The organism is Roseomonas sp. HF4 (genome assembly GCF_005222755.1).
Lineage (GTDB): Bacteria > Pseudomonadota > Alphaproteobacteria > Acetobacterales > Acetobacteraceae > Neoroseomonas.
This window is the reverse complement of sequence record NZ_STGD01000005.1, coordinates 1-56,094: the sequence shown is the minus strand read 5'-3', so window position 1 is coordinate 56,094 and position 56,094 is coordinate 1. Positions and strand designations below refer to the sequence as shown.

Here is a 56,094-nt window from a genome sequence, read left to right as displayed (position 1 = left end):
CCGGACCCCCAACCTTCTTTGGATTCAAAAAAGGTTGGGGAGGGCTGGGGGGAGAAGTTCGCTTCTCCCCCCAGTCTTATCGCCGCGACGCGAGCTGCCGGTTCTCGAGCCGCGACAGCAGCCGCACGACGGGCCACAGCAGGATGAAGTAGACCACGGCAGCGGCCACGATCGGCGTCGCGTTGTAGGTCACGGATTGCGCCTGGCGCGCCTGGAACAGCAATTCGGGCAGCGCCACGACGGAGGCGATGGAGGTGAGCTTCACCACCTCGAGCGTGTTCGAGATGAGGTCCGGCAGCACGTTCCGCACGGCCTGCGGCAGCACGACATGGCGCATGGTCTGGCCGGAGGTGAGGCCCGTGCTGCGCGCGGCCTCGATCTGCCCGCGCGGCACGCTCTCGATGCCGGCGCGCAGGATCTCCCCGTAATAGGCGCCGGTGTTGAGGAAGAAGCCGACCGCGACCGCCCCCCATGCGCCGATGTCGACCCCGGCGAAGGGCAACCCCGCGAACAGGAAGATCAGCAGCACGAGCGGGGGCAGCGCGCGGAAGGTGTCCACCCAGACGCGCAGCGGCCAGCGCACCCAGGGGGAGGGCAGCGTCGAGAGCACGGCCAGGATGATGCCGCCCGCGATGCCGAGCGGCACCACCATCGCCGACAGCGCCAGGGTGGATTTCAGCCCGTCCCAGAGGATCGGCCAGGCTTCCTGGACGATCTGCCAGTTCAGGAAGGCGAGGAGGAAGTCTTCCATCCGGCGCCTACCTTTTCCAGGCGAAGCGCGTCTCGATCCAGCGGCCGAGCACGACGACGGGGAAGAACAGGATGAGGTACGCGATCGCGCCCATGGTCAGCGGCGACGGGTTGTAGGAATGCGACACCGCGCCGTGCGCGGCACCGAGGATGTCCTGCACCGCGACGACGGACGCGAGCGCCGTGCCCTTGGTGATGGCGATGGTGCGGTTGGTCAGCGGCGGTATGGTGAGGCGCAACGCCTGTGGCAGCACGACGTCCCGCAGCGTCGCCACGAAGCCGAGGCCGGTGGAGCGCGCCGCCTCCCACTGCCCTTTCGGCACCGAGGTGATGCCGGCCCAGAAGATCTCCTCCGAGAAGGCCATCAGCACGAGCGCCAGCGCGAGCCAGGTGGAGGCGAAGCCGGACAGTTCCATCCCCGCCGAGGGCAGGCCGAAGAACAGCAGCACGATGATCACGAGCGGCGGCAGCGCGCGGAACAGGTCGACCGTGAAGATGATCAGCCAGTTGAGCGGCCGGATCGCGAAGGCGCGCAGCAGCGCCAGCAGCAGCCCCGCCGCCAGCCCCGCGACGATGATGAGCAGCGCGAGGATCACCGTCAGGCCGAAGCCCTCGATGATCTTGGGCAGGTACTGCTCCATGACGCGCGCGTTGAAGAAGCTGTCGGTGAAGCGCTCCCAGCCCGTCATGGCTCAATGCCGTTCGATCTGGCTGATGAAGGCGCGCGTGCGTTCTTCCCGGGGGTTGGCGAAGATCTCGGCCGGCGCGCCGGTCTCGATGATCATGCCGTCCGACATGAACACCACGCGGTCCGCCGCGGCCTTTGCGAAGCCCATCTCGTGGCTGACCACGACCATGGTCATGCCGTCTTCCCGCAATTCGCGCATCACGGCGAGCACGCCGCCCACGAGTTCCGGATCGAGCGCGCTGGTCGGCTCGTCGAACAGCATGACGCGGGGCTCGAGCGCGATGGCGCGCGCGATGGCCACGCGCTGCTGCTGCCCGCCCGAGAGCTGCAGCGGGTAGGTCTCCGCCTTCTCGGCGAGGTGCACGCGGTCGAGGGCGGCGCGCCCCTTGGCCTCGGCCTCCGCGCGTCCGAGCCCCTGCACCTTGCGGAGCGCGAGCGCGACGTTCCCGAGCGCCGTCATGTGCGGATAGAGGTTGAAGGACTGGAACACCATGCCGATGCGCTGGCGCGCCTTGTTGATGTCCGTCCGCTTGTCGAGCATGTCGATGCCGTCGACCACGACCGAGCCGGAGGACGGGTCCTCCAGCCGGTTGAGGCAACGCAACAGCGTGGACTTGCCTGAGCCCGAGGGGCCGATCAGGAACACGAGTTCCTTCTCGGCCACCTGCAGGTCCACGCCCTTCAGCACATGCAGATGCCCGAAGTGCTTGTGGATGGCGCGGGCATCCACGATCGGTGCGGGGCTCATGCGCCCCGCACCGTGATCGACGCTGCGGCCATCAGCCGCATTGCGGGTTCTGCGGCGTCGCGTCCCAGCCCGGCATGTCGGGCGGGCCGTAGCCGGGGAACTCGATGCGCTCGGCCTGGTCGGGGCCGGGGACATCGCCGAACCAGCGCTCGGACAGGCGGGCCACGGTGCCGTCGCGCTTCATGCAGGTCAGCACGTCCTCGACCTGGTTGCGCAGCGCGCCGGAATCGCGGCGGAACGGCGCGCCCCAGTGCAGCCGCGTACCCGGCAACACCCAGGATGCGACGAACTGCGGCGTGCGCGACGCCGAGTAGCGGACGACCGTGTTGCCCGAGAGGTTCGCCTGCGCGCGCCCCTGCAGCACGGCCTGCACGGCGTCGGGCTGCGTGTCGAAGGCGAGCAGCGTGAGGTTCAGGCGTTCGGCATTCGCGGTCACCCAGCGTTCATAGGGCGTGCCCTTGTTCACGCTGATGGTTCGGCCGCGAAGATCCTCCTCCGAATTGATCGGCGGGCTGCCGCGGCGGATGCCGAACTGCAGCTCGGTCCAGATGTAGCCCTCGGTGAAGAGCAGCGCCTCGGCGCGTTCGCGCGTGACCGTCGTCGGCGCGCAGAGGAAATCGTAGCGCCCGGCGTTCAGCGCGGGAATGAGGCCCGAGAAGGACGCGCTGTCGATCACGATCTCCCGCCCCATGCGGCGCGCGACTTCGCGGAAGAGGTCGATCTGGAAGCCCTGCACGCCGCCCTGGAGCGACGGGAAGGCGTGCGGGGCGAAGGTGCCGTCCACCGCGCAGCGCAGCGGTGGCTGGGTCTGTGCGAGCGCCGGCCCGGCGAGGGCGGCGGAGATGAGGGCGGCGGCGATGAGCCTGCGCATGACGGAAACCTCCTGTTCAGGACTTGCGGATCAACATTTCCAGATGGCCGCCATGCTGTCCATGCGGAGGGCTGCCACAAACTTGCCGCGCCACGGTCCCGCTGCCGCCGTCGCAGGCAGGTCTAACTCCGATTGAACGGAGCGACGCCATGCCTATCCTGCCGCTGGCCATGATCGGGGCCGGAACAGTCTCGACGCTGCTGCTCATCCTGCTTCTGCTGGGCGACGCGACGGCGCCCGGGCGGATTCCGCTGGCCGCCGCGGCGTTCCTCGCGATCTGCAGCGGCGCGCTCTTGCTGGGCGGCGTTCTCACGCTCGAGCCACGTCGCCGCCCACGGACCGATCAGCGTTCCTGATGCCGGTTGTCCATGCCGCGGAAGACGACCAGCGCGCGTGACGACCGCGTGGGCGGCGACATGTCGAGCCAATCGAGGAATTCCACCATCACCTTCCCGGTGATGTCCGCGACATGGTGCCGGTGCGCACGGTCCGGCGTGTACCAGTCGAGGTCCTCCAGTTCACCCGAGCCCGCGATGTCGCCCTGCACCGCAGCGGCCGGGGCGGCGAGGAAGCGGGCGTTGAAGCGGATCGGCCGGCCGCCTGGCGTCACCGCGCGACAGATGTAGTGCAGCGCGCCGAGGTCGGCGGCGACGCCGTCGCCCCGTCGCTCGCCGAGCACGAGGCCGGTCTCCTCGAACAATTCGCGCGCGGCGGCGATGCCGAGCGCGCGGGCGCGGCCCGGCGTCGCACGCCGTTCCAGCATCCGCCGCGTTCCCGGCTGAAGTTCGCTGACCGCCGACAGGCGATGGTCGTCCGGGTCGACGCGGCCGCCGGGAAAGACCATCACGTCGGGCATGAAGCGGTGGCGGGCGTGGCGCCGGCCCATCAGCAGTTCCGGCCCGGCAGGCCCGATGCGCCACAGGATCAGGCTCGCCGCGTCGCGCGGGCGCACGATGCGCCGCGCGTGGCCTTCGGCGTCCGCGCCGCCGGGATTGTCGGCGGTCGGATCAGTCAAGAAGGAAGCCCCGGAGGCGCAGCCAGGCACGGAAGCCGAAGCGCTCCGGCACCGAAAGCTGCCGCGCGGCATTCTCGGACCAGGTGCAGCCCGCCGAGGACGGCCCATGCACCTCGGGGTAGCGTGGCTTCTGGCGCGGGCGGAGCGCGTCATACACGTCGAGCGCCTCCCCCAGCCCCGCATCGTCGTAGGTTTCGCGGTGCACGACGACCGACGGCGGCAGGCGCGGCGTCGTCTCGTTGCGCGCCTCGGGCCATCCGAGGCTCAGGCCGGCCACGGGATAGACGCCCTCTGGCAGGCGGAAAAGCGGCCCGACCTTCTCGATGTGGCTGCGGACATAGGAGATCGGGCAGGTGCCGAGGCCGGCCGCATCGGCCGCCGCGATCGCCATGCCCATGGCCAGCGCCGCATCGACCGCGGTGTTGAGGAAGGTGTCCATGTTGTTGTTGGCATGCGCGCGGCCATGCTGCGCGCAGGCCTGCTGGCCGCGCCGCATGTCGCCGCAGAACAGCAGCAGCACGGGGGCGTCCTTGATCCAGGGCATGGTGCCGATCCAGTCGGCGACCTTGCCGATCTTCGCCGCGTCGCGCGTGACGATGATGGAATACTGCTGCAGGTCGGACTTGGACGGCGCGGATTGCGCGGCGGCCAGCACGGTGTCGAGCAGCGGGCCCGGCACGTCGTCCGGCCGGTATCGGCGCGTGACGCGACGGTCCAGCAGGGTCGCAAGGGCCGGCGGGATCTCCGCCGGCGGGTCGAAGGGCAGGGCGCCGTAGCGCGCGCGGATCAGGTCGGCGGGGGTCATGGCGCCAGGGTGGCACGGAACCTCAGCCGCGGACCACCCAGGCATCGGCGACGGCGACGCCCCGGCCCTCGCCGAGGATGATGAGCGGGTTGATCTCCGCCTCCGCCACCTCGGGCAGGGCGGCCAGGCGGGAGACGGCGACGACGGCGCGCGCCAGCGCCTCGAGGTCGCCGCGCGGCAGGGACCGCCAGCCCGAGACCGGGCGCAGGCCCTTCACCTCGGCGATCATCTCGCGCGCCTCCGCCTCGGTCACCGGGGCGCAGCGCAGCGCGGTGTCGCGGTGCAGTTCGGCCAGCACGCCGCCGGCGCCGACCAGCACGACCGGCCCGGCCTCGGGGTCGCGGCGGAAGCCGATGATCGCCTCGGCCAGGCCGCGCACCATGGGCTGCACCAGGAAGCCCGTGATCCGCGCGTCGGGCGCGCGTTCGCGCACGCGGGACAGCATGGCCTGGGCCTCGGCCTGCAGCGCCCCCGCATCCGGGATGTTCAGCGCGACGCCGCCGACCTCCGTCTTGTGGGCGAGGTCGGGCGAGAGGACCTTGAGCGCCACGGGGAAGTTCAGCCCGTCCGGCGCGTCCTGCGGCGTGCGCATGACGGAATAGCCCGTGTCGATTCCGAGCATGGCCATGAGCTGCCGCGCATCGCCCTCATCCGGTCGCGCGGGCAGCGGGAAGCTGATGGACGGCGCGGAGGACGGCGACCGCGGCGCGCGCCAGTCGAGGAAGGCGCGGATGGCGTCGGCGCAGGATTCCGGCGTGCGGAAGGCGGCGACGCCGGCCTCCCCCAGCATCCGCAGCGAGACATCCGCCTGCGGCACCAGGAAGGCCGCGATCGGCTTCGCATGGCCCGCCTTCGCCGCGGCCAGGATGCCCGCAACCGCGTCATGCGGCCGGAACTGGGCCGAGGAGCCGATCACGGACAGCGCCAGGTCGGTATCCGGGTCCGCCGCGAGCGCCGCGAGCGCGGCCTGCACCTTGTCCGCCCGCGTGCCGGCCAGCGTCACGTCGATCATCCGCCCGTGATGCGGCAGGCCGGCGGCCTTCAGGCCCTCGACCGCCGTCGCATCCGGCGCGCGCGTCTCGATGCCGGCGACGCCGAGCGCATCGACCGCCATGGCGCCGCCGCCGCCCGTGGTTGTCATGACCGAGACGGCGCGCTTCGGCGCGGCCAGCGGCCTGCGTCCGACGAACAGCGCGGGGGCTTCGAGCAGCGCCTCGATCATCGTCACGCGCGCGATGCCGTTGGCGCGGAAGAAGGCGTCGGCGGCGGCATCCGAGCCCGCCAGCGCGCCGGTGTGGCTGTTCGCCAGCTCCGCGCCGAAGGACGAACGCCCGAGCTTGAAGGCGATGATCGGCTTGCCCGCCGCATGGGCGCGGCGCGCGGCCGCGGCCAGCAGGTCGGCGCGGCGGATCGCCTCCAGGAACAGCAGGATGGCGTCGACCTCTGGGTCGTCGACCAGCAGGCCGGCGATCTCGCTCGCGGTCAGGTCGGCCTCGTTGCCGGTGCTGATCAGGTGCGAGAAGCCGAGGCCGCGCGCGGCGCCGCGCGCCATGATGGCGCCGAGCATCGAGCCCGACTGCGAGACGAGCGCGAGGCGCCCGGCGGGCAGGCTCTCGGCTTCCAGCGCCGCGTTCACCGAGCAGGCGGTGCGGGCGTTCAGGTTGATCAGCCCCATGGAATTGGGCCCGAGGATGCGCACGCCGGCGGCGCGCGCCGTGGCCAGCAGCCGCGCCTGGCGTGCCTGGCCCTCCGGCCCGGCTTCCGCGAAGCCGTCCGCCAGGATCGCCGCGACCGGGATGCCCTTGGCCGCGACATCGGCGATGACGCCCTCGACATGTTCGGTGCCGAGCAGCAGGTAGGCGAGGTCCACCGGCCCCGGGATGTCGGCGATGGTCGGGTAGGATCGCTCGCCGAGCACCGTCTCCGCGCGCGGGTTCACCGGATAGAGGTCGCCGTCGAAGCCGTGCTTGCGGAGATAGACCTGCGCGCGGGCCGTCAGGCGCGCGGGGTCGGCCGAGGCGCCCACCAGCGCGATGTGGCGGGGGTTCAGCAGGGCGGGCGCGAGGTCGGTCATGGTGGGGTCCGGTTCAGCGCTGCCCCTGCGCGACGCAGCCTTCGGGCAGCATGGCGGGAGGCGCGACATGGATGGCGAGGAAGGCCGGCGCCGGCGCATCGGCCGGCAGCGGCGCGAGGTCGAGGTCGTGCAGCGTGATGTCGCCCTCGGCGATGCGCGCCCGCGTCGCGGCGCGGGCCAGGAGTTCGCGCGTCGGACGCAGCACCACGGCGCGGCTGCCGGGTGCGAGGCCTGGCAGCTCCGAGAAAAGCACGGCCGCGTCGGGCCGAGCCCATGGCAGGTTCGAGGGCAGCCGGTCGAGGTGCTGCGCGACCGGCGCGAATGCGCAGGGCGCGGCGCGCAGCGGTGCCTCGAGCGCGCGCGTCGGCGGCAGCCGCTGCGCGGCGTCCAGCGCCGCCCGGGAGACCTGGCCGAGGGCGGGCGCGGCCAGGGCGCAGAACGCCAGGGCCAGCGCCCGCCGTGGCGCGGCCGTCAGATCGGGTCCCAGCAGAAGACGTCGCCGGACCGCTCGAGCTTCGAGAAGCCCTGCGCGAGCGAGGGCAGCGCGTATTCCGCGATCGCCTCCGGCGTCCAGCCATTCTCGCGATGCACCGACTTGATCGGGCGGATCTGGCTGTAGACGAACAGCTCGTTCATGCGGGGCGAGAAGATCTGCCCCGTCACGTCCTTCGCCGCGTCCGACGCCAGGAAGACCGCGAGCGGTGCGTTCTTGTCGGGCGTCATCTGCATGATGCGCTCGACGCGGCGCTTCTGCTCGGGAGTTTCCGCCGGGATGGTGCCGGTCATGCGCGACCAGGCGAAGGGCGCGATGCAGTTGGACCGTACGTTGAACCGCGCCATGTCGAGCGCGATCGACTTCGACAGCCCGACGATGCCGATCTTGGCCGCCGAGTAGTTCGCCTGGCCGAAATTGCCGATGAGCCCGGAGGTGGACGACATGTGCACGAAGGCGCCGGACTGCTGCTGGCGGAAATGCGTGGCCGCCGCGCGGGAGACGTAGAACGACCCGGACAGGTGGACCGCAATGACGCTGTCCCATTCCTCGGGCGTCATGCGGTGGAAGATCTGGTCGCGCAGGATGCCGGCGTTGTTCACCACGATGTCGATGCGGCCGAAATGGTCGAGCGCGGACTGCACGATCTTCTGCGCGCTGGCCCAGGTGGCGACGCTCTCGGCCGAGATCTCGGCGCTGCCGCCGTTCTGCGCGATGATCGCCTTGGTCTGCTGCGCCGGCGTCGCGTCCTGGCCCTCGCCCGAGACCGAGGCGCCGACGTCGTTGATGATCACCTTGGCGCCCTGCTGCGCCATCATGATGGCGATCTCGCGCCCGATGCCGTTGCCGGCCCCCGTCACGATCGCGACCTTGCCCTCGAGCATGTTCGGCATCCGGCGTTCCCTCCTGTGTGGTTTCCAGCCGCCCGAGGTTCTAGCCCCGCCCCCCCAGCGCGTGAAGCCGGGTTGCCGGCCGGGCGTACCAGCCCTAATGAAATCCATGCGGATCGACGGGGCTTGACGTGGCTTTGGTGACGCTCGACGGCGTTGGGAAGACCTACAGCGGCCGGACAGGCGCGTGGGAGGCCGTGCGCGACTTCACGCTCGACTTGGCGGACGGCGAGTTCTTCTGCCTGCTGGGCACCTCGGGCTGCGGCAAGACCACGGTGCTGAACATGGTCGCCGGCTTCGAGCGGCCGACCGCCGGGCGCATCCTGCTCGACGGGGTGCCGGTGGAGCGGCCGGGCGCCGATCGCGGCGTCGTCTTCCAGGGCCATGACAGTCTCTATGACTGGCTGACCGCGCTCGACAACATCGCCTTCGGGCTGCGCCTGCGCGGCATGGGCCGGGCGGAACGTCGTGCCAAGGCCGAGCACTACCTGAAGATGGTCGGCCTGACCGGGCAGGGGGCGAAGCACCCGTCGGAACTTTCGGGCGGCATGAAGCAGCGCATCCAGATCGCCCGCGCGCTGGCCAACGACCCGCGCATGCTGCTGATGGACGAGCCTTTCGGCGCGCTCGATGCCATGACGCGCGCGGTGCTGCAGGGTGAGCTGTCGCGCATCTGGGCCGAGACCAGGAAGACCGTGCTGTTCATCACGCACGACATCGAGGAAGCGGTGGCGCTGGCGACGCGCGTCGGCGTCATGAAGCGCGGCCCGGGCGGCACGCTGAAGGCCATCATCCCGGTCGACCTGCCCTTCCCGCGCGAGCGCACCTCGGACGCCTTTATGGCGGCGTTCCGGGAGGTCCACGCCCTCATTCACGACGAGATCCACGGTGCGCACTGACAGCCGCCTCGCCACCGCCGCGGGCTATGTCGCGGGCTTCGCGCTGCTGTTCCTGATCTGGCACCTGGCGGCGACGGTGCTCGTGAAGTCGATCCTGTTCCCGCCGCCCTGGCCGGTCTTCGAGCGGGCGGTGGTGCTGATCGAGGACAACATCCTGCAGGAGCAGATCGTCGCATCGATGCGGCGCATCCTGCAGGGCTTCCTGCTGGGCAGCGCGATCGGCATCCCGGTCGGCCTCGCCATCGGGTCCTTCCGCCCGGTGCGCTGGCTGCTGGAACCCTGGACCGAGTTCTTCCGCTTCATTCCCGCCGTCGCGATGATCACCGTCGCCGTGATCTGGTTCGGCATCGGGGAGGAGAGCAAGGTCTTCCTCATCGCCTACACCACGGTCTTCGTCGTCATCATCAGCACGGCGGCGGGCGTGGGCGCCGTGGGGCGGGACAAGATCCGCGCGGCGCGGTGCCTGGGCGCCACGCGCCTGCAGGTCTTCGGCCTCGTCGCGCTGCCGGCGACGGTGCCCTACATCCTGACCGGCATGCGGCTTGCCATGTCCAACGCCTTCGTCACCATCGTGGCGGCCGAGCTCGTCGCCTCGAACGACGGGCTCGGCAAGCTTCTGTGGGATGCGCGGCTGTTCATGCAGATCGAGGACATCTTCGTGGCCCTGGTGGCACTCGGGCTGCTCGGCTTCATGACCGACCGCGCCTTCCGCTTCCTGATCCGTACCTTCGCCGGACGCTTCAACGCGACTGTCTGACCACGCAGGTGGCGTGGAGCCACCCTCCGACCCAACAGGGAGAAGCAAGATGAACCGTCGTTCCATCCTCGCGCTGCCGGCCGCGGCCGCCGGCGCCTATGTCCTGCCCGCCGCCGGGCAGTCGCCCACGCGCGTGACCATCGCGACCGGCGTCGACCCGTCCTTCGCGCCCTTCTACGTCGCCAAGGAAGGCGGCTTCTTCGAGCGCAACGGCCTCGACGTGACGGTCAACACCGGGCCGTCCGGCTCGGCCATGATCGCATTCCTGATCGGAAACCAGGTCAATTCCGCCTATGGCGCGGAGCAGGCCGGGGTGTCTGCCAATGTGCGCGACCCCAACGTGGTCGCGGTGGCCGAGGGCACGGCGCTGCTGCGCTGGATCAGCGTGCTCGGCCGCAACATCCGCACCATGGACGAACTCAAGGGCAAGCGCGTCGGCGTTGCGCGCGGCACCGGCAGCGAGACCTTCTGGCTGTCGGTCGTGGCCAAGCTCAACCTGAACCCCGCCGACTACACCATCGTGAACGTCGAGGCGCCGGAGATGGTCGCCGCCCTCGAACGCGGCAACATCGACGCCTTCGCGGTGTGGGAGCCCTGGCCGACCCGCGCGCAGCGCGCCATTCCGAACACCCACATCCTGATCAACAACGAGAGCATCCAGATCGTCCGCAACTTCGTCTACATGAACAAGGCCTGGGCGACTGAGAACCGTGCCACGACCGAGCGCCTGATGCGCGCCCTGATCCAGGCGCAGGAATTCATCGAGACCAACAAGGACCAAGCGGCGGCACAGGTGGCGCGCTTCCTGCGCCAGGACCGCGCCTTCATCGCGGAGCTGATGACCAAGGTCGCCTACCGGATGAACCTGACCGCCGACAGCGTGGCGAACATCCAGCTCGCGATCGACCAGCTGCGCGGCATGAACCGGCTGGACCGGCCGGTGACGACGTCGGACGTGATCTGGGCCGATCCGCTGCGCTGGGTCGCGCCGGACCGCGTGCGGATCTGACGCGCATGGCGGCGGACAAGGGTGCCGACCGCGTCCGCCGCCTGGCCGCGCATGTCGCGGAGCATCTGAAGGCGGATCTCATGCTCCGCCTCTGGGACGGGTCCGAGGTGCCGCTCGGGCCCGCGCCGCGCGGCGATGTGGCGGTCGCGATCCGCGACCCGGCGGCGCTCACGCGCCTGGTGCGGCGCCCGCGCCTGACCACGCTGATCGAGGCGATGGCCGCCGGGGATGTCGCGATCGAGGGTGGCACGCTGCTCGATCTCGCCGAGCGCGCTGAGCATGGCCGCCGTGGCCTGCTGAAGCGACTCGACAAGTTGGCGCTGGCGCGCGGGTTGCTGCCCTTCGCCTTCGGGGCGGGCAAGTCGCAGGGCTCGCACGCCTTCTCCGGCCCCGGCGACGCCGCGAAATACGGCGAGGGGCGCGACGACAAGGCGTTGATGCATTTCCACTACGACCTGTCGAACGCCTTCTACGCGCTCTTTCTCTGCCCCGAGATGGTCTACACCTGCGCCTACTACCCGACGCCCGAGGCGACGCTCGCGGAAGCGCAGGTCGCCAAGCTCGACCACGTCTGCCGGAAGCTGCGGCTGCAGCCGGGGGAACGCTTCCTCGACATCGGCTGCGGCTGGGGCGGGCTGGTCTGCCATGCGGCGCGGAACTACGGCGTGAAGGCGCATGGCGTGACGCTGGCCGAGGAGCAATACGCCTACGCGGTCGAGAAGGTGAAGCGCCTCGGCCTCCAGGACCGCGTCACGATCGAGCTGACGGATTTCCGCACGCTGAAGGCCGAGCCATTCGACAAGGTGGCGAGTGTGGGCATGTACGAGGCGGTCGGCCTCGACAACCGGGAGGGCTACTTCGCGCGCATCCGCGAATTGCTGCGCCCGCGCGGGGCCTACCTGCACCACGCCATCGCGCGGCCGATGAAGCGCGACGAGAAGACGTTCCGCAAGAAGCGTCCTGAGTTCGAGGCTCTGACCCGCTACATCTTCCCCGGCGGCGAACTCGACCACCTCGGCGCCGAGCACGATGCGCTGGAGCGCAACGGCTTCGAGATCCACGACGTCGAGGCGCTGCGCGAGCACTACGCCCGCACCTGCCGCGCCTGGACCGAGCGGCTGTTCGCGAACCGCGACGCCGCCGTGCAGGAAGTGGGCGCCGCCAAGACCGACATCTGGATCACCTACATGGCCGGCTGCGCGCTGGCCTTCGAGCGCGGCACGGTCGGCATCTTCCAGACGCTGGCGACCAAGCGCGCGAGGGGCGCGTCGGGCCTGCCACTGACGCGGGCGGACCTCTACGGGTGATCCTGCGGCGCGCGACGGAAGCCGACTTGCCGGCGATCGTGGCCCTGCTGGCCGACGACATGCTGGGCGCGGGGCGCGAGGTGCCGGGCGACCCCGCCTATGAAGCGGCCTTCGCCGCGATCGAGGCCGACCCCAACCAGCTGCTCGCGGTGGCGGAGGAGATCGGGCGCGTCGTCGGCTGCCTGCAGCTCACTTTCATCCCCGGCCTGTCGCGCAAGGGGATGTGGCGCGGGCAGATCGAGAGCGTGCGCATCGCCTCGGGCCATCGCGGGACGGGTCTTGGCCGCCGGATGTTCGAATGGGCCATCGAGGCGTGCCGCGCGCGCGGCTGCGGCCTGGTGCAGCTGACGACCGACAAGGCGCGGCCGGAGGCGCACCGCTTCTACGAATCGCTCGGCTTCGTCGCGAGCCATGAGGGGATGAAGCTGGCACTGTGAGCTCGTCAGCCATGTCCGGGCCCCGCATGCCCACCGCGCGCCCGGGCGGGCGCGCCGCGTAACCCCGGCGGGGCCATCGGCGAAATCCGGGCTGGCAAACGCCGCGCCGCGGCACACGTGACGTTCGGACGCGCGTGTCCAGCACCAGGGAGCGACCACGACAATGACCAGCCCGATCCGCCTGTCCCGCCTTCATGTTGCAGCGGCCGTCCTCGCGGGTGCGCTTGCGGCCGCCACGCCGGCCTCGGCGCAACCGGACCCCGAGACCATCGTCAACGCCTTCGAGGCCGTGCTCGGCCCCGTGCGCACCCATCGGCCCAGCCACCCCAAGGGCACCTGCGCCGCGGGCCATTTTACGGCCACGCCCGAGGGCACCAGGCTGTCGGTCGCGCCGGTGTTCAGCGGCCAGCGCAACAGCGCGGTGATCCGCTTCGGCGTGGCCGGCGCCAATCCCAATGCGTCGGACACCGCGCGCGGCACGCGGGGCCTGTCGATCCGCTTCGAATCGCCCGCGGGCGAGCTGTTCGAGATGGCGAACATCTCCGCGCCGGTCTTCGGCGCGCCGACACCGCAGGCGCTGGTGGACGGTCTGCTCTCGCGCGCCAACGACCCCGCGACCGGCCGGCCGAACCCCGAACGTGCCGCCGCCTATGCCGCCTTCGTCGCGGCCAACCCCTCGGTAGCCAACCAGGGCCGCTTCCTCGCCGCCAACAACCCGCCGGCGAGCTTCGCCACCACGCCCTACTGGGGCGTCAACACCTTCCTCTTCCGCGGCCAGGATGGTCAGGTGCGTCCGGCGCGCTGGGTCTTCGAGCCGCGCGCCGGCGTCGCGCGCCTGACCGCCGAGCAGATGCAGTCGATGGGGCCGAACTTCCTGGCGGACGAACTGCGCGGCCGTATCGCCGCCGGGCCGGTCGAATTCGACATGGTGCTGCAATTCCCTGGGCAGGGGGACGACCTGCTGAACCCGACTGTCGCCTGGCCGGAGGACCGGCCGCGCACGGTTGTGGGACGGCTGGTGGTGACCTCGGTGGAAGCCGGGCCCGGCGGGCCGTGTGACCCGATCAGCTTCATGATCCTGGACCAGGCGCCGGGCATCGAGATGAGCGACGACCCGGTGCTGCAGGCGCGTGCGGCGGCCTATGCGGTCTCGCTGTCCCGGCGCACGCCGTAGGGCGCGTCGCCGCCTGCGTCCTGCGTGTGGAGGGGGCGGGGGGAAAACGCCCCCCCGTCCCGTCCGCCTATTTCTTCCGCGCCCCCACGATCACGCCATCATTCTCCAGCGCCGCGATCTCGGCCTCGGTGAAGCCGCGCGCGGCGAGCACGTCGCGCCCGTGCTGGTTGAAGCGCGGCGGCGCGGTGCGGGCGCCGCCCGGTGTGCGGCTCAGCTTGATCGGCGTGTTCACCGCGCGGAAGTCGCCGATCTCGGCCACCATGTTGCGATGCGCCGTGTGCGCCGCGGCCATCGCCTCGTCCACGTGCAGCACGGGGCCGGCGGGAAGCCCAGCCGCCAGCATGCGCCGGGTCAGCTCGTGCCCGTCCTCATCGGCGAAGCGCGCGTTCAGCACCTCGCCCAGCGCGGCCTTGTTGACCACGCGCTCCCCGTTCGTGGCGAAGCGCGGGTCCTTCGCGACCTCGGGGATGCCGAGGAAGTCGCAGAACTTGCGGAAGGCGGGGTCGTTGCCGGCGGCGACGAAGATCTCGCAGGTGCGCGTGGTGAACTTCGAATAGGGCGCCAGGTTCGGGTGCGGGTTGCCCGTGGCCTTCGGCCGCTTGCCGGACAGGAAGTAGTTGGCGGCGTGCGGGTGCAGCAGCGCCATGCCGCAATCGTGCAGCGTCATGTCGCAGTACTGGCCGCGGCCCGATTTCTCGCGTTCATGCAGCGCCATCAGGATGGCGATGGTGCTGAACAGGCCCGTCGCGATGTCCACGATCGGGTTGCCGAGGCGCGTCGGGCCGGAATCCTCGGTCCCGTTGATGGACATGAGGCCCACCATCGCCTGCAGCACGGCGTCGTAGCCGGGGAAGCCGCCGAGCGGCCCCTCGCCCCCGAAGCCCGAGACGCGGCAATGGATCAGGCGCGGGAAGCGCTGCGACAGCACCGCCTCGTAGCCCAGGCCCCATTTCTCCATGCTGCCCGGCTTGAAGTTCTCGATCAGCACGTCGGCGCCGTCGAGCAGGCGCATCAGCACCTCCCGCCCGGCGGGCTTGGACAGGTCGAGGCCCACGCTCCGCTTGTTGCGGTTGACGCCCACGAAATAGGAGGCGTCGCCATCGGCGTTGAAGGGCGGGCCCCAGTCCCGCACCTCGTCGCCCTGCGGGGGCTCGAGCTTGATGACCTCGGCGCCGTGGTCGGACAGCACCATGGTGCAGTAGGGGCCGCCCAGCACGCGCGTGAGGTCGACCACCCGCAGGCCCGCCAGCGCACCGGGGGAGAGCCTCGCACCCGTCTCGATTGCCGCGTTGTCGTCCATGGCCGGACCCTCCCGGTAAGGATGCGGCCCGGAAGACGTATCGGGGCCGCGCGTTTGCGGGCCGGAAGATGCGTCAGGGCCGCGCGTTTGTCGAACCGTATGGCGCGCGGTCAGACGCCCAGCAGCACCGAGATGCAGAGCATGGCGACGAGCCCCGCCGCCACGGCCCCGGCCAGCAGCGGGCCGGGCGTGCCGGGCTGCAGCGCCTCGGGCTGGCCCGGGGGGTGGGAGAGCGCGACCAGCGTGCCAACCGCCCGCGGCCCCTTGGGGGATGGCAGGAAGACCTGCGCGACCCGCACCTCGCCCGCCTCGTTCCGCCAGGCGACCTCGGTGGCGCCCACGCCGCCGTCGGGGACGGAGCGGATGACGGCCTCCACCACCACCCAGGCGCGCCGCGCCCACCAGAAGGCCAGGCAGGCGCCGCCCGCCAGCAGCGCGGCCGGCAGCACGAACCAGAGGATCAGCGCCGAAAGTTCCGGATCCGCGAGCGACCCGCTCATGCCGCCTGGGCACGCCCCCAGACGCGGGCGCAGAACTCGGGGTAGGTCTCGGCCATCTCGTCGCAGACACGCCCGCGCAGCAGGGCGAGTTCCGCCTCGGTCGGATCGGGTGTCGCCGGCACCTCGTCCGCCGCGTCGAAGGCGAAGCCGGTTGCGGCGCGCACGCCCTCGACCGTCTCGCCGGGGTGCAGGCTCTGCAGCGAGAAGCGCGCGCGGTCCGGGTGGAAGCGGAACACGCATTTACCCGTGACCAGCGCCTGCGCCGTGCCACGGCGGAAGACGCCCGGCGGCGAGACGCCGGGCGCGCTGATGTTGTCCACGCGGTCGACCAGCACGCGGGGCGAATGTTCCTCCCGGAACAGGATGGTGCGCGGCGTCATGAAGTACATGAAGGCGCTGCCGAAGCTGCCGGGGAAGCGCACGCCCATCCCGGGCCAGTCCCCGGTGCCGACCAGGTTCAGGTTGGCCTGGCCGTCGATCTGCCCGCCGCCCAGGAAGAACAGGTCGATCCGCCCCTGGCCGGTGAGGTCGAAGAGCTCCCGCGTGCCTTCCGTGAAGGGGTTGCCGCTCCGCTTGTGCAGCAGGGACAGCCGGACCGGGTGGCCCATCAGCTTCACGAGCCAGCAGGCCGCCGCCGGCATGGGGGAGGCGGCGCCGACCGCGATGTGCCGCGCCGGCGGCGCGGCCGGGTCGAGGATGAGCCGCGCCAGTGCCGCGGCGATCCGTTCCTCGGGGGCGATCATTCCGCGGCGACCTTGGCGGGGGTGGAGAAGACCTCGCGGTCGAGCCAGGCGCGGAAGCCTGCCTCGGTCTTCGCCGCGCGGGCGTAGTCGGCCACGTAGGCCGCGTCGAAGCCGTATTCGTCGAGCAGCGCCGAGGGCCGCGCGCCGCGCTCGGCGATCGCGAAGCCCGTGACGTAGGTCGCGCCGATGGCGCCCGCGGCCATCCGCTCGTCCTCGAGGAAATTGCCCTCGACCACCCGCTCGACGGTCACCAGCGCGGCCCTGGAAGCGTGCGCGATGGTCGCGCATTCGCGCCGGCGGCCGAGCCAGACATTGCCCTCGCTGTCCGCCATCGCGGCGTGGAACACCGCGAAGTCCGGCTGCTTCGCCGGCAGCAGCACGATCGGGTCCTTGCCGTCGGCCGCGAACGGATTCGGCACCACCTTCCAGTCCGGCCGATGGGCCAGGATGTCGCTCCCGATCAGGCCGCGCAGCGGCATGAAGGGTACGCCCTTCTCGGCGGCCTGGAGCATGGTGTGGATGGCCGGGCAGGTCGCGTCGCGCACCGTGATGCGGCCTTCCTTCAGCGCCGCCCCGAAACGCGGCGCGAAGCCCGCCTCGCCGAGCGAGACGGCGGAGGTCTCGACCTCGGCCACGCAGCCCGCGCCGATCAGGATGTCGGTCGCGAAGCCGCTGACCGGCACGCCGAGCAGCCGGAGCCCCCGCGCGCCCTTGCGGATCAGCGCCTTGGCCAGCGCGACCGAGGGGAGGGAATTGTCGGGCGGCATCGCGACCAGCGCCCCGTCGGGGATCTGGGCGGCCAGGGCGTCCGGGCTCTCGAACATCATCGGGCTGGTCCTCCGTGCCCCGGGTTTCTACGCGCCGGCGCGGCGGCGGGCCAGGGTGTGCGACGCAACCCCGGCCGCATGCGGCGGCCGGGGCCGTCCCGCCCGCCTGTGATTCAGGTCACTCGCGTGGGGGGACAGCACGGATAAGCTGCACGCGACAATGAAAACGGTCACGTTGCACGGCGACCGCCTGACCCTCCGTCCATGGCGGGACACCGACCTCGCGCCCCTGTTTGCGATCAACGGCGATGCCGAAAGCATGCGCCATTTCCCCGATGTGATGTCGAGGGCCGAGAGCGACGCCTGGGCCGAGCGGATGCAGACGCATTTCGAACTGCACGGCTGGGGTTTCTGGGTGGTGGAGGAGCGCGGCGGCGCACCCTTCGTCGGCGTGGTCGGGCTGATGACCATTCCCTGGCAGGCGCACTTCACCCCGGCGGTCGAAATCGGCTGGCGGATCGCGGCCCCCTTCCGCCGCCGGGGCCATGCCGAGGCCGCCGCGCGGATCGCGCTCGACTTCGGGTTCGGCGTGCTCAGGCTGCCGGAGATCGTCGCCTTCACCGTGCCGGGCAACGTGGCGTCCTGGCATCTGATGGAGCGGCTCGGCATGCGGCCGGATGGCGCTTTCGACCACCCGCGGCTGCCGGAGGGCCATCCGATGCGGCGGCACCTGCTCTATCGCATCGGGCGCCCCGCGGGCGGTGGCACGACGCCAAACCGGGACGGCGGGTGATGCGTGATGCGCTTCATGGCGAAGCCGGGTGACATCCTTCATGGTTCGGTGCCACATCGACAGCCGTCCGAATTGACCCGGCAGGAGGCTCCCGTGTCCCAGAAGATGCTCCCCGCGATCGCCGCATCCCTCATGCTGGCGGCCGCGCCGGCCATCGCCGCGTCGGTTTCGACCGCCTGGGCGGAATTGCCGCGCAGCGACCAGGAGGAATGCCTGGAGATCGGCACCCGTGCCGCGCAGAACCTCGGCTTCCGCGCCAACATCTCGCGCGACCGGCAGACCGTGTTCGCCTGGCGGGGGGAGGAGGCGCTGACGATCCGCTGCATTTCCGGCCGCGGCATCGCCGTCGTCTTCGCCTGGGTGTCGGACCAGGCAAACGACAGCGGCCGGCTCGTGGACGCCGTGACCAACGCCTATCGGAACGGCGGCGTCGCGCCGCAGGGCAACCTCGGCGGCGGCAACCTGGGCGGCGGCAGCCTCGGCGGCGGCCAGTTCGGCGGCGGGCAGGGCGGCGTCGTCAAGCGCTGACCGGCGCGCGGCCCCTTGTCCGCGGCCCCGCGGGCAACAAATCTTGGGGCATGCGCTGGTCAGCCGCCCTCGCCGTGGCCGCTTCCGTCGCCCTGGCCCCGGGCCTGGGCGATGCGGCGTCCGGCTGGGAGGCCGGCGGCTGGAGCGGCATCGCCGTGCCGCGGTTCGAGGTATCGCCGCAGGGCGGCATCTCGGTCAGCGGACAGGGGCAGGGTGGCTTCCTGTGGCGCTGGGAGCGCCGTCCGGCGGAATGCCTCAGCTGGCGCTGGCGCGTCGACGAAGGCCCGCCGCCCACCCGCCTCGACCGTCGCGGTGGGGACGACCGGGCGCTGTCCGTGAGCATCGGCTTCGCCGGCTGGCCGCCGCAGGCCAGCGCCTGGCAGCGCACGCAGCACCGCCTGGCCCAGGCCAGCGCTGGCGGGCGCCACCTGCCGCGCGCCGCGCTGCTGTTCGTCTGGGGCGGCACGGGGGATGAGCCGCGCGGTTTCGAGAGCCCCTACATGGCCGGCCTCGGCCGTGTCTTCGTCCTGCGCCCGGCGACCGCGCCGCGCGGCGTGTGGCACGAGGAACACGTTGACCTCGGCGCCCTCTGGCGCGAGACCTTCGGCGGCATCGCGCCGCCGGTCGAGAAGATCGCCGTCACCTCGGATGTCGACGACACCGGTTCGCGGCTGCTCGCGCGGATCGAGGACATCCGCTTCACTTCATGCCCGCGCCGGTCCTGATCGCGCGCCTGTCTTCCACCTCCGGCGCGCCTTCGTGCCCGCTTTCCAGGACTGCCCCGATGACCGTGACGCGCCAGGAATTCCGCGATGCCATGTCCCGCCTCGGCGCGGCGGTGAACATCGTGACGACGGACGGGCCTGCCGGGCTGGGCGGGCTGACGGTCAGCGCCGTCTGCTCGGTCACGGACGATCCGCCGACGCTGCTGGTCTGCCTCAACCGCGGCAGCCCGCAGAACAGGCTGTTCAAGGACAATGGCGTGCTCTGCGTGAACAGCCTGGCGCCTGGGCAGGAAGAGCTCTCGGCCCGCTTCGCCGGCCGCAGCGCAGAGGCGGACATCGCGGAGCGCTTCTCGCATGCCAGTTGGGGAATGCTGTCGACGGGCGCGCCGGCACTCGACGGCTGCACCGTGTCCTTCGACTGCCGGATCGTCGAGGTGGTGGAGCGCGGCACGCACAGCGTGCTGTTCGCCGAGGTGGAGGCGGTGCGCCAGGGCGCGGCCTCGCGCGGGCTGATCTGGTTCAGCCGCGACTACCACAGCATCGGGGTGGGATGAGGCGGCGGGTGCGCGCGCATCCCTCCCATGCCGAAGCCGCAAAGGCGGCGTAAAGGCTTCCTGGCCTAGACTCCTGCCGCGACAACAGGACCAGGAGCGTGCGCATGACCGAGGTGACGGTGTCCCTGCCCGACGACGTGGCTCAGGAGATCGCGCGCCGCGCCGCCGCCCTCGGCACCACGGCGGCGGATTGGGTCGCGGCGGTGGTGCAGGACCTCGCCGCAGACCTGCCCGAGACGACCGAGGCCGGGCCCGACGACTTCATCGCGCGCTGACCGCGCGCTACCACTCCCCATAGAAGACGCCGGCCGCCTTGTGGCGGTCTGTGCGCAGTTCGGCGTCGGCCCAGGTCAGCGTCGTGCGCCGCCGGAGGCCGGTGAACCAGCCGAGCAGGCGTTCGCGCATCGCCTCCCGCACCCCCTCCAGCGCCGGATCTGCGCCGAGGTCCTGGAATTCCTGCGGATCGGCCACGAGGTCGAACAGCATCGGCCGGAAGCCATCCGTCCAATGGACGTATTTCCAGCGGTCCGTGCGCACCATCCAGGCGTGGTGCTGGCCGGTCTTCAGCCCCAGGCGCCGCCGCGCGCCACGGAAGGTCCAGTCCAGCTCGCTGAACACCGCGTCCCGCCAGGCCGGCGCCGCGCCGCGCGTCAATGGCAGCAGGGAGCGTCCCTCCACCACATGCGGCGCCGCGTCGAGCGCCAGCGCGTCGAGGATGGTCGGCACCACGTCGATCGCCTCCACGAAGCGGTCGTCGGTGGCGCCGCGCGTCGCGTCCGCCTCGGGTGACGGGTCGAAGACCAGCATCGGCACGCGCTGGATGCAGTCGTGGAACAGCTCCTTCTCGCCGAGCCAATGGTCGCCGAGGTAGTCGCCGTGGTCGGAGGTGAAGACCACCAGCGTGTCGTGCCAGCGGCCGAGGCGCTCCAGCGCCTCCCAGACGCGGCCGAGGTGATGGTCGAGTTGCGCGATCAGCCCCTGGTAGGCCGGGCGCACGGTCGCGATGCAGGCGTCGTTCTGGAAGGATTGCGCGACTTCCTCGTTCTGGAATTCGCGCAGGATGGGGTGGGCGGCGGCGCCGCGCTCGGCCGGGTCGCGCGCGACGGGCAGGCACTCATCCGCAGAATACAGCGCGTGGTACGGCGCGGGCGCGATGTAGGGCCAGTGCGGCTTCACGTAGGACAGGTGCAGCACCCAGGGCGCCTCGCCCTGCGCTTCCATGAAGCCGATGGCGCGGTCGGTCGTGTAGGCGGTCTCGCTGTGTTCCTCGCGCACGCGGGCGGGCAGGCGGGCGTGGCGCATCTTCCAGCCGTTCTGCGTGGCGCCGGCCTCGTCGGTCACGGCGATGACGAAGTCGGTCCAGGGGTCGCGGCTGTCGTAGCCCTGCGCGCGCAGCCAGTCGGCATAGGCGCTGTCGGTCTCGGCATGATGGCCGTCATGCCGGTCGACCAGCGTGAACCAGCCCTCCCGCAGCAGCACCGCGAGTTCGTCCTGGCCGTCGAGCAGCAGCCGCTTCATGCCGCGCGCATCGGGCAGCATGTGTGTCTTCCCCGCCAATGCCAGCGTGCGGCCGCTTTCGCGCAGGTGCCAGCCGAGCGTCACCTCGCCCACCGACAGCGGCACGCGGTTGTGCGTTGCGCCGTGGGAGGAGACGTAGCGCCCCGTATACGCCGACATCCGCGACGGCCCGCAGATGCCCGACTGCACGTAGGCCTGCCGGAAATTCACCCCGCGCGCGGCGAGCGCATCGATGTTGGGTGTCTTCAGGAACGGATGGCCATTGCAGCCGAGGTGGTCCCAGCGCAGCTGGTCGCACATGACATAGAGCACGTTGCGGATGGTCATGCGCGCGTCCCCTGGCCTGCCCCGGGGTGCGAGCCTAGAGCGTTTTGCGCAGGACCGGCACCGGGCCGCCGCCCGGCCGCGGCAAGCCATCCAGGGCGCTGCCGTGGGGTGGCCGGGTCGGGGCGCGGGAGCCGGCGTCGCTGCCGCCGGTCGGACAGGAGCCGCCGCTCTAGCGACGCGGCCCCGGCGGGGAAGGGGCCGCGCGCATCGCGGCTGCGGCCTCGGCGAAGCCCGTCGCCTCCGCATCCTCGATCGGGGTCGATAAATCGTCGATGCGGGTGCGTGCCCCGGGGTCGGCGCCATGCGCGAGCAGCAGCCGGATCGCCGCGAGGTCGCGCCGCTCCACCGCGTGATGCAGCGCGGTGCCGTCGTTCATGCCGCGCTGCTCGGGGTCGGCACCGGCTTCGAGCAGCACGCCAAGCACCCGCAGGCGGTCGGCCCGCGGCGCGTCGATCGCCTGGAACAGGGGTGGGAAACCATCCTCGGCCGGGGCCCGCGGATCGGCGCCGAGCCGGATCAGCGCCGCGACGAAGCCGGGCGGCGCGCAGCGGATGGCGATGTCGAGCGGCCGGTCCGCGCACCCATGGAAGTCGAGGCCAAGCCGGGCGGCGGGGAAGCCCTCCGGGTCGCCGAGCGCCGCGCGGAACGCCGCGAGGTCGCCGCGCGCCGCCGCGGCCTCCGCGGCCTGCCAGCGGCGCAGGCGACGATGCGGGCTCTCGGTGTCGGCCATGGCGGGATCCTGCCACGGCGCATGGCGTCATGGAACGCAGAAGGCCCCGGGGGTTCCCCCCCGGGGCCTTCCCATCGCGTGGCCGGTGTGCGGCCCGCGAAACCCTGGTGACCCGCGGCGCCTAGCGCCCCGCGGTGATCCGGGCCACGGGCGCGACAGCCCGAATGAAGCGATGAGACACCGGATCACCTCCTTTCGTTTGTTGACGTGGCGATGCTGCACCGCCGCAGCGCCGCGCCGCAACAGATTTCGTCAGGAGATCTCGGCGTAGGAGCCGTTGCGCCAGATGTAGAAGACGTAGTCCGGCACCGTGACGTCGCCCTTCGGGTCGAAGGAGATCGGGCCGAGCACCGACTGCCACGGCCCGTCGGCCTTCAGCACGGCGGCGAGGCGCCGCGGATCCACGCTGTTCGCCTTCTTCGCGGCCTCCGCGAAGATCTGGATGGCCGCGTAGGTATAGAGGACGTAGCCCTCGGGATCGACGTTGCGGGCGCGGAAGCGGGCGACCACCTCGGCGGCCGTCGGGCGCTTGCGCGGATCGGAGGAGAAGGTCATCAGCGTGCCCTCGCCGGCCGCGCCGCTGATCTGCCAGAACTCGTTCGTCACCAGCGCGTCGCCGCCGATCAGGGTGACGTTCATCCCCTGTTCCTTGGCCTGGCGGATGATGAGGCCGCCTTCCGTGTGGTAGCCGCCGAGGTAGATGACGTCGATGTTGGCCGCCTTCATGCGGGACACCAGCGCGTTGTAGTCGCGCTCGCCCGGCGTGTAGGCGGCGTACATGGCCTCCTGCATGCCGCCCGCGTTCAGCGCCTTCTTCGTCTCGTCCGCCAGGCCCTTCCCGTAGGCCGAGTTGTCATGGAGGATCGCCACGCGCCGCTGGCGCATGTTCTGCAGGATGTAGCGTCCCGCCACCTGGCCCTGCTGGTCGTCGCGGCCGCAGACGCGGAAGGTGTTCCACTTGCCTTCGTCGGTGAAGCGCGGGTTGGTCGAGGCCGGCGACATCTGCAGCACGCCTTCCTCGGCATAGACGTCGCGCGCCGGGATCGAGGAGCCGGAGCAGAAATGCCCGGCCATGAAGGCGATCCGCCGCCCGGCCATCTGGTTCGCGACCGAGACCGCCTGGCGCGGGTCGCAGGCGTCGTCGCCGACCTCGAGCGCCAGCTGCCGGCCGAGCACGCCGCCGGCGGCGTTGATGTCCGTGACCGCCTGGGTTGCACCTTCGCGCATCTGGGTGCCGAAGGCCGCGTACTGGCCGGTCATCGGCCCGGCGGTCGCGATGCGGATGGGGCCGGAGCCCTGCGCGAGCGCGCCGCGCCCGACGGCCAGCGTGGCAACGCCGCCGCCGAGCACCAGCCTGCGAGTGGTGAACATTCGTCTCTCCCTGTCTTGAGCCGGCCGCGCCCCCGCCCCGTCGGCGCGGGCGCGACCCCCTGAACAGGAACCTAAGGAGCCGCAGGCGGCTTGCCCAGCGTGACCTTGCGCACAGGCTGCCGCGGATCCTCTGGCAAGGCGGTTCGTCGGCTGTTAGCGTGTCTCGTTGAGGTTGCCCCCGGAGATTTTTTGATGCGAGCTCCCCTCCGCCGTTCGGTCGCCAGCATCACCGCCGCAGCCATGCTGGCCGGTTGCGTCTCCACCCAGGCCGGCCGGATCGGGGTCGATGACGGGCGCGACGTGTGCCGGGCGCAGGTGGTCGCGCTGGACTCGACCGGCGACTTCTTCGGCGAGGACATCCTTCGCGGGGCCGCGATCGGCGGCGCGACCGGCGCGATCGCCGGCGGCGGCATCGCGGCGGCGACGGGCCGGCGCGGGTCCGACATCCTGATCGGCGCCGCGATCGGCGCTCTGGCCGGTGCGGTGGTCGGCGGCACCGTCGGCTACCTGCAGGCGCGCCAGCGACAGGCGCAGGATCAGGCCAGCCTGGTCGTCGCGGTGGGCGGCGACCTCAGGACCGAGAACGCGCAGCTCGACCGCACGCAGCTCGCCTTCAACCAGTTGGTCGATTGCCGCGTGATGGAGGCCAACCGCATTCGCAGCGACGCGCGGGCCGGGCGCCTGCCGCGCAACGCGGCCGTGGCGCAGCTCTCCTACCAGCGCGACCTGATGCGGCGCGACGTGGCGCTGGCGCGCGCCATCAACGACAAGATCGGCACCCGCGGCGCCGAGTTCGACACCGCGATCGAAACGCTGGCCCCGGGCACCAAGCAGGCGGTGGCCGCGCGCCGGAGCGCGCCGCCGCAGCCGACGACGACGCGCGTCTCCGCACCCATCCGGATCCGCCCCGACGCCGGTGCGCCCGCGATCGGCCAGATCGCCCCGAACGAGCAGGTGACCGTGCGCCCCGCCCAGGGCAATTTCGCCGAGGTCACCACCTCCTCCGGCGTCAGCGGCTACGTGCCGGCCTCTGCTGTCGGCGTGCGCGGCCTCGGCACGGGGGCGGAGGTCGGTGGCCGTGGGCAGGAAGGGGAATTCCGCCAGCTCGCCGCCTCGAATATCGCGCGCCGCGACAACTTCGCCGAGAGCGTGCAGAACGCCGACCGCCTGGCCCAGGGCCAGGGCTTCGAACTGGCCGGCTGAGCGGATGGGCGGGCGCCGCCTGCTCCGCGGCCTCTGGCTCGCGGCGGCGCTCCTGGTCCTGCCAGGCGCGCCGGCCCGGCCGCAGGCGCCGGACGGCCCGCCGCAGCAGCCCTTCCTCCGCATCGAGGCGGAGGCGCATATCGCGCCCGTCGCGCGGCTCGCGACCGATGCGACGGGATCGGTCCTCGCCACCGTGTCCGACGACAAGACGCTGCGGCTGTGGAACCTGCCCGAGGGGTCGCAGCGCCTCGTGATTCGCCCGCCGATGGGGACGGGGCCGGAGGGGGAGCTCTACGCCGTCGCCATGACGCCCGACGGGGCGCGCGTCGCCGCCGCGGGCTTCACGGCGCGCAGTTGGGACGGCGGCTTCGCGCTTTACCTGTTCGATGCCCGCACGGGGCGCCTGCAAGCGCGGCTGCCGGGGCTCGCGGCGCCCGTGCAGCACCTGGCCTTCTCCCCGGACGGCACGCGGCTAGCCGCGGCGCTCGGCGGGCGCGCCGGCATCAAGGTGTGGGACGCGCGCAACGGCCGCCTGGTCTTCGAGGACGGCGCCTATACCGGCCCGGCCCGCATGGTCGCCTTCGACGCGGCGGGGCGGCTCGCGGCAAGTTCCGCCGATGGCGGCATCCGCGTCTATGCACCGGACGGGCAGCGCATCGCGAACCGCACCCCTGTGCAGGGCGCCCGGCCCTATGGCATTGCCTTCTCGCCCGACGGGTCGCTGATCGCCGTTGGCTTCGAGGACCGGCTGCGCGTCGAGGTGCTGGCGGCGGCCGACCTGCGCGCCGTCTTCGCGCCCGATGTCTCGGGCCTGGCGGGGGAGGGCCTGCCGGCCGTCACCTGGGCGCATGATGCGCGCGGCGGCGTGCAGCTCCACGCCGCGGGCTATGCGCGGCCGCAACGCGCCGTCGCGGCACCGGCGCCCGGCACGCGGCCCGCCGCCCCGCCCCGCCCGGGCGGGGGCGCGCGTGGCGATGCCGGCAGCACGACCTCCGCCGGCTCGCGCGGGCTGGCGGTGCGGGAGCAGCAGCCGGCAGCGCCCGCCGCCGCACCGGCGACGCCGGCGGATTCGCCGCGGGAATTCCTGATCCGGCGGTGGGCCGATTTCGGCCTCGGCCCCTCGACCGACATCGCCGCGGCGCGAGATGCGATCGCGCACCTGTTGCCGCTGCCGCAGGGCGGCCTTGCCTACGCCGCGGCCGATCCGGGCTGGGGCCTGATCGCGCCGGACGGGACACTTGCCCTCGCGCCGCATTCGCCGGGTGGCGACTTCCGCAACACGGGCGTGACGCTGGCGCTTTCGGCCGACGGCACGCAGCCGCTGTTCTCGCTTCGCGCGGGGGGCGCGCCGCTGGTCTTCGACCCGCTGACCGGCAGCCTGGCCGCCTGGCGCGGAGAGGCGGGCTTCAGCGTCGCGCGCACCGAGACACCGCGGCTGCGCGTGCTCGACTGGCGCAATTCGAACAGGCCGCGCCTCGGCAACCAGCCGCTGCAGATGGGCGAGGGCGAATTCGCCCGCAGCCTTGCGATCCTGGTGAACGAGGATGGCTTCCTGCTGGGCACCGACAACCACCTCCGGATGTATGACGCGCGCGGCCGGCTGATCGATTCCGTGCCGACGCCGGGCGCCGTCTGGGGCGTGTCCGTGGCCGGCGAGATGGGGGTCGCGGCGCTCGGCGACGGCACCATCCGTTGGTACCGCTTCGAGGCGGGGGCGCTGCGCGAGATCGCCGCGCTGTTCGTCCACGCCGAAACGCTGCGCTGGGTGCTCTGGACGCCGGAGGGGCTGTTCGACCACGGCGCCAATGGCGGGCAGGAACTGGTGGGCGTCCACCTCAATGCCGGACGCAACCAGACGCCGGAATGGGCGTCGTTCCAGCAGGCCTATCGCGCGCTCTATGCGCCACGGGCCGTGCGCGGGCGGATCGCGGGGGATTTCGCCCCCGCGCAGGAACGACTCGCGCAGCTCGGGGAAGTGCGCAGCCGGATCGGCCGGTTGCCGCTGCTGGCCGGCGGCACCCTCTGCGCCGTGGTGGGGGAGGAATGCCAGCCCATCGGGTGGGACGCGCGCGCGCTGCCCGAAGGGGCGCGCGCGCTCCGCATGGGCTTCACCGCGACCGACCGGGGGCTGGGCTTCGGGCCGCTCGATGTCCTCGTGAACGACCGGATCGCGGCCCGCGCCGAACCCTCGGCGGGCGACACCAGCGTCGAGGTTCCCCTCGATGGCGGCTCCAACCGGATCGCGACGCGGCTCTATGGCAGCGACGGCGTGCTGTTCTCCGAAGGCCCGACGCTGACGTTGCGCCGTCCCGGGGAACCGGAGGTGGCGCCCGGCCTCGGCCGCCTGGTGGTCCTGGCGGTGGGCGTCAACGACTACGCGCTGTCGGACCTCGACCTTCGCTTCGCGGCGCCCGACGCGCGTTCGGTCGGCGATGCCCTGCGGGCGGCCGGCGCCGGGCTGTTCCGCGACGTCGACGTGCGGATGCTGCCCGATGGCCGGGCGACGCGCCGCGGCGTGCTGGACGCTCTGGCGGCCGCCGCGCGCGATACCGCGCCGGCGGACACCTTCATCCTGTACATCGCCGGCCACGGCATCGTGGCGCAGCCCGGCAACCGCTTCCTGTTCCTGCCGTCCGACGTGCGGGACACGAGCAGCATGGCGGCACTGCGCCAGCAGGGCATCGACGACGCGACGCTGGTCGCGGCGCTGGCACGCATCCGCGCGCGCGACGCCTTCATCATGATCGACACCTGCTACGCCGGGCAGATCGACATCGACCAGCTCGCCGCGATCGGCAACGACACGGGCCGGTTCCTGCTGGCGGCCTCGTCGAGCGTGCAGGAGGCGCTCGATTCCTACGACGACCGCAACGGCGTCTTCGCCTATGCGCTGATGGAGGGCCTGCGCGGACGCGCGGCGGCCGATGCCGAGGGGCGCGTGACGGCGCTGGCGCTCGGCGAATGGGTCATGCGCCGCGTGCCGCAACTGGCGCGCGAGAAGGGACACCAGCAGAACGCCGTGTTCCGCGCCGCGCAGCGGGAATTGCGGTCCTTCCCGATCGCCGCCGTTGCGCGGTAGCGGTCAGTCCGGCGGCACGGCGAGGCAGCCCGTGCCAGCCCGCGAGAAGCCCGCGACGCGGCCCTGCCGGACCTCGAAGGTCACGCGGCAGTCCGGCGGCGCGCTGTAGACGGGAAACGACGTCCCGATGCCGACGCCGCTGCCGTAGCCGCCCCGCCAGCCGAAGCCGCCGACGCCGAAGCCGATGACCGCCGGGGTCTCCGGCGCGCGGCGGCCGAGGCGTTCGTATTGCAGGAAGCGGCGACCCTCCGGCGTCGTGAAGTCGGCTTCCGGCACGCCCAGGGTCTGCACCAGGTCCCCTTCCGGCAGGCCGACCAGCGCCTGCATCCGGGCGTCGAAGCCGGCTGTGGTGGCGCAGGCGCCAAGGCCGAGGGCAGCGAGGAGGAGGAACGCGCGCATCGTCGGAGGATGGGGCGCGAAGGCGGCGGAATCTAGGCTGCCTCGCCGGCGACCCAGCCGCTCGACCAGGCCCACTGGAAATTGTAGCCGCCGAGCCAGCCGGTCACGTCCACCGCCTCCCCGATCACGAAAAGGCCGGGGACCTCCTTCGCCGCCATGGTCTGCTGCGACAGCGCCGCAGTGTCGACGCCGCCCAGCGTGACCTCGGCCTTGGCGTAGCCCTCGGTCCCCGCGGGCTCGAGCCGCCAGGCCTTGAGCAGGCCGCCCAGCGCCTTGAGCGGCGCGTCCCCGATCTCACCGATGATGCGCGGCGGCAGGTGCAGCCCGGCCATCGCCTGCGCCAGCCGCTGCGGCAGCAGGTCGGCCAGGATGGTGCGCGCCTCCGCCTTCGGCCGCGCGCGCTTGGCGGCGAGCAGGGCTGCCGTCGCGTCGCGCCCGGGGGCGAGGTCGAGCGTCAGCGCCTCCCCCTCCCGCCAGTAGGACGACGCCTGCAGGATCGCGGGGCCGGAGAGGCCGCGATGGGTGAACAGCAGCGCCTCCTCGAAGGCTGCGCGCCCGCAGCGCGCGACGGCGGGCAGCGCCACGCCGGCGAGCGGGCGCATCAGGTCGAGCGCCGCGCCCGCGAAGGTGAAGGGCACGAGGCCCGGCCGGGGGGCGACCAGCGGCAGGCCGAAGCGGCGCGAGACGTCGTGCGCGAAGCCGGTCGCGCCCATCTTCGGGATGGACAGGCCGCCGGTGGCGAGGACCAGGCTCTCGGCCGTGAAGGCGCCGTGGTCGGTCGCGACGGTGAAGCGGTCGGCGCGCGCGATGTCGGTGATGCGGTGGCCCAGGCGGAGGTCGACGCCCGCGGCATCGCATTCCGCCCGCAGCATCGCCACGATCTGCCGGGCCGATCCGTCGCAGAACAGCTGGCCGAGCGTCTTCTCGTGGAAGGCGATGCGGTGCTTCGCCACCAGCGCGATGAAGTCGTGCTGCGTGTAGCGCGCGAGTGCCGAGCGCGCGAAATGCGGGTTGGCCGACAGGAAGCGCGCGGGCACGCAGCCGGTGTTCGTGAAGTTGCAGCGCCCGCCGCCGGAGATCAGGATCTTCTTGCCGGGCTCGTCCGCGTGGTCGAGCAGCAGGACGCGCCGACCGCGCTGCCCCGCGCGCATGGCGGCGAAGAGGCCCGCCGCGCCGGCGCCGAGGACGATGACGTCGAAGTGCCTCACGCGGCGGCCGCCAGCCCTGCCATGTCGCGGCCGACCGCCTCGGCCACGCGGATGCCGTCCACCGCGGCCGAGTAGATGCCGCCCGCGTAGCCTGCACCCTCGCCCGCCGGGAACAGGCCGCGCGTGTTGACCGAATGCAGGTCCGCGCCGCGGCGGATGCGGATGGGGGAGGAGGTGCGCGTCTCGACGCCGGTCATCACCGCGTCCGCCATGTCGAAGCCGCGGATCCGGCGGCCGAAGGCGGGCAGCGCCTCGCGGATCGCGGCGACCGCGAAGTCCGGCAGGCAGAGCGCGAGGTCGGTTGGTGTGACGCCCGGCTTGTAGGACGGCTGCACGGCGCCGAGATGCGTGGAGGGCCGGCCGGCCAGGAAATCCCCCACCAGCTGAGCCGGCGCGCTGTAGTCGGCGCCGCCGGCCACGAAGGCGCGTTCCTCCCAATGCCGCTGGAAGGCGATGCCGGCGAGCGGATGGCCGGGATAGTCCTGTTCCGGCGTGATGCCGACGACGATGCCGGCATTGGCGTTCCGCTCGGCGCGCGAATACTGGCTCATGCCGTTGGTGACCACGCGGCCTTCCTCGCTGGTGGCGGCGACGACGGTGCCGCCGGGGCACATGCAGAAGGAATAGACGGACCGCCCGTTCGCGCAGTGATGCACCAGCTTGTAGTCGGCGGCGCCCAGGATCGGGTGCCTGGCGAAGTCGCCGAAGCGGGCGCGGTCGATGATGGATTGCGGGTGCTCGATCCGCACACCGATCGAAAAGGGCTTGGCTTCCACGAAGACGCCGCGGTCATGCAGCACCTGGAAGGTGTCGCGCGCCGAATGGCCAATGGCGAGCACGACGTGGCCGGTCTCGATCGTCTCGCCGGCCTCGGTCACGACGGCCTGGATGCGGCGCGTGCCGTCGCGGCCGGTCTCGACCACGACATCCGTCACCTTCGTGCGGAAGCGGTATTCGCCGCCCAGCGCCTCGATCTTCGCGCGCAGGCTTTCCACCATCGTCACCAGGCGGAAGGTGCCGATATGCGGTTTGGCGACGAACAGGATCTCCTCGGGCGCGCCGGCCGCGACGAATTCGGTCAGGACCTTCCGCGACACCGCCTCGGGCGCCTTGATGCCGGAATAGAGCTTGCCGTCGGAGAAGGTGCCGGCGCCGCCTTCGCCGAACTGCACGTTCGATTCAGGCGTCAGCACGTGCCGGCGCCAGAGCGCCCAGGTGTCCTTGGTGCGTTCGCGCACCACCTTGCCGCGGTCGAGGATGATCGGGCGGAAACCCATCTCGGCCAGGATCAGGGCGGCGAAGATGCCGCAGGGGCCGGTGCCGATCACGACCGGGCGGCGCCATCCCGGTCCTGGCGCGCGGGCGACGTGGCGATAGGCGAGGTCCGGCGTGGGCGCCAGCGTGCGTGCCAGCGCCGGGTCCCGCGCGGCGCGGCGGAGCAGCGCGGCCTCGTCCGCCACCTCGATGTCGACGGAATAGACCAGGTGGATGTCGGAGCGCCGACGCGCATCCCAGGCGCGGCGCGCGACGCGGAGGGAACGCAGTTCGGCGCCCGGCAGGCCGAGCCGCGCGCACACGGCATGTTCCAGCGCCTCGGGCGGATGGTCGAGGGGGAGTTTGAGGTCGCTCAGCCGCAGCATCGGCGCGCTATAGCACGGGATCCCGATAGCCGAAGGAGCCCCCTGCGGTCCGAGGCCGGGCATCGGACCGGGAGCGCAAGGCGCGACCGTGCCCGGGCGGGCCTTGATTGCCGGCGCTCCGGTGCGGGGCGGGCAAGCCAGGCACAGCCAGGTGCGCGCCGGCGCCTGAAGCCAAGCTAATGCCCGCCGCCGAGATAGGCGTCGCGGACCTCGGGCATCGCCAGCAACTCCCGCCCGCTGCCGGCCAGCGTGATGCGCCCGTTCACCAGCACGTAGCCGCGATGGGCGAGGCGGAGCGCCTGGTTCGCGTTCTGCTCGACCAGCAGGACGGTCAGCCCTTCCTTTTCGTTCAGGTCGCGGATGGCCGAGAAGATCTGCCGCACGATCAGCGGCGCGAGGCCGAGGGATGGCTCGTCCAGCAGCAGCAGCCGCGGCTTCGACATCAATGCACGGCCGATCGCGAGCATCTGCTGCTCCCCGCCCGACAGGGTACCGCCGCGCTGGGCCTGGCGTTCGCGCAGGCGCGGGAACAGCGCGAAGACCTGGTCCAGCAGCGGTGGCGGATCGTGGCCGGCGACCTGCGCGCCCATCAGCAGGTTCTCCATGACCGACATGCGCGGGAAGACGCGCCTTCCCTCCGGCACCTGCGCGAGGCCCATGCGCATGATCTCATGCGTCGGCAGCTGCGTGACGTCGCGGCCCTCGAAGGCGATGCGCCCGGCGCGCGCGCGGGGGTCGCCGCAGATCGTCATCAGCAGCGTGGACTTGCCCGCGCCGTTGGCGCCGACCAGCGTCACGATCTCGCCCTGCGCGACCTCGATCGACACGTCGCGCAGCGCCTGCACGGCGCCGTAGGAGGTGGAGACGGCGTCCACGGCGAGCATGGGCGCGCTCATGCCTCGTCCCCCTCGCCGAGATAGGCGGCGATGACGCGGGTATCGGCGCGAATGGCGGCCGGCGTGCCGTCGGCGATCTTCTTGCCGTGGTCGAGTACGACGATGCGGTCGGAGATGCCCATCACCACGCCCATGTCGTGCTCGATCAGCAGGATGGAGCAGCCGCCGTCGCGGATGGCGCGGAGCAGCACGCCGAGTTCGTCGGATTCGCGGGGATTCAGGCCGGCGGCGGGCTCGTCGAGGCAGAGCAGGACGGGGTCGGTGCACATGGCGCGCGCGATCTCGAGCCGCCGCTGCTGGCCATACGGCAGCGCGCCGGCCGGGTCGTCGGCGCGCTCGATCAGGCCGGTGGCTTCCAGCCAATGCGTCGCCTTCTCGATGGCCAGGCGTTCGGCGCGCCGGTAGCCGGGCAAGCCGATCAGGCCGCCGATGCCGAAGCCGGTCGCCGCCATCAGGGTGTTGTGCTGCGCGACGAGCAGGTTCTCGAGTGCCGTCATGCCGGGGAACAGGCGGATGTTCTGGAAGGTGCGCGCGACGCCCGCGCGCGCGATGCGGTGGCCGGGCAGGCGCTGGAGGTCCACCGGCGCGCCGTCGCGCATGAGGCGCAGCGCGCCCCCGGTCGGCCGGTAGAAGCCGGTGATGCAGTTGAACATCGTCGTCTTGCCGGCGCCGTTCGGGCCGATGATGGCGGTGATGTCGCGCTGCAGGGCGGTGAAGGAGACGGCGTCGACGGCGGTCAGGCCGCCGAAGCGCATCGTCAGCCCCTCGGCCTCGAGGATCGGCGTCGCCATCGGTTCAACCGCGCCCTTCGCCGACATGCTCGGCGCCGATCGCGCGCCGTGCGCCAAGCGCCACGGTGGGCGTGCGGCTGCCGACCAGGCCGCGCGGGCGCACCACCATGATCAGCACCATCGCGCCGCCGAAGACCAGCATGCGGTATTCGTCGAGGTCGCGGAACAGCTCGAAGCCGCCGATCATCACCAGCGCCGCGATGGCGATGCCGATCTGGCTGCCCATGCCGCCCAGCACGACGATCGCGAGGATGATGGCGCTCTCGATGAAGGTGAAGGATTCCGGGCTGATGAAGCCCTGGCGCGTGGCGAAGAAGGCGCCGGCGAAGCCGCCGAACATCGCGCCCATGGCGAAGGCCGTGAGCTTCGTGTTGGTGACGTTGATGCCGAGCGCGCGGCAGGCGATCTCATCCTCCCGCAACGCTTCCCAGGCGCGGCCCAGCGGCTGCCGGCGCATCCGGATGCTGACCCAGTTGGTCAGCAGCGCGAGGATGAGGATGAGGTAGTACAGGAAGATGACGCGGTGGACCGGGGAGGGCTCGATGCCGAAGAAGCCGGCGAAGGTGTCGGGCTCGCCCGACATGCTGAAAGGCAGGCCGAAGAAGGAGGGGCGGGGGATCCCGGTGATGCCGTTCGGTCCGCCGGTGAGGCTGACCCAGTTGATCAGCACGACACGGATGATCTCGCCGAAGGCGAGCGTCACGATCGCGAGGTAGTCGCCGCGCAGGCGCAGCACCGGGAAGCCGAGCAGGATGCCCCAGAAGGCCGCGAGGATGCCGGCGAGCGGCAGGCACACCCAGAAGGACAGGCCGAAGGTCGTGGCGAGTAGCGCGTAGGAATAGGCGCCGACCGCGTAGAAGGCGACGTAGCCGAGGTCGAGCAGCCCCGCGAGCCCGACCACGATGTTGAGCCCCCAGCCGAGCATCACGTAGGTCAGCACCAGGATGCCGAGGTCGAGCTCGTAGCGCCCCGTCCCGGGGATGAAGGGAAGCACGACGGCGGCGCCGAGCAGCAGGGGCGCCACGAAGGTGCCGGCGCGGCGCAGCACCTCGGTCCGCGCGGCGGTGCGCGGCTTCGCCTCTCCGCGCAGGCCGCGCCAAGTGACCAGGCCGAGCCGGCCGAAGAAGGCGATCAGCACCAGGATCGCGACATCCGCCCAGCGTTGCCGGATCATCAGCGCGCCATCGGCGCCGACATCGGTGCGCAGCCCGACGATCGGGATGAACAGGCCGGCCGCGACCAGCGCCGTGATGGCGGCATCCTTCATGGCCGCCGCGGTGACGGAGGGGCGGTTCGCCATGGTGATTGCGGCGACCTCGCCGGTCATACCTTCTCGACCTCCGCCCGGCCGAGAAGGCCGGTCGGCATGAAGATCAGCACGAGCACGAGGATCGAGAAGGCCGCGACATCCTTGTACTGGACACTGAAATAGGCGGACCAGAAGGTCTCGATCAGCCCGATCAGCAGCCCGCCCAGCACGGCGCCGGGCAGGGACCCGATGCCGCCGAGCACGGCGGCCGTGAAGGCTTTCACGCCGGCCAGGAAGCCGATGTAGAAGTCGATCACGCCGTAGCGCAGCAGGTACATGCTGCCCGCGACCGCGGCCAGCGCCGCGCCGATCACGAAGGTCAGGCTGATCGTGCGGTCGGTGTTGATGCCGAGCAGGCTCGCCATCTTCCGGTCCTGTTCGCAGGCCCGCATCGCGCGGCCTAGCGGCGTTCGCGTCACGAGATACGTGAAGATGCCGAGCACGCCGAGCGTCACCGCGATGATCAGCATCTGCATGTAGGAGAACTGCACGGCGAAGCCCTGCGCCTCCATCACCTCGATGCCGCCGGGCAGCAGCGGCTCGATCGGCTTGACGCGCGCGCCCTGGGCCACCTGCATGTAGTTCTGCAGCACGATGGACATGCCGATCGCGCTGATCAGCGGCGCCAGGCGGAAGGACCCGCGCAGCGGCCGGTAGGCGATCCGCTCGACCGTCCAGCCATAGAGCGCGGTGACGCACATCGACACGAGCAGCACGATCAGGATCGCCGCCGGCCCGTCCATGATGCCGCCCGAGACGAGCATCACGATCGAGATCAGCGCTACGAAGGCGCCGACCATGAAGATGTCGCCATGCGCGAAGTTGATCATGCCGATGATGCCGTAGACCATGGTGTAGCCCACGGCGATGAGCCCGTAGATCATGCCGAGGCTGATCCCGTTGATCAGCTGCTGCAGCGCATAAGCCACAGGCCGTCTCCCTTCGTTGCGCGCGTGAAGTCCTGCCGCGACGCTACGACAGGCACGGCATGGCCGGAAGGGAGGATGGTGCCCAGGGGCGGAATCGAACCACCGACACTGCGAATTTCAGTCGCAGAGCCGTGCCCGACACGTGCCGCCACGATGAGTCCGCGAGCCGACAACGGTTCCGGAATCTGTTGACCTTCTTCGCCGACCCTGCGACTTCGTACGCCACGAACCGTCAGAAGGCGACGGAGAAATGAGTCCGCAAAGAGTCCGCAAGCCGGCCGAGCGACCCTCACGCCTCAGGCTCTCGGATGCAGTCGTCGAGGCGGCGATCTGCCCACCCGGCCGGAAGGACGTCCTCCTGTTCGACGCCGACCTCCGCGGCTTCGCCGTGCGGGTCACCCGCACGGGCGGCAAGACGTTCCTCCTCCAATACCGCGTCGGGGGGATCGGTCGCCGTGCGGTGATCGGGACCTGGGGCGAGATCACCACCGCCAAGGCGCGCAAGAGCGCCGAGACGCTCAGGGGCGCCGTTCGCGATCACCGCGACCCCGTCGCCGAGCGGCGTCAGCGCCTTGCCGAGCAGCGGGCCGCCGAGGCGCGCGCGAAGGCGGAGGCGAGCGCAGCCGAAGCCGCCGGCGCCTTCACAGTCGAAAGGCTGATTGCCCATTGGACCGAGCTTCGCCTGTCCGAGCGGTCGGCTTCCTATCGGGCGCGAGCACCGCGCGACATGCGCCGCGCCTTCGGGACGTGGTGCGCCGCTCCGGCCGCCGACCTCGATCGGACGGCGGCGGTCGGCATCCTCGACGAGGTGAAGTCGAAGCAGGGGCCGGTCGCGGCCAACCGCCTTCGTGCCGTCGCCTCAGCCTGCTGGTCCTGGGCGCTGAAGCGAGGCTCTCTTGCCGAGAACCCATGGAAGGATACCGAGCGGCCGGCGGCGGAGGCGGCCCGCGAGCGCGTCCTGACGGACGCCGAAGTTGGTGCGCTTTGGACCGCCGCGGGCGCGCTCGACGCGCCCTGGGGCGGGCTCGTGCGCACCCTCCTCCTGACTGGCCAGAGGCGCAGCGAGGTCGCCGGGATGATGTGGACCGAGATCGACATCGACAGCGCGACCTGGTCGCTGCCTGCGGCTCGGGTGAAGAACCGGCACGCACACACGGTTCCGCTCTCCGCGCAGATGCTCGATGTGCTGCAGGCGCAGCCGCGCTTCCGGGCCAAAGAGAGGGGTGCCGGTCTGGTCTTCCGCGGCGCACGAGGCACTGCGCCCAGCGGCTTCGGTCGCGTGAAGGTGCGGCTCGACAAGGCGATGGCGAAGGCAGCTAAGGAGGCGGGGCGCCCCTAAGTGTCGTGGACGCTTCATGACCTCCGGCGGACGGTTGCCACTGGCCTGCAGCGCCTCGGCATTCGCCTCGAGGTCACGGAGGCGATCCTCAACCACGTAAGCGGCAGCCGGGCGGGGATCGTCGGCGTGTATCAGCGTCACGGGTGGGCGACCGAGAAGCGCGCTGCCCTCGACGCCTGGGGCGCCCGAGTGGGGACACTGGCCTCGGCCGGCCGAGGGGATCCCGCGGTCGTCCCAGCAGATGCGCTCGCAGAACGGCGGGCGAAGCGTCAGGCGCGGCGATGAGCGAAGCGGGGGAGGATTACCCTCTGAGTAATTGGCAACACTGGCAACAAGCGAGGTTTTTTTAGCCCTTCCGGTGTTGCCAGTCATGTTGCCAGTCTGGTCGACCGGCAACACCCACAGGCGGGCGTCGCTCCTCCTAGTGTAGCGCGACGATCTGGATGGGAGCGCGCGTCAATCAGGAGGCCGCGTTGAAGGCGCGGTGAGCCGGCGCGGCAGAGGCGAGCGGACATTCCTGTCCTGGAGCACCACCTCGGCGCGAATATCGAGACTCCGGACGGGAGGATCCCGATGCGGGTGGTCGTTCGGCAGCAGCCGGACGGCCAGGTGGCCTAATACCTGGGGATCGGGGATGACGGGCGCCTTGAGGCGGTCCGGGCCGCCCGTGGATCCTCGACAAACGAGACCAAGGGGCAGCCCGGGGGGCGTGCTGGGGGAAGGAACCCCGAGCAGCCGAGGTTAGCCATGGTAGCAGAGGCGGGTTGTCGTCAACCTCGACATCAAGAACCCGAACACGGCCGCGGTGGCCCATGGCGACCCGGAGGTGCTGCTGGCCAAGCTCGACGCCGCCCGAGGCCGAGACTGCCCGCCTGCGGGACCAGCTGAAGGCCATCCTGGCCGAGGCGCTTGCCCGCTGACCCATGCTATCCTGTCCGCCATGGACGCCACGCCCATGATCGCCGAGCTGGACGCCAAGCGGGAGGCGCTGGCCGCGCTGTGCCGCCGCTTCGGCGTGGCGCGGCTGGAGCTGTTCGGCTCCGCCGCGCGCGGCACCGACTTCGCGCCGGCGCGCAGCGACCTCGACTTCCTGGTGACGCTGACGCCGGCAGCGCGCGATGACCTCGCGGGCTTCGCCGAACTGCGGGAGGCGCTGGAGGCGCTGTTCGGCCGCCGCGTGGACCTGCTGGAGCGCGAAGCGATCGAGGCCAGCCGCAACCCGATCCGCCGCCGCCGCATCCTGAACGAAGCCCGCCCGCTCTATGCCGCCTGAGCCGCCGTCGCTGCCCGAGCGCGAACTCGCGGTGCTGTGGGACATGCTGCTGGCCGCGCGGGATGCGCAGAGCTTCGTGGCAGGGCTGGACGAGGCCGCCTTCCTTGCGAGCCGCCTGCACCAGGCCGCCGTGATCCGCGCGCTGGAAGTGCTGGGAGAGGCGGCGGGCCGTGTCTCCCGCGACAGCTGCGCGGCGCTGCCGGACCTGCCCTGGCGGGAGATGACGGGGCTGCCCGCGATGGACGAAGTGAGGATGGAAAGGGAAGTCGTCTCGCTGTTGTTCGTGCTTCGCGCGCTGATCGAGGGCGTGCCGTGACAGCCGGCAGCCCGATTCCTTCAGAGCCCATCGAAACTAGCGCGACTGGCGTCTCGGCGACCTCGGCCGTGCACAAGCTGACGAGCTCCGAGATCGAAGCCGCCAACCGTGCCGAAGCCACTGCCCTGCTGATCCGCGCAGACGGGCCATGGCGGGCGGATCGACCTGCTGGCCATCGCGCCCGACGGCGCGCTCGTGCTGATCGAGATCAAACGGGATCGCACGCCGCGCGAGGTCGTAGCCCAGGCCCTCGACTACGCGGCCTGGGTGGACGCCCTGCAGCCCGATGACATCGCTGCCATCTACGGCCGCTTCGCGCCGGGCAAGAGCCTGGCCGAGGATTTCCGGCAGCGCTTCGGCCAGCCCCTCGATGAGGAAACCAGAACACAGTGGTGCCGTCGACCACGCCGAAGTGGCGCCATACGGTCGAGACGCTGAAGCAGCGCTTTCCGCGTCACAATGGGTGACGCCCCGCAGCATCGGGCCTTGCCGAGGAGGGACCACCGTTCATGACGGGTGACACCCACCAGATGCAGATGCTGCTCCTTGAGGACGTGCTCGATCCTGCAAAGCCGATGTGCCTGCCGCCGGGGCCACGCGCGCTCTACCTGCACGACGGAGAGGCCAGGATCGGCGATCGGTCCCTGTCGCCTGATGCGACCCTGTTCTCTGACGCAGCCATCGAGGTCACCGGGCACGGCACGCTCTGGCGGTTTGAGGTGGCGCGCCGTCCGCCCGACTGGACCGTGCCGCCGGAGGATCGCGCTCGTCTGCTGCTCGCCCGCCCGCTGGCGCGCGATCCGTCCCTGCCTTTCGTGCTGCGCCTCGACCGCGTGGATTTCATCCCGAACGCCGACACGCCCGCGCACGGCCACTACGGCCAGGGGATCCGCCGCCTGCTTGCTGGCCGCCTGCTTCTGCGGATCGGTGATCGCGTCGAGCGCCGGCACCCCGGCGAGGCGTGGTTCGAAACCGGGCAGGAGCCCGTCACCGCCCGCGGCCTCGTGCCCGAGACGGCCTTCATCCGCGCCCTGGTGATGGATACCGACATGCAGGGCAGGTCGAGCTTCCTCGCCTGGACACCCGAGGATGCGGCAGCGCCGCGCAACGTCACCTACCGCCTGTTCCTCGACGAGCTCACGCGCCTCCCGTGACCGCCGCGCTCCGCTGGTGCACGACGCGGCCCCCGACAATCGTCAGCTCCGCCGCGATATCCCCGAACGCCGCATCCGGTACCGTCAGCGGGTCGGCGCTCAGCACCGCGAAATCCGCGAACTTGCCTGGCTCGATCGAGCCCTTCCGGTCCTCCTCCATGGTCAGGAAGGCACCGTGGTTCGTCACCGCGCGCAGCGCCTCCTCCCGGCTCAGCGCCTGGCCGGGGGCGATGGGGCGGCGCTCCGCCGTGCTCATGCGCGTCACCGCCTGCATGACCGGCTGCCACAGCGAGATCGGCACGTTGTCGGTGGCCAGTGAGACCGGCACGCCGGCCTCGCGCAGCCAGCGGAGGGGCACGATCGAATCCTCATCGGCCAAGCCGTGCCGGGCCTGCATCAAATGGCCTTCCTTCGCGATGTAGCGGTTCGTGTGCGTGGTCACCACGAGGCCGAGGTCTCGGATCAGCTGAACCTGATCCCGCGTCAGCACCGAGATGTGGCCGAGCACCCAGCGCAGGCCGCGGATCGGCGCGATTCGATCCACCTCGGCGAACAGCTCCAGCATGTTGGGCCAGATTCCGGTGACGCGGATGCCCTGCCGCGCGCAGGCAACCAGGAGCGCCTTCGCGCGCTCCCGCGGCAGACCCATGTCGTAGTTGAAGCCGGCCCAGCCGGTGGTCGGCGCCGCGGCGCGGATCGCATTTTCCGGGTTGCGGCCGATCTCGGTGATGAGCCCGCCCACGCGCAGCATGTCATCGCCGAGCCCGCGGCCGGCTAGCCAATGCGCCCAGCCCTCGACCAGACGGTCCAGGTCCGTGTCCTCGACACCGCGCCAGTCCGGACAGAAGACCAGGTTCGCCCGCATCGTCAGCCGGCCCGCCTCGTGCACCTGGCGATAGGCGCGCAGCAGTTCCGCGGCGACGCCATGGCCCTCGTAGATGCTGGTGGTGCCGAAGGCATGGTAGGCGGCAGCCGCGGCCGGCAGGCTCGCCGCGCGTTCCGCCACCGTGAAGCCAGGCGCGGCGCGGAGCAGTGACAACTCGACCAGCGGCATGAAGGTCTGTTCGCGGAAGATGCCGGTCGGCGCGCCCGAGGCATCCGTCTCGATCTCGATGCTCGGCGCAGGTGGCACCGTGTCCGGGCCGATCCCGGCCAAGGCAAGCGCGCGGGAATTCCCGACCGACACCAGCGGCAGCGTGTGCCGCCAATAGCCCCAGATCGGCTTGATGTAGACCGGGTTGTGCGGCGCCGCTTCGTCGAGGTCATGCCGCGTCGGCCAGCGCCCCTCGACCAGGCCCTTCTCCGGGTCGCGATAGAAGGGCGGCTCGCCGAGCGGCATGGTGACGATCCATTCGCCCGGCTGCCTGCCCTGCGCGAGTTCCGCAATGCGCGCCTGCACATCCGCGATGGACCGGCAGCCCGCGAGGCTCGGCAGCACCTGGCGCAGCCCCGCACGGTCCATATGGGCGTGCCCGTCGATCAACCCCGGCATCATGGTGCGGCTGGCGAGCGCGATCTCCTGCGTGCCGGGCCCGCGATGCCGCGCGACGGCCGCGGCGTCGCCGACCGCGAGGACGCGGCCGTCCCGCACCGCGACCGCCTCGGCCACCGAGAAGCGGTCGTCCATCGTCAGCACCTTGCCGCCCGTCAGGATCAGGTCGGCGGGGATGGCATCCATGAGGCGGCTCCGGGGCACTGCGCCGCGCCACGGTCCAGCCGGGACACCAAAGGGTCAAGCGCGCCGCGGACGGAATTGTTGCGCCCCTGTCAGCCACTTCGCCAGGATGGCGCCCGTCCGACACGGAGGCTGGAACAATGAAGCGTCGCTCCCTCTTCGCCGCGACCGGCGCAGGGCTGGTTCTGGCAGCGCCCCGGCTGCAGGCGCAGGGCACCTGGCCGAGCCGCCAGATCCGCCTGGTCGTCCCGTTCAGCCCCGGCGGGTCGGTGGACGCCATGGCGCGCGTCACGGCGCAGAAGCTGCAGGAACGGCTCGGCCAGCCGGTGATCGTCGAGAACCGCACCGGCGGCAACGGCGCGATCGGCGGCATCGCCGTCGCGCAGTCCCCGCCCGATGGCTACACCTTCTGCTTCTCCGCCAGCATCCAGATCCTGGCGCGGCTGGTCATGCGCAGCCCCGGCTATGACCCGATGGTCGACCTGCAGCCGGTCGCGCGCGTCGGCCAGGGCCCGCTGCTGCTGATCATGAACCTCCAGCGGCCGCAGACGACGCTACAGGAGGTCGCGGCCGCCGTGCGCGCCAACCCGCGCGACTGGTCCTTCGGCGTGTCGTCGCTGGGCTCGGCCGGGCACCTGGCGACGGTGGAGTTCATCCGCCAGGTCGGCGTGGATGTGACCGCCGCGTCCTATCGGGGTACTTCGCCGGCGCTGGCGGACATGATGGGCGGGAGCATCGCGCTGATCTTCGACCCGATGCTCGCAACGCTGCCGCCGGTGCGAGCCGGTCGGGTGAAGGGTGTGGCCATCACCTCCGCGCAGCGCAGCGCGGCGGCGCCAAACATTCCGACGACCGCGGAAGGCGGCATGCCGAGCATCGACCTGGAATCCTGGTGGGCGCTGTGGGGGCCGCGCGGCCTGCCCGCGGAGATCACCGCGCGCATCAACGCGGAACTGGCAACCGCGATGTTCGAGGCCGATGTCCGCGAAAGGGTCGGGAGCCTGGGGATCGAGCCGATGTTCCAGGCCGGTGCCGAGCTGGCGCAGTTCATGGAGCGTGACTTCGCGCGGTCGCAGGAACTGCTGAGGATCGCGAACTTTCAGCCCCAGTAGCGCTTGGCACGACCCGCTCGCGAGGAACACGGCGACCTTCACTGAGAATGAATTCGTCCCACCGTGCGGGGCTGCCCGGCATCGCCGTTGCGTCCGCCCAGAGCGCGCCCGACGGTGGGCCTGCCCCACATGCGTGGACGCCTCAGATAGGCTGAAGGGCCTGGAGGTGAGGATGTCGGAGGGCGTGAAACGGCGCCGGAGCTTCCCGGAGGCGCTCAAGTACGAGGCGGCGGCCGCTCGGTCTCATAGGTGGCGGCGGAGCTGGGCGTGCCGGATCGCTTGATCCGGTCCTGGCTGCGCTAGGCCGAGGGGCGGCCTCCTGTGGTGCGCGACGCGCTGGCGCCGACAGGTTCAAGGCACGGCCAGTTTCGGCTGTCCCGAGCGGAGTTGAGCCCGCCATCGGTGAGCCGGTAGGGCAGCGATGCCCGACTACCCTCCGACGCTGCCGGCGTGACCGCCGGTCTCCCCGGCTCGGTATCGGGACCCGTCGCCGGCCCTCTTCCAGGGCGGTTCGCTCCCAGCGTTGCGGCCGTTGCGCAGAAGCCACACGCCCCACGAAGAGGATTCCTGCACGTTCATCCGGATGCAACGCTGGCGCTCTTCGGAAGTTCCCTGGATGCGGCGATGGGCCGCGATCCCGGCAGCAGGACGCCAGCCATGAACTCAAAGAAGGCCTTACTCCTCGCAACCGTGATGGCGATGCCGGCTGCCGCCATCGCGCAGCCGGTCAGCGGCCTATACGTGGCCGGCGGCGCCGGCGTGAACTGGCTCACCGATTCCGACGGCGGCAATCTGCAGAGCTTCATCGACAGCACCAACGTCAATCCGAACAATCTCGGTCTGACGCCGAGCGGAGGCTTCAACGCCTCGTTCAACCTCGGCTTCGTGGGGCTGATCTCGGTCGGCTACGGCTTCGGCAACGGCCTGCGCCTCGAGCTCGAGGGCAACTACCGGCAGAACGACGCCGATCAGGTGAGCGCGACGGGATTCACCGGCACCTCGGGCGGCACTGCGCGAACCTACGGCATCATGGCCAACGCCTTGTACGACTTCGGCGCCACCTCGCGCTGGACCGTGCAGCCTTATCTCGGCCTCGGCGCGGGCTACGCGATCCATGAATATGACAACGTCTCGCTTCGCGGGCGCACAACCGCGGGGACGACGGTCCCGCAGTTCCGCATCGATGATTCCGACGGACGCTTCGCCTACCAGGCGATCGTCGGCCTCGGCATCCCGATCACCTCTGTTCCTGGCCTCGCCCTCACCGCCGAGTACCGCTTCTTCGGCATGCTGTCGCCGGAATTCTCCGCGACCGCGACCAATGCAGCGGGGGTCACGCGCCGGACGAATGTCGAGGTCGATGCCTTCAATCATTCGATCCTGCTCGGCGTCCGCTACAACTTCGGACACGCGGCGCCCGCGCCGAGCGCCGTCGCCGCCGTCGCTCCCGCTCCAGCGCGTACCTTCCTCGTCTTCTTCGACTGGAATCGTGCGGATCTGACGGCGCGCACGCGCCAGATCATCGCCGAGGCGGCGCAGGCGCGCACCCGGCAGCAGGTGACGCGCCTCGAGGTGACGGGCCATACCGACACGTCGGGTTCGCCGCAGTACAACCAGGGCCTGTCGGAACGCCGCGCGAATGCGGTCGCCGCCGAGCTCGTGCGCCTCGGCGTGCCGCGAAACGAAATCACGGCGCGCGGTGTTGGTGAGGGCCAGTTGCTCGTCCCGACCTCGGACAACACCCGCGAGCCGCAGAACCGCCGCGTGGAAATCGTGCTGCGCTGAAGCCGCGCCGGCAAGGAGCACAATGCGGTGCAACTTGCCGACGCTCGCCAGGACATGGCGCGTGGCCGAGGGAGATATCCGATGCATGGCGGAAGCGCGGACGGTGTGCCGACCGCCACCGGCGGTCACGTTCGAAGCCGCAATCATCGATGCGGCCAGTGTCGTCGCAGGAGGGAAGCTGCGCCGCGTGCTGGAGGCGAATTCGGGAAGCCGGAGCACCTGAAGGGAGCCCTCTCGGTCCGGGACAGCGAAAATCGCCCAGGGCTGACGTTCGTGGTCGTACGGATCGCGCCCAGATAAGACCGGACAGGCGGCATGGATTGAAGGGCGAGGCGCTCGAAGGGTTGTGGCCGCCTCGGCCACGGCCCATCTCCGCAAAGCGCCGGGTCGTTCGGGTCGTGGCGGCCACCCCCGCCGCATCACGTGGCCAACGTCTTTCGACCGCCCATCCAAAGCCGCTCCGCGCCGTCGATGCGCGGCCATGATCAGCCCAGGAGGGGATGCGCCGTGCCGATCCTCGGTATCCAGCATGTGACGACATACAGGTACCGGCAGCCTGTCGCCTTCGGCGAGCACCGGATGATGTTCCGTCCGCGGGAGGGGCATGACCAGCGGCTGATCGAGGCAACGCTCGAGATCACGCCGGAACCCTCGGCGATCCGCTGGCTGCATGACGTCTTCGGCAACAGCGTCGGCATCGCGCATTTCTCGACCCGTGCCAGCGAACTGCGCTTCGCCAGCAGCGTTTGGATCGATCATTCGCCGGTGAACGCGCTCGACTATCCGATCGCACGCGACGCCGAGACCTATCCCTTCTCCTACGATGTAGAGGACATGGCGGATCTCGCCCGCTCCATCGAGAGGCAGTATCCGGACCCCGAGCATGCCGTGGAACGCTGGGCGCGCCAGTTTCTCTGGCGTGACGGGCCGACCGGAACGCGCGACCTGCTCGCCGACCTCACCCACGGCGTTCGTCGCCACTTCGTGTATGTCGCCCGCGCCGAGCGCGGCGTGCAGGACCCACTCACGACCCTGCGCCTCGGCAGCGGCACCTGCCGGGACTTCGCGGTCTTCATGATCGAGGCATTGCGCGCGCTCGGCCTCGCGGCGCGCTTCGTCTCGGGGTATCTGTATGCGCCGGAGCCCAGCGGCCGGGTTGGAGGTGGCGCAACGCATGCGTGGCTGCGCGTCTATGTGCCGGGCGCGGGCTGGGTCGAGCTCGATCCGACCAACGGCATCATCGGCAATCGCGACCTGGTCAGGGTCGCCATCGCCCGCGATCATCGCCAGGTCGTGCCGCTGCACGGGACCTGGACAGGCTTTCCGTCTGACCATCTCGGCATGACGGTCGACGTCACCGTCACGGACGTCCGGCCGCGTGCATGAGTCCGCGCCGGGCCCCGGGCTACCGGGCCCAACGCCGCGTTGCCACGCTGACGGCCCGCCCGTCCGCGCCGGCCTCTCGTTCTGCAGGAGCTTTCCATGCGCATCAGCGCCGGCTGCCAGATCGTCTATGACTGCCCGCAGCCCACGCCGATGCTATTGGTGGTCACGCCACATCCCTCTCGCGTGCCAGACCTGATCGGGCCGCATGAGCTGGCCTTCGATCCGCCGGTCGCTGCCAGGAGTTACAGCGACGGCTTCGGCAATGTCTGCACGCGAATCGTGGCCCCCGCCGGTCGGCTGACGATCGCGACGCGCATACTCGTCGAGGATTCCGGCATGCCCGATCCCGTCATCCGGGCGGCGTGGCAGCGTTCCGTCGAGGAACTGCCGGACGAGATGCTGATCTATCTCCTCGGCAGCCGCTATTGCGATACCGATCGGTTGTCGGACATAGCCTGGTCGCTGTTCGGCCAGGGGCCGACCGGTTGGGACAGGGTGCAGGCGATCTGCGACTACGTGCATGACCGCATCGCCTTCGGCTACGAGCATGCGCGCGCGACGCGAACCGCCTCGGAAGCCTTCATGGAGCGCCGAGGCGTGTGCCGCGACTACGCGCATCTCGCGATCACGCTGTGCCGCTGCGTCAACATCCCGGCGCGCTACTGCACGGGCTATCTGGGCGACATCGGCATGCCGCCGCCCTATGGGCCGATGGATTTCGCCGCGTGGTTCGAGGTCTTTCTCGATGACCGCTGGCACACCTTCGATGCGCGCAACAACGTCCCGCGCATTGGGCGAATCCTGCTTGCGCGCGGCCGCGATGCAACCGACGTCGCGATCGCGACGACCTTCGGGCCCTGCACGCTGGTGGGATTCAGCGTCTTCACGGACGAAGTGACGCCGTAATGTCTGGCGGCCGAAGGCTTCACCTTCGGCCCTAATTCTCGGATGCGGAGATCCAGTCGCCTGGCTTCGCCGGACTGCCGGCGGGCCGCATTCGCGGCCTCGGCAGCCTGGTGCGGCAGGGGGTAGATCCTTCGGCCGCCTAAGTGGAGCGATCATCCTGCCTGCACGTCGTTCCGCCACAGCAAGCCGGTCGCGGCAAGCGCCCGGGGCCGACGCGGCTGCGGCGCAGGGCGCTTTTGGCATGGCGCGCAACTCACCATCTGCCTGATGCGGATGGAGGCGCGCGACACGCGCCAACGCCTTTTCAGCGCGAGCAGCGAACCAGATGCAACTTTCCGCGCGAAGCGCGCGTTACTGGACGTCGTCGCGACGCCGATCCTCCTCTCGACGGGCCTTCCGACGTCCATAGGTAGCGCGGACGCTGTCGGCGCGATGGAAGACCGATCGTGTGGTGTGGTCCTGGCGTCGTGCGGGAGACCTTCCCGCCCATGCCCGCTATCGAACGTGTGCCTTGGCGTCGTGCGGCACGGGCATGTGCCCATGCGCGGCGCGTGTCCGGGCGTGCGCCAGGATACTGCGATCGCGCCGCCACGGACCGCCCCGTGTCGGAAGCGGGCTTCGCGTGCAAGACACCGCGCGCTTCGGCGCTCATGCAGAAAATGCGGCAGGAGTTCCATCACGATGACGTCCCGAGCGCCTCCACTTCACCGGATAGCCTTCCTTGGAAACCATGCGCCGCGCATGTGCGGCCTCGCCACCTTCACCGGCGACCTTCGCAGCGCCGTCGCGGGCGCAGTGCCGGATGCCGAATGCTTCGTCCTGGCGATGACCGATCCCGGCGCCGACTACGACTATCCGCCGGAAGTCTGGCTCGACATCCCTGAAGACGTTCCCCAGGCCTACGGCCGTGCGGCCGAGTTCCTCGGCGACGTCAATGCCGACATCCTCTGTGTTCAGCACGAGTACGGCATCTATGGTGGTCCCGATGGGGACCGACTGCTTGCCCTTGTCAGGCGCGCGACCATGCCGGTGGTCGCGACGCTGCACACCGTGCTGGACCATCCGACGCCCGGCCAGTTCCGCGTCCTGCAGGAACTCATCCGCTGCGCAAGCCGGCTGGTGGTGATGACCGAGCGGGCGCAGCGTATTCTGCGCGAGGTCCACGGCGTGCCCGCGGAGCAGATCGCTGTCATCCCGCACGGCATTCCCGATCCTCCTGCCGAGGATCCTCCCATGGCGCACAAGGCCGAGTTCGACGCCGTCGGGCGAACGGTGCTGCTCACCTTCGGCCTGCTTTCACCCGGCAAGGGAGTCGAGCAGGCGATCCGCGCGATGCCCGCGATCGTCGCGCAGCGGCCCGACGCGCTCTACCTCGTCCTCGGCGCCACCCATCCCAACATCCTGCGTCGGGAAGGCGAGGCCCACCGCGATTCCCTGAAGCGGTTGGCGGCACAACTCGGCGTCGCGGACCATGTGCGCTTCCTTGATCGCTTCGTGGACCTGCCGACGCTGACCCGCGCCATCGCCGCGGCCGATATCTATCTCACCCCGTACCTGAACGAGGCGCAGAGCGTTTCCGGCACGCTCGCCTACAGCTTCGGAATGGGAAAGGCAGTGGTCTCGACACCGTACTGGCATGCCGCGGAACTTCTGGCGGAAGGACGCGGCGCACTGGTGCCCTTCGCCGATCCGGCGGCGATCGCTTCGGCTGTCGTCGGCCTCCTTGCGGACCCGGCGCGGCTGCGCGCGATGCGTGAAGCCGCCTATGCGCTGGGCCACGGCATGCGGTGGTCGAGGATCGGCGCACTCTATCGCGACGTCTTCGCCGCGGCGCGGCTGGAGGCGACCAGGCAGCGCCGGCTGTCCCCGCGCGCGGCGCCCTCGATCCCGCCCAGGATCGCGGAGGCCGGCGGTACGCCCGCCCTCATCGCGCCGCCGGTGCGGCTGACCCACCTTGCCCGACTCATGGATTCGACGGGAATTGCGCAGCACGCGACGCGCGCGATCGTGGACCGGACGCATGGGTATTGCCTCGACGACAATACCCGGGCGCTCATCCTCGGCACGATCCTGACGGCCGAAGGCGACCCCGCTGCCTCGGCAATGCCGGCGAACTTCCTCGCCACGACATCCGCCTTCGTCCAGCATGCCTGGGATGCCGACACTGGGCGCTTCCGCAACTTCATGGCCTATGACCGCCGGTGGCTTGAGGCCGTCGGCTCGCAGGACAGCCATGGCCGCGCGGTCTGGGCCCTCGGCACGGTCATGGCCCGCGGGGAAGACCAGTCGCAACGGGGGTGGGCACATGGTCTGCTCGAACATGCGGCGCCGCCGGCGCTCCGGTTCGACTCCCTGCGTGCATGGGCATTTGCATTGCTCGGCGTGGTCGAAGCGCTGGCGGTCCGGCCCGGTGACCTGCGGCTGGAGCGGCTGCGCACCAAGCTCGCGGAACGGCTCCATGACCATCTGCGCGGCAACCGGCGGCCTGGCTGGACCTGGTTCGAGGATGTCGTGGCCTATGACAATGGGCGCCTGCCGCAGGCGCTCATCGCGGCTGGCCACCAGGCCGGGAGGGCGGAGTGGTTGGCGTCGGGGATCGAGGCGCTCGCCTGGCTTTGCCGGAACCAGCGCGCGGAGGCCGGGCACTTCCGGCCCATTGGCTCGGCGGGTTTCTGGCGGCGGGGGGGCGAACGCGCCCTGCATGACCAGCAGCCGGTGGAGGCGGCCGCCACGGTCGGGGCGTGCCTGACGGCATGGCGGGCCACGGACGACGAAGACTGGCTGGAGGAGGCCCGGCGTGCCTACGCCTGGTTCCTGGGCGACAACGACCTCGGGCAGCCAATGCACGACGCGCGATCCGGCGCGTGCCACGACGGCTTGCTGTGCGACCGGGTGAACCAGAACCAGGGCGCGGAATCGACGCTCGCCTTTCTCATGGCCACGACCGAACTCCGTGCCGCGGTTGCTGACGAATGGCGGCGCCGCGACACCGGCATCGTGCAGGCCGCCCAGTGAGCGCGGGACATCCCGGCCTCGCAAGGCTGCCGATCGTCCTGGAGCCGGACCCGGCGCGGGTCATCGTCCGACCGTTCCTTGCCGCTCTCGATCCGCGGGATCTTCACCGTTCCGACCTGGAGCGTGCCACGCGCCTGGTCGAGCGGATCCTCGCGATGGATGCGCCGGCGGTCGAGGCGGTACTGCAGACGACCCTGCGGGACTTCGGCGCGCGCCACGCGGACCTCCCGGCGATCCTCGAGGAGCGCTACACGCATATCCGCGACCTGCTTGGCCTCGAGCATGACGTCTTCCAGGCGCGACGGCTGCTGATCGGCGCCTATTTCAGCAACGAGTACAGCTTCCAGTCGGCGGCCCTGTTCAACCCGTCGATCGTGCAGCACCCGGACCAGTCGGGCCTCGCGCCCGACGAGCTGCGCTTTGTCCTCAGTCTCCGGGCAACCGGCGAGGGCCATATCAGCTCGATCTGCTTCCGCTGCGGCGTGATGAACGGCGCCGGCGAGATCCGCATCGATCCGCCGGACCTGTTCGCCACGACGCCGCGGCGTACGACCGCGGCACGGCTCGCCGACTCCTTCGACATCACCTTCCCGCCTAGCGTGGCGTTGGGCGAGCGCGTGATCTTCCCGATCACCCAGACCCAGCGCAACGGCATCGAGGATGCGCGCTTCGTACGGTTCGTCGAGGATGACGGCAGCGCCTGCTACTTCGCCACCTATACGGCGTATTCAGGGCGCGAGATCGCCCCGGAGATGCTCCGCACCGATGATTTCCGGCGCTTCTCCTTCATGCCGCTGCGCGGCGACGCGGTTCACAACAAGGGCATGGCCTTGTTTCCGCGCCGCGTCGGCGGCCGCTACGCGATGCTGGCGCGTTCGGATGGGGAGACACTGAGCCTCGTGCTGTCCGACGACCTCCAGGTATGGAACGGCGGGCGTGAGGTCCTTGCGGCTGCCGCGCCCTGGGAGTTCGTGCAGATCGGCAATTGCGGCGCCCCTGTCGAGCTGCCGGAAGGCTGGCTCGTCTTGATGCATGGCGTCGGCCCGATGCGGCGCTACTGCATCGGCGCCGCGCTGCTGGATCTGCGCGACCCTGGCCGTATGCTCGCGCGGCTGCGCGGGCCGCTGCTCGTGGCGGCCGGCGCCGAGCGGGACGGCTATGTCCCCAACGTCGTCTATTCCTGCGGCTCGCTCGTGCATGGCGGACGCCTGGTCATGCCCTACGCGGCGTCGGACAGCTCCACGCGCTTCGCGGTCATGCCGGTGGCTGACCTGCTCGCCGCAATGGACTGACACCGCGATCGACGACGAGGCATCGGCTCGGGCCAGGCCCTGCGTGCAGGAGCGCGACGGTGGCACCCGGCGCGCCGTCCATGCGTGCGGGCCGACCCGTCGCAGGGATGAAGGCGGCCGCACCGGGGGGAAGCGCGCGGCCATCGAGCGTGGCGCCGCCCGCGAGCGCGACCAAGATGTGTTCGGGCGCGCCGTCAGGTGCCAGCGTGAAGCCTGCGGCCGCGTCGCAGATCTCGAGGACGAACCGCCGCGCCGTCGCCACGGTCCGACGCGCGATGCCGGCGCCGGCGGCGCCGACGACAACGCCGCGGGACCGACCCAGATCGGCCACGTCCAGGGCCGCGTCGAGTTGCAGTTCGCGTGGCCGCCCATGGTCGTAGAGCCGGTACGTGATGTCGACGGGATCCTGCACCTCGAGCAGCACGATGCCAGCACCGATCGCGTGGACCGTCCCCGCCGGCACCAGGATCGTCTCGCCAGGCCGCGCCGCGTGCGGCCGCAGCAGCGAGAGGACCGTGCCATCCTCGGCGGCCGCACGCAGGGCGCCGCGGGTGACCGGTTGGCGCAACCCGATCCAGACGCGCGCGTCCGCCGTCGCCTCCAGGATATGCCAGGCCTCGTCCTTGCCGGATGCGGATGAGCCCGCGATGCGGGCCGCTTCATCGGTGGGATGCACCTGCACCGAGAGCGGGGCCGCGGTGAACAGCAGCTTGGCGAGCAAAGGGGGACCGGCCTTGCCGCGACTTCCGTCCGCGACCAGCGCGCCGAGCGTTCCGCCACCCTCGACGCTGCACTGCACGTCGCTGAGCCATGCCTCGCCGATCAGCCGTCCGTCATCCGCGACGTCGAAGGCACCGCGCCACAGGCCCACGCCCAGGTCGCCGCGGCCCCAGATCCGCTCGATGAGCAGGGGCGTGATCCGCGATGGTCCTTGCCGCGTCATGTATACGGCTCCTCGCCTCTACGCTGGAACGAGGGCTGTCGGACCAACGCTGTCATTGGGCAATCGTTCCGCTGCGCCTGGAGGGGACTTTCTTCCCCTATCGTGGCAGCGTAGCCACGAGCCGGTAGATCGCGACGAAATGGCATCCGGCGGCGACCAGCACGAAAGCATGCCAAAGCGCCTTGTTGTAGCGGAGGCGGGTCGAGAGATGCACCACGACGCCGAGAATGTAGAGCGATCCGCCGGCCGCGAGCAGCGCGGCCTCGATCGGCCGCAGGGCGCTGAGCAACGGTCCCATGGTCGCGAGACCCGCCCAGCCCAAGGCGAGGTAGGCGAGCACCGACGACCGGTCGAGGCGGTCCGGTGCCAGCAGCTTTGTCGCCGCCCCCACGATGGCGCCCATCCAGACCGCTGCGAGCACGCTCCAGCCCCAAGCGGTTGGGTTCGAGAGTGTGACGACGGGCGTATAGGTCCCGGCGATCATCACGAAGATGGCGGCGTGGTCGAAGCGCCTCAGTCGCGCACGCCACCGGCGCTCCGCGGCGAAGCTGTACAGCGCCGAGCAGGCCGGCGCAGCAAGCAGCCCCATGCCGTAGATTCCGGCCGCGGCAACGACGAGCTCGCCGCTCGACCGTAGCGCGGCCAGCATGAGCACCACGCTCGCGAAAAACGCGGCGGACAGCCCAAGCAGATGGATGCAGCCATCCGCTAGCCGTTCGCCGCGCGAGGAGGTGCGGGCTCCGCTCATCGCGCGAGGTCGTCCTGCGCCTGCTGCTCGGCGAGAGTGTGGAACTCCTCTCCCGCGAACCGGCCTCGCACTGCGCCACGACCACGGCAGCAACTTCATGGCCGAGCACTTCCAGCAGCAGGTCAGGTTCTGGGGCATCTCGCCGAGCTACGCCGTCGTCGGAGAACCCGAGACGAATGGCGTTATCGAGCGGCTGTTCCGGACCTTGAAGGAGCAGATCGTCCATGGTCGCGTCTTCGAGACGACCGACGAGGTCCGCGATGCCGTCCGCGAGTTCGTGGGCCGCTACAACGCCGAGTGGTGGATCGAAAAGAACGGTTTCCGCAGCCCGCTCGACGCCCGCGCCGCGCGGGTCGACACGAACCAGAAGCGCGGTGCAAAATGCTCCCGCGTGTCCAGGGAACCGGGTCCGGTACAGCAACCTGTCGAGCTCCGGGCCGTTCAGGCCTCCGGCAAGCCCGTTTCCAAGCGGCGCCGCCACGGTCTCGCCGATGCTCGCCGGCATGCCGTCGAAGAAGTGCGAGATCGAGGCATCGAGCGCGCCTCCGAGATCGTGCAGTCGTCTCGCGGAGATCCCGTTGAGGCCCCGCTCGCACTTCTGGATCTGCTGGAGCGTTACCCCGACTGTCTTGGCCAGCGTCGTCTGACTCATGCCCGAAGACAGCGTCGCAGTCGTACGCGCGCGCCGACATGGGTATCGACGGCGTTCAGGGCGCGCCTGTTCCCGGCGTCGGAGATTGCATCCGCACGCCGCGACGCCGCCGTCCCACCAGCACGCGGCGCCGGTTCGGCTCGGGCTTCGGATCTGCTCGGCTGAGATTCACCGAGACGCTCCAGTCGGAAGGGAAGCGCGCTGCGGACGCCCACGCGGTCATCAGGTTCGAGAGCAGGACCCTCCGATCCGGATACGGATACCCCGGTCGGCTTGGCGATCGCCCTCATTCTTTTGCCCCGCTCCATGTGTCGCTGCTGCCGGCTTCGAACGCGCGGGGGCATGGGTGGTTTCCCTCCATCGAGATGTTCTTTCCCTGGCGGTGACCGCAAGGCCGGTGCGAATGTGTGCATTGCCACGATGGTGTTCGGATCCCGACCATCGGGCGAGGCGATGTGCAGCCGCCGGCGCCCATGCGCCCGCACCTCCTTGGCAACATGGCCGAACAGTAAGATGAGGACCCAAGATGCCGACCGACTCAGCGCCGCGTCCTCCGGCTTCGGAGCATGATGGCGCCCCGCTCCCTCGGGCAGCGGTGCCGGCACCGCCCACGACAGGCGACCGGGTGGATGCCCCGCCTTTGGCGATCGTGGTGACGCCCCTTCGCGTCGTGAGGGTCGTCGGTGTGCTGCTCCGGCGCTGGCGCTGGCGCATCCTTGGCGTCCTGACGCTGCTGGGCGTGTGCCTCTACCTCGCAATCCCCTGGTTGCTCGGGCCGATCGTCACGGCGCAACCCGTGGTCCGCGGCGCGCTGGTGCAGAGCGTCGTGGCAAGCGGCCGGATCGCGACGCCACACCGCGTGAACATCGGCAGTCAGATCACCGGCACCGTCGCCTCCATTCCTGTCGGGGAGGGCCAGGCGGTCGCCGCGGGCCAGGTTCTCATTACGCTCGAGGACAGCGAACTGCGGGCAAGTGTCGAACAGGCAGAAGCGGCGATGGCCCAGGCCGCGGCCCGCCTGCGCCAGATCGTCGAGGTGACGCTGCCCGTGGCCCGGGAGAATCTGAGCCAGGCCCAGTCGAACCTGCTCAACGCGCAGCAGCAATATGCACGGGCGGAGAGCCTGCGCTCGGGTGGCTTCGAGACGCAGGCACAGCTCGACAACGCACGTCGCACCCTCAACATCGCGCAGGCGCAGGTGCGCGCCGCACAGGCGCAGGTCGCCGGCAACGTCCCTGGCGGGACCGATTACGTCGCCGCCGAGGCCGCGCTGCGCCAGGCGCGCGCGAGTCTGCTCGTGGCGCTCTCGCGGCTCGGCTACACGCAGATCCGCGCGCTGGAAGCCGGCACGCTCATCGCCCGCAACGTGGAACGTGGCGGGGTCGTGCAGCCGAACCAGGTTCTCATGGTGTTGTCACCGGTCGGGCAGGTCGAGATCGTGCTGCAGATCGACGAGAAGAATCTCGGCCTCATCGCCGTCGGCCAGGGGGCGGTCGCCTCGGCTGACGCCTATCCCGACCGGCGCTTCGCCGCGGAACTCGCCTATATCAACCCGTCCGTCGATCCCGATCGCGCCGCGGTCGAGGTAAAGCTGCGCGTGCTCGCCCCGCCAGACTATCTGCGCCAGGACATGACCGTGTCGGTGGACATCTCCGTGGCGGAACGGGCGGATGCACTGGTCCTGCCGATCTCGGCCGTGCACGACGCGGCGGGCGCGGCACCCTGGGTGCTGCGCATCGAGGATGGACGGGCACGACGCCGCGCCGTCACGATCGGCCTGCGCGGTCCGCAGCGGGTCGAGATCCTGGACGGGCTGCGCGAAGGCGACCTGGTCGTGCCGTCCAGCGTGGCGATCGTCGATGGCGGCCGGGTGCGGCCCATGGCGGCGCGATGAGAACGTGGCTGCCCTTCGAATGGATCGCCGCCATCCGTTTCCTGCGCGATGGCTGGATGCAGACGATCTTCATCCTCGCCGGCGTTTCCATGGGCGTCGCCGTGATCGTGTTCATGTCGGCGCTGCTCACGGGAATCCAGGCAAATTTCCTCAACCGTGTCCTGAGCGCCCAGGCCCATCTCGTCCTGCTCCCGCCGGACGAGGTCGCGCGTCCGCTGCGCGCCGCGGAAGGTGTGGTCCAGGATGCCATTGTTCAGCGGCCGTCGCAGCGGATCCGCTCCATCGACCAGTGGCAGACCGTGTTGCGGCAGATGCGGGACATGCCGGAAATCGCCGTGGCAACGCCCGTCGCCGCCGGCGGCGCGCTTGCCGTGCGCGGCGAAGCCAGCCGTTCCATCACGCTCACCGGCGTCGAGCCGGAAGGCTACTTCCGCATCGTCAAGCTGCCGGACAGCATCGTGGCGGGACAGCCCCGACTGACCAGCGAGGACATCGTCATCGGCACCGACCTCGCGGTCGAGCTCGGTGTGGGTGTCGGCGACAAGCTGCGGGTGACGACGGCCACGGGTCGCGACGCGACCCTGACGGTGACGGGTCTCTTCGATCTCGGCAACCGTGGCGTGAACGAGCGCAGCACGTTTGTCGCCCTGCGGACTGCGCAGAGCCTGCTTGGCCTTACCGGTGGCGTGACGAGCCTGCAGGTCACGCTGCATGATCCCTATGCGGCGGAAATCCTCGCGCGGCTGGCGCATGGCATGACAGGCATCCGTGCCGACAGCTGGATCAGGACCAATCTGCAATTCTTCACGGCGGTTAACGCGCAGCAGACCTCGAACACGGTGATCCGTCTGTCGGTCGGCCTGTCCGTGGCACTCGGCATCGCGAGCGTTCTCGTGGTCTCTGTCGTGCAGCGCTCGCGCGAGATCGGCATCCTGCGCGCGATGGGCGCGCGGCGCGGGCAGATCCTGCGGGTCTTCCTGATACAGGGGGGCGTGCTCGGGCTGCTGGGATCGCTGATCGGGTCCGCGACAGGCGTCGGCGCGCTGGTGGCCTGGCATGCCTCGGTCCGCCAGGCCGATGGAAGCCCGCTGTTTCCGTTGATGATCCAGCCACAGCTGTTCGTCATCGCAGCGGTCGTCGCGGCATCGACCGGCGTGCTCGCGGCGATGGCGCCCGCATTGCGCGCGGCGCGGCTCGACCCCGTCGTGGCGATCCGTGGCTGACGCTCCCGCGCCGATGGAGCCGGACGTGCTGCGCCTCGTAAGCGTCGTCTGGGCCCCACGGCCGCGGTGAATTGGGTTCAGGATGCTGCGGCGTGATGTCGCCAGTAGTCGCGGATGGCGCAGACGGCTTCGGGGATGTGGTGGTAGGCGCGGG

The 56,094-nt window shown here is 70.9% G+C and carries 54 protein-coding genes and 1 tRNA gene; 28 read left to right on the top strand and 27 right to left on the bottom strand.

Annotated features, from left to right (window positions below):
• Positions 1-76: 76 nt before the first annotated feature.
• From E8M80_RS09505 to E8M80_RS09490, 4 genes are read right to left on the bottom strand one after another with little or no spacing between them, the layout of a single operon-like run.
• The gene (locus tag E8M80_RS09505) at positions 77-751 is read right to left on the bottom strand and encodes an amino acid ABC transporter permease (protein WP_137125450.1); all 675 of its coding nucleotides are present in this window, start codon (positions 749-751) and stop codon (positions 77-79) included.
• Between the two features lie 7 nt (positions 752-758).
• Positions 759-1,439, bottom strand: coding sequence for an amino acid ABC transporter permease (locus tag E8M80_RS09500; protein ID WP_137125449.1), 681 nt, complete (start codon positions 1,437-1,439; stop codon positions 759-761).
• Between the two features lie 3 nt (positions 1,440-1,442).
• Complete coding sequence (locus E8M80_RS09495; protein WP_137125448.1) at positions 1,443-2,186, bottom strand: amino acid ABC transporter ATP-binding protein; 744 nt, start codon at positions 2,184-2,186, stop codon at positions 1,443-1,445.
• A gap of 31 nt (positions 2,187-2,217) precedes the next feature.
• Positions 2,218-3,057, bottom strand: coding sequence for a transporter substrate-binding domain-containing protein (locus E8M80_RS09490; protein WP_137125447.1), 840 nt, complete (start codon positions 3,055-3,057; stop codon positions 2,218-2,220).
• A gap of 149 nt (positions 3,058-3,206) precedes the next feature.
• Here E8M80_RS09490 and E8M80_RS09485 point away from each other — a divergent pair, with 149 nt between their 5' ends.
• A complete protein-coding gene (locus E8M80_RS09485; RefSeq protein ID WP_137125446.1) occupies positions 3,207-3,413 on the top strand; it encodes a hypothetical protein in 207 nt (68 codons plus the stop codon).
• Here E8M80_RS09485 and E8M80_RS09480 read toward each other — a convergent pair.
• The 5 genes from E8M80_RS09480 to E8M80_RS09460 all read right to left on the bottom strand — a co-directional run bounded on the left by E8M80_RS09480 (position 3,401) and on the right by E8M80_RS09460 (position 8,337).
• Positions 3,401-4,072, bottom strand: a complete 672-nt coding sequence (locus E8M80_RS09480) for an NUDIX hydrolase (RefSeq protein ID WP_240789964.1) — start codon at positions 4,070-4,072, stop codon at positions 3,401-3,403. The genes E8M80_RS09485 and E8M80_RS09480 overlap by 13 nt on opposite strands.
• Entirely contained in the window at positions 4,065-4,877 is an 813-nt protein-coding gene (locus E8M80_RS09475; protein ID WP_170979307.1) for a nitroreductase family protein, read from the bottom strand. The genes E8M80_RS09480 and E8M80_RS09475 overlap by 8 nt, the downstream gene beginning before the upstream one ends.
• Before the next feature lie 22 nt (positions 4,878-4,899).
• Positions 4,900-6,951 carry an acetate--CoA ligase family protein gene (locus E8M80_RS09470; protein ID WP_137125443.1) on the bottom strand — a complete coding sequence of 684 codons (2,052 nt, stop codon included), beginning with the start codon at positions 6,949-6,951 and terminating at the stop codon, positions 4,900-4,902.
• A 13-nt stretch (positions 6,952-6,964) separates the two neighbouring features.
• Positions 6,965-7,204, bottom strand: coding sequence for a hypothetical protein (locus E8M80_RS09465; RefSeq protein WP_137125442.1), 240 nt, complete (start codon positions 7,202-7,204; stop codon positions 6,965-6,967).
• A 218-nt stretch (positions 7,205-7,422) separates the two neighbouring features.
• The gene (locus E8M80_RS09460) at positions 7,423-8,337 is read right to left on the bottom strand and encodes an SDR family NAD(P)-dependent oxidoreductase (protein WP_137125441.1); all 915 of its coding nucleotides are present in this window, start codon (positions 8,335-8,337) and stop codon (positions 7,423-7,425) included.
• 137 nt (positions 8,338-8,474) lie between these two features.
• Between E8M80_RS09460 and E8M80_RS09455 the strand changes: the two genes are divergently transcribed.
• The 6 genes from E8M80_RS09455 to E8M80_RS09430 all read left to right on the top strand — a co-directional run bounded on the left by E8M80_RS09455 (position 8,475) and on the right by E8M80_RS09430 (position 13,917).
• Positions 8,475-9,233: an ABC transporter ATP-binding protein gene (locus tag E8M80_RS09455; RefSeq protein ID WP_240789963.1), complete on the top strand. Its 759-nt coding sequence runs from the start codon at positions 8,475-8,477 to the stop codon at positions 9,231-9,233.
• Entirely contained in the window at positions 9,223-9,990 is a 768-nt protein-coding gene (locus E8M80_RS09450; RefSeq protein WP_137125439.1) for an ABC transporter permease, read from the top strand. Before E8M80_RS09455 ends, E8M80_RS09450 begins: the two co-directional genes overlap by 11 nt.
• Before the next feature lie 49 nt (positions 9,991-10,039).
• Complete coding sequence (locus tag E8M80_RS09445; protein WP_137125438.1) at positions 10,040-10,999, top strand: ABC transporter substrate-binding protein; 960 nt, start codon at positions 10,040-10,042, stop codon at positions 10,997-10,999.
• A 5-nt stretch (positions 11,000-11,004) separates the two neighbouring features.
• Positions 11,005-12,306, top strand: a complete 1,302-nt coding sequence (locus E8M80_RS09440) for a class I SAM-dependent methyltransferase (protein ID WP_137125437.1) — start codon at positions 11,005-11,007, stop codon at positions 12,304-12,306.
• A gap of 26 nt (positions 12,307-12,332) precedes the next feature.
• Positions 12,333-12,743 carry a GNAT family N-acetyltransferase gene (locus E8M80_RS09435; protein WP_240789962.1) on the top strand — a complete coding sequence of 137 codons (411 nt, stop codon included), beginning with the start codon at positions 12,333-12,335 and terminating at the stop codon, positions 12,741-12,743.
• 163 nt (positions 12,744-12,906) lie between these two features.
• Positions 12,907-13,917, top strand: a complete 1,011-nt coding sequence (locus E8M80_RS09430; protein ID WP_137125436.1) for a catalase family peroxidase — start codon at positions 12,907-12,909, stop codon at positions 13,915-13,917.
• A gap of 67 nt (positions 13,918-13,984) precedes the next feature.
• Here the strand turns inward: E8M80_RS09430 and E8M80_RS09425 are convergent, their stop codons facing one another.
• From E8M80_RS09425 to E8M80_RS09410, 4 genes are all read right to left on the bottom strand, one after another.
• Positions 13,985-15,217 carry a CaiB/BaiF CoA-transferase family protein gene (locus E8M80_RS09425; RefSeq protein ID WP_137125435.1) on the bottom strand — a complete coding sequence of 411 codons (1,233 nt, stop codon included), beginning with the start codon at positions 15,215-15,217 and terminating at the stop codon, positions 13,985-13,987.
• 110 nt (positions 15,218-15,327) lie between these two features.
• Entirely contained in the window at positions 15,328-15,717 is a 390-nt protein-coding gene (locus tag E8M80_RS09420; protein WP_137125434.1) for a cytochrome c-type biogenesis protein CcmH, read from the bottom strand.
• Complete coding sequence (locus tag E8M80_RS09415) at positions 15,714-16,460, bottom strand: CoA-transferase (protein ID WP_137125433.1); 747 nt, start codon at positions 16,458-16,460, stop codon at positions 15,714-15,716. Before E8M80_RS09415 ends, E8M80_RS09420 begins: the two co-directional genes overlap by 4 nt.
• Complete coding sequence (locus E8M80_RS09410) at positions 16,457-17,287, bottom strand: CoA transferase subunit A (RefSeq protein ID WP_137125432.1); 831 nt, start codon at positions 17,285-17,287, stop codon at positions 16,457-16,459. Before E8M80_RS09410 ends, E8M80_RS09415 begins: the two co-directional genes overlap by 4 nt.
• Before the next feature lie 160 nt (positions 17,288-17,447).
• Between E8M80_RS09410 and E8M80_RS09405 the strand changes: the two genes are divergently transcribed.
• From E8M80_RS09405 to E8M80_RS25880, 5 genes are all read left to right on the top strand, one after another.
• Positions 17,448-18,020: a GNAT family N-acetyltransferase gene (locus E8M80_RS09405; RefSeq protein WP_137125431.1), complete on the top strand. Its 573-nt coding sequence runs from the start codon at positions 17,448-17,450 to the stop codon at positions 18,018-18,020.
• A gap of 93 nt (positions 18,021-18,113) precedes the next feature.
• The gene (locus E8M80_RS09400; RefSeq protein ID WP_137125430.1) at positions 18,114-18,548 is read left to right on the top strand and encodes a hypothetical protein; all 435 of its coding nucleotides are present in this window, start codon (positions 18,114-18,116) and stop codon (positions 18,546-18,548) included.
• Between the two features lie 50 nt (positions 18,549-18,598).
• Positions 18,599-19,273: a DUF3047 domain-containing protein gene (locus E8M80_RS09395; protein WP_137125429.1), complete on the top strand. Its 675-nt coding sequence runs from the start codon at positions 18,599-18,601 to the stop codon at positions 19,271-19,273.
• Positions 19,274-19,332: 59 nt separating this feature from the next.
• Positions 19,333-19,827, top strand: a complete 495-nt coding sequence (locus tag E8M80_RS09390) for a flavin reductase (RefSeq protein WP_137125428.1) — start codon at positions 19,333-19,335, stop codon at positions 19,825-19,827.
• Positions 19,828-19,931: 104 nt separating this feature from the next.
• Positions 19,932-20,102 (top strand): hypothetical protein, encoded by a 171-nt coding sequence (locus tag E8M80_RS25880; protein ID WP_170979306.1) that lies wholly within the window; start codon positions 19,932-19,934, stop codon positions 20,100-20,102.
• A gap of 7 nt (positions 20,103-20,109) precedes the next feature.
• On the opposite strand, the gene E8M80_RS09385 is transcribed toward E8M80_RS25880, so the two are convergent.
• From E8M80_RS09385 to E8M80_RS09375, 3 genes are all read right to left on the bottom strand, one after another.
• On the bottom strand, positions 20,110-21,672 hold the full coding sequence (locus E8M80_RS09385; protein WP_137125427.1) for a sulfatase-like hydrolase/transferase: 1,563 nt from the start codon (positions 21,670-21,672) through the stop codon (positions 20,110-20,112).
• 169 nt (positions 21,673-21,841) lie between these two features.
• A complete protein-coding gene (locus E8M80_RS09380; RefSeq protein WP_137125426.1) occupies positions 21,842-22,402 on the bottom strand; it encodes an ankyrin repeat domain-containing protein in 561 nt (186 codons plus the stop codon).
• Positions 22,403-22,654: 252 nt separating this feature from the next.
• Positions 22,655-23,773, bottom strand: coding sequence for a branched-chain amino acid ABC transporter substrate-binding protein (locus E8M80_RS09375; RefSeq protein WP_137125425.1), 1,119 nt, complete (start codon positions 23,771-23,773; stop codon positions 22,655-22,657).
• Positions 23,774-23,965: 192 nt separating this feature from the next.
• Between E8M80_RS09375 and E8M80_RS09370 the strand changes: the two genes are divergently transcribed.
• Together E8M80_RS09370 and E8M80_RS09365 are read left to right on the top strand one after the other, a co-directional pair.
• On the top strand, positions 23,966-24,976 hold the full coding sequence (locus E8M80_RS09370) for an SH3 domain-containing protein (RefSeq protein WP_137125424.1): 1,011 nt from the start codon (positions 23,966-23,968) through the stop codon (positions 24,974-24,976).
• A 4-nt stretch (positions 24,977-24,980) separates the two neighbouring features.
• On the top strand, positions 24,981-28,055 hold the full coding sequence (locus E8M80_RS09365; RefSeq protein WP_137125423.1) for a caspase family protein: 3,075 nt from the start codon (positions 24,981-24,983) through the stop codon (positions 28,053-28,055).
• Positions 28,056-28,058: 3 nt separating this feature from the next.
• On the opposite strand, the gene E8M80_RS09360 is transcribed toward E8M80_RS09365, so the two are convergent.
• The 8 genes from E8M80_RS09360 to E8M80_RS09325 all read right to left on the bottom strand — a co-directional run bounded on the left by E8M80_RS09360 (position 28,059) and on the right by E8M80_RS09325 (position 35,379).
• Complete coding sequence (locus tag E8M80_RS09360; RefSeq protein WP_137125422.1) at positions 28,059-28,454, bottom strand: hypothetical protein; 396 nt, start codon at positions 28,452-28,454, stop codon at positions 28,059-28,061.
• A gap of 32 nt (positions 28,455-28,486) precedes the next feature.
• Entirely contained in the window at positions 28,487-29,662 is a 1,176-nt protein-coding gene (locus E8M80_RS09355; protein ID WP_137125421.1) for an NAD(P)/FAD-dependent oxidoreductase, read from the bottom strand.
• Positions 29,659-31,302: an NAD(P)/FAD-dependent oxidoreductase gene (locus E8M80_RS09350; protein WP_137125420.1), complete on the bottom strand. Its 1,644-nt coding sequence runs from the start codon at positions 31,300-31,302 to the stop codon at positions 29,659-29,661. Before E8M80_RS09350 ends, E8M80_RS09355 begins: the two co-directional genes overlap by 4 nt.
• Before the next feature lie 176 nt (positions 31,303-31,478).
• Positions 31,479-32,186 carry an ABC transporter ATP-binding protein gene (locus E8M80_RS09345; protein WP_206035613.1) on the bottom strand — a complete coding sequence of 236 codons (708 nt, stop codon included), beginning with the start codon at positions 32,184-32,186 and terminating at the stop codon, positions 31,479-31,481.
• Between the two features lie 8 nt (positions 32,187-32,194).
• Entirely contained in the window at positions 32,195-32,989 is a 795-nt protein-coding gene (locus E8M80_RS09340) for an ABC transporter ATP-binding protein (protein ID WP_137125418.1), read from the bottom strand.
• A 4-nt stretch (positions 32,990-32,993) separates the two neighbouring features.
• Complete coding sequence (gene livM, locus E8M80_RS09335) at positions 32,994-34,316, bottom strand: high-affinity branched-chain amino acid ABC transporter permease LivM (RefSeq protein WP_137125417.1); 1,323 nt, start codon at positions 34,314-34,316, stop codon at positions 32,994-32,996.
• Positions 34,313-35,227: an ABC transporter permease subunit gene (locus tag E8M80_RS09330; protein WP_137125416.1), complete on the bottom strand. Its 915-nt coding sequence runs from the start codon at positions 35,225-35,227 to the stop codon at positions 34,313-34,315. Before E8M80_RS09330 ends, livM begins: the two co-directional genes overlap by 4 nt.
• A gap of 76 nt (positions 35,228-35,303) precedes the next feature.
• Positions 35,304-35,379, bottom strand: a tRNA-Phe gene (locus tag E8M80_RS09325).
• 98 nt (positions 35,380-35,477) lie between these two features.
• Here E8M80_RS09325 and E8M80_RS09320 point away from each other — a divergent pair.
• From E8M80_RS09320 to E8M80_RS09300, 5 genes are all read left to right on the top strand, one after another.
• Entirely contained in the window at positions 35,478-36,566 is a 1,089-nt protein-coding gene (locus tag E8M80_RS09320) for an integrase arm-type DNA-binding domain-containing protein (protein WP_137125415.1), read from the top strand.
• 940 nt (positions 36,567-37,506) lie between these two features.
• Entirely contained in the window at positions 37,507-37,839 is a 333-nt protein-coding gene (locus E8M80_RS09315) for a nucleotidyltransferase family protein (protein ID WP_240789961.1), read from the top strand.
• Complete coding sequence (locus E8M80_RS09310) at positions 37,829-38,155, top strand: DUF86 domain-containing protein (protein WP_137125414.1); 327 nt, start codon at positions 37,829-37,831, stop codon at positions 38,153-38,155. The genes E8M80_RS09315 and E8M80_RS09310 overlap by 11 nt, the downstream gene beginning before the upstream one ends.
• A gap of 195 nt (positions 38,156-38,350) precedes the next feature.
• Entirely contained in the window at positions 38,351-38,593 is a 243-nt protein-coding gene (locus tag E8M80_RS09305) for a hypothetical protein (RefSeq protein WP_206035602.1), read from the top strand.
• Positions 38,594-38,664: 71 nt separating this feature from the next.
• Positions 38,665-39,309: a hypothetical protein gene (locus tag E8M80_RS09300; RefSeq protein WP_137125413.1), complete on the top strand. Its 645-nt coding sequence runs from the start codon at positions 38,665-38,667 to the stop codon at positions 39,307-39,309.
• Here the strand turns inward: E8M80_RS09300 and E8M80_RS09295 are convergent.
• Entirely contained in the window at positions 39,293-40,987 is a 1,695-nt protein-coding gene (locus E8M80_RS09295; RefSeq protein WP_137125412.1) for an amidohydrolase, read from the bottom strand. The two genes, E8M80_RS09300 and E8M80_RS09295, sit on opposite strands and share 17 nt — an antisense overlap.
• Positions 40,988-41,124: 137 nt before the next feature.
• Between E8M80_RS09295 and E8M80_RS09290 the strand changes: the two genes are divergently transcribed.
• From E8M80_RS09290 to E8M80_RS09265, 6 genes are all read left to right on the top strand, one after another.
• On the top strand, positions 41,125-42,096 hold the full coding sequence (locus tag E8M80_RS09290) for a tripartite tricarboxylate transporter substrate binding protein (protein WP_137125411.1): 972 nt from the start codon (positions 41,125-41,127) through the stop codon (positions 42,094-42,096).
• A 624-nt stretch (positions 42,097-42,720) separates the two neighbouring features.
• Positions 42,721-43,881, top strand: coding sequence for an OmpA family protein (locus tag E8M80_RS09285; protein ID WP_240789960.1), 1,161 nt, complete (start codon positions 42,721-42,723; stop codon positions 43,879-43,881).
• A 507-nt stretch (positions 43,882-44,388) separates the two neighbouring features.
• The gene (locus E8M80_RS09280) at positions 44,389-45,267 is read left to right on the top strand and encodes a transglutaminase family protein (protein WP_137125410.1); all 879 of its coding nucleotides are present in this window, start codon (positions 44,389-44,391) and stop codon (positions 45,265-45,267) included.
• A 96-nt stretch (positions 45,268-45,363) separates the two neighbouring features.
• Entirely contained in the window at positions 45,364-46,173 is an 810-nt protein-coding gene (locus tag E8M80_RS09275; protein WP_137125409.1) for a transglutaminase family protein, read from the top strand.
• Between the two features lie 741 nt (positions 46,174-46,914).
• A complete protein-coding gene (locus E8M80_RS09270; protein WP_206035601.1) occupies positions 46,915-49,188 on the top strand; it encodes a glycosyltransferase family 4 protein in 2,274 nt (757 codons plus the stop codon).
• A complete protein-coding gene (locus E8M80_RS09265; RefSeq protein WP_240789959.1) occupies positions 49,185-50,480 on the top strand; it encodes a glycoside hydrolase family 130 protein in 1,296 nt (431 codons plus the stop codon). Before E8M80_RS09270 ends, E8M80_RS09265 begins: the two co-directional genes overlap by 4 nt.
• Here E8M80_RS09265 and E8M80_RS09260 read toward each other — a convergent pair.
• Entirely contained in the window at positions 50,443-51,351 is a 909-nt protein-coding gene (locus E8M80_RS09260) for a class I mannose-6-phosphate isomerase (protein WP_137125406.1), read from the bottom strand. The genes E8M80_RS09265 and E8M80_RS09260 overlap by 38 nt on opposite strands.
• Positions 51,352-51,520: 169 nt before the next feature.
• Positions 51,521-52,171 carry a PAQR family membrane homeostasis protein TrhA gene (locus tag E8M80_RS09255; protein WP_170979305.1) on the bottom strand — a complete coding sequence of 217 codons (651 nt, stop codon included), beginning with the start codon at positions 52,169-52,171 and terminating at the stop codon, positions 51,521-51,523.
• 97 nt (positions 52,172-52,268) lie between these two features.
• Here E8M80_RS09255 and E8M80_RS09250 point away from each other — a divergent pair, with 97 nt between their 5' ends.
• From E8M80_RS09250 to E8M80_RS09240, 3 genes are all read left to right on the top strand, one after another.
• The gene (locus E8M80_RS09250; RefSeq protein WP_170979304.1) at positions 52,269-52,988 is read left to right on the top strand and encodes an integrase core domain-containing protein; all 720 of its coding nucleotides are present in this window, start codon (positions 52,269-52,271) and stop codon (positions 52,986-52,988) included.
• A 505-nt stretch (positions 52,989-53,493) separates the two neighbouring features.
• A complete protein-coding gene (locus E8M80_RS09245; protein ID WP_206035600.1) occupies positions 53,494-54,717 on the top strand; it encodes an efflux RND transporter periplasmic adaptor subunit in 1,224 nt (407 codons plus the stop codon).
• Positions 54,714-55,940 (top strand): FtsX-like permease family protein, encoded by a 1,227-nt coding sequence (locus tag E8M80_RS09240; RefSeq protein WP_137125402.1) that lies wholly within the window; start codon positions 54,714-54,716, stop codon positions 55,938-55,940. Before E8M80_RS09245 ends, E8M80_RS09240 begins: the two co-directional genes overlap by 4 nt.
• Positions 55,941-56,094: the final 154 nt, after the last annotated feature.

Coding starts and splice junctions, on each gene's coding strand:
- E8M80_RS09505 (WP_137125450.1), bottom strand. CDS start 751: ATGGAAGACTTCCTCCTCGCCTTCCTGAACTGGCAGATCGTCCAGGAA.
- E8M80_RS09500 (WP_137125449.1), bottom strand. CDS start 1,439: ATGACGGGCTGGGAGCGCTTCACCGACAGCTTCTTCAACGCGCGCGTC.
- E8M80_RS09495 (WP_137125448.1), bottom strand. CDS start 2,186: ATGAGCCCCGCACCGATCGTGGATGCCCGCGCCATCCACAAGCACTTC.
- E8M80_RS09490 (WP_137125447.1), bottom strand. CDS start 3,057: ATGCGCAGGCTCATCGCCGCCGCCCTCATCTCCGCCGCCCTCGCCGGG.
- E8M80_RS09485 (WP_137125446.1), top strand. CDS start 3,207: ATGCCTATCCTGCCGCTGGCCATGATCGGGGCCGGAACAGTCTCGACG.
- E8M80_RS09475 (WP_170979307.1), bottom strand. CDS start 4,877: ATGACCCCCGCCGACCTGATCCGCGCGCGCTACGGCGCCCTGCCCTTC.
- E8M80_RS09470 (WP_137125443.1), bottom strand. CDS start 6,951: ATGACCGACCTCGCGCCCGCCCTGCTGAACCCCCGCCACATCGCGCTG.
- E8M80_RS09460 (WP_137125441.1), bottom strand. CDS start 8,337: ATGCCGAACATGCTCGAGGGCAAGGTCGCGATCGTGACGGGGGCCGGC.
- E8M80_RS09445 (WP_137125438.1), top strand. CDS start 10,040: ATGAACCGTCGTTCCATCCTCGCGCTGCCGGCCGCGGCCGCCGGCGCC.
- E8M80_RS09440 (WP_137125437.1), top strand. CDS start 11,005: ATGGCGGCGGACAAGGGTGCCGACCGCGTCCGCCGCCTGGCCGCGCAT.
- E8M80_RS09430 (WP_137125436.1), top strand. CDS start 12,907: ATGACCAGCCCGATCCGCCTGTCCCGCCTTCATGTTGCAGCGGCCGTC.
- E8M80_RS09425 (WP_137125435.1), bottom strand. CDS start 15,217: ATGGACGACAACGCGGCAATCGAGACGGGTGCGAGGCTCTCCCCCGGT.
- E8M80_RS09420 (WP_137125434.1), bottom strand. CDS start 15,717: ATGAGCGGGTCGCTCGCGGATCCGGAACTTTCGGCGCTGATCCTCTGG.
- E8M80_RS09415 (WP_137125433.1), bottom strand. CDS start 16,460: ATGATCGCCCCCGAGGAACGGATCGCCGCGGCACTGGCGCGGCTCATC.
- E8M80_RS09410 (WP_137125432.1), bottom strand. CDS start 17,287: ATGATGTTCGAGAGCCCGGACGCCCTGGCCGCCCAGATCCCCGACGGG.
- E8M80_RS09405 (WP_137125431.1), top strand. CDS start 17,448: ATGAAAACGGTCACGTTGCACGGCGACCGCCTGACCCTCCGTCCATGG.
- E8M80_RS09395 (WP_137125429.1), top strand. CDS start 18,599: ATGCGCTGGTCAGCCGCCCTCGCCGTGGCCGCTTCCGTCGCCCTGGCC.
- E8M80_RS09390 (WP_137125428.1), top strand. CDS start 19,333: ATGACCGTGACGCGCCAGGAATTCCGCGATGCCATGTCCCGCCTCGGC.
- E8M80_RS25880 (WP_170979306.1), top strand. CDS start 19,932: ATGACCGAGGTGACGGTGTCCCTGCCCGACGACGTGGCTCAGGAGATC.
- E8M80_RS09385 (WP_137125427.1), bottom strand. CDS start 21,672: ATGACCATCCGCAACGTGCTCTATGTCATGTGCGACCAGCTGCGCTGG.
- E8M80_RS09380 (WP_137125426.1), bottom strand. CDS start 22,402: ATGGCCGACACCGAGAGCCCGCATCGTCGCCTGCGCCGCTGGCAGGCC.
- E8M80_RS09375 (WP_137125425.1), bottom strand. CDS start 23,773: ATGTTCACCACTCGCAGGCTGGTGCTCGGCGGCGGCGTTGCCACGCTG.
- E8M80_RS09370 (WP_137125424.1), top strand. CDS start 23,966: ATGCGAGCTCCCCTCCGCCGTTCGGTCGCCAGCATCACCGCCGCAGCC.
- E8M80_RS09365 (WP_137125423.1), top strand. CDS start 24,981: ATGGGCGGGCGCCGCCTGCTCCGCGGCCTCTGGCTCGCGGCGGCGCTC.
- E8M80_RS09360 (WP_137125422.1), bottom strand. CDS start 28,454: ATGCGCGCGTTCCTCCTCCTCGCTGCCCTCGGCCTTGGCGCCTGCGCC.
- E8M80_RS09350 (WP_137125420.1), bottom strand. CDS start 31,302: ATGCTGCGGCTGAGCGACCTCAAACTCCCCCTCGACCATCCGCCCGAG.
- E8M80_RS09345 (WP_206035613.1), bottom strand. CDS start 32,186: ATGCTCGCCGTGGACGCCGTCTCCACCTCCTACGGCGCCGTGCAGGCG.
- E8M80_RS09340 (WP_137125418.1), bottom strand. CDS start 32,989: ATGGCGACGCCGATCCTCGAGGCCGAGGGGCTGACGATGCGCTTCGGC.
- livM (WP_137125417.1), bottom strand. CDS start 34,316: ATGACCGGCGAGGTCGCCGCAATCACCATGGCGAACCGCCCCTCCGTC.
- E8M80_RS09320 (WP_137125415.1), top strand. CDS start 35,478: ATGAGTCCGCAAAGAGTCCGCAAGCCGGCCGAGCGACCCTCACGCCTC.
- E8M80_RS09315 (WP_240789961.1), top strand. CDS start 37,507: ATGGACGCCACGCCCATGATCGCCGAGCTGGACGCCAAGCGGGAGGCG.
- E8M80_RS09310 (WP_137125414.1), top strand. CDS start 37,829: ATGCCGCCTGAGCCGCCGTCGCTGCCCGAGCGCGAACTCGCGGTGCTG.
- E8M80_RS09300 (WP_137125413.1), top strand. CDS start 38,665: ATGACGGGTGACACCCACCAGATGCAGATGCTGCTCCTTGAGGACGTG.
- E8M80_RS09295 (WP_137125412.1), bottom strand. CDS start 40,987: ATGGATGCCATCCCCGCCGACCTGATCCTGACGGGCGGCAAGGTGCTG.
- E8M80_RS09290 (WP_137125411.1), top strand. CDS start 41,125: ATGAAGCGTCGCTCCCTCTTCGCCGCGACCGGCGCAGGGCTGGTTCTG.
- E8M80_RS09285 (WP_240789960.1), top strand. CDS start 42,721: ATGGGCCGCGATCCCGGCAGCAGGACGCCAGCCATGAACTCAAAGAAG.
- E8M80_RS09275 (WP_137125409.1), top strand. CDS start 45,364: ATGCGCATCAGCGCCGGCTGCCAGATCGTCTATGACTGCCCGCAGCCC.
- E8M80_RS09270 (WP_206035601.1), top strand. CDS start 46,915: ATGTGCGGCCTCGCCACCTTCACCGGCGACCTTCGCAGCGCCGTCGCG.
- E8M80_RS09255 (WP_170979305.1), bottom strand. CDS start 52,171: ATGAGCGGAGCCCGCACCTCCTCGCGCGGCGAACGGCTAGCGGATGGC.
- E8M80_RS09250 (WP_170979304.1), top strand. CDS start 52,269: ATGGCCGAGCACTTCCAGCAGCAGGTCAGGTTCTGGGGCATCTCGCCG.
- E8M80_RS09240 (WP_137125402.1), top strand. CDS start 54,714: ATGAGAACGTGGCTGCCCTTCGAATGGATCGCCGCCATCCGTTTCCTG.